46 protein-coding genes and 2 riboswitches are annotated in these 41,343 nt (G+C 38.1%); of the genes, 8 read left to right on the forward strand and 38 right to left on the reverse strand.

Annotated elements, in window-relative coordinates; genetic code table 11:
- On the reverse strand, nucleotides 1-272 hold a 272-nt coding region (locus BFL01S_RS05110; protein WP_061785052.1), incomplete at its 3' end, for a HesB/IscA family protein.
- Nucleotides 273-345: 73 nt separating this feature from the next.
- Complete coding sequence (dapF, locus tag BFL01S_RS05115) at nucleotides 346-1,200, reverse strand: diaminopimelate epimerase (protein WP_025909408.1); 855 nt, start codon at nucleotides 1,198-1,200, stop codon at nucleotides 346-348.
- Nucleotides 1,201-1,412: 212 nt separating this feature from the next.
- Here dapF and BFL01S_RS05120 point away from each other — a divergent pair, with 212 nt between their 5' ends.
- Nucleotides 1,413-2,090 (forward strand): DUF2225 domain-containing protein, encoded by a 678-nt coding sequence (locus BFL01S_RS05120; RefSeq protein ID WP_061785053.1) that lies wholly within the window; start codon nucleotides 1,413-1,415, stop codon nucleotides 2,088-2,090.
- Between the two features lie 54 nt (nucleotides 2,091-2,144).
- Here the strand turns inward: BFL01S_RS05120 and BFL01S_RS05125 are convergent, their stop codons facing one another.
- The gene (locus tag BFL01S_RS05125; protein WP_025909409.1) at nucleotides 2,145-2,384 is read right to left on the reverse strand and encodes a YuzB family protein; all 240 of its coding nucleotides are present in this window, start codon (nucleotides 2,382-2,384) and stop codon (nucleotides 2,145-2,147) included.
- Nucleotides 2,385-2,682: 298 nt separating this feature from the next.
- Here BFL01S_RS05125 and BFL01S_RS05130 point away from each other — a divergent pair, with 298 nt between their 5' ends.
- A complete protein-coding gene (locus BFL01S_RS05130) occupies nucleotides 2,683-3,750 on the forward strand; it encodes an NAD(P)/FAD-dependent oxidoreductase (RefSeq protein WP_025909410.1) in 1,068 nt (355 codons plus the stop codon).
- A 26-nt stretch (nucleotides 3,751-3,776) separates the two neighbouring features.
- Here BFL01S_RS05130 and BFL01S_RS05135 read toward each other — a convergent pair whose 3' ends face one another.
- Nucleotides 3,777-4,106, reverse strand: coding sequence for a YuzD family protein (locus BFL01S_RS05135; protein ID WP_025909411.1), 330 nt, complete (start codon nucleotides 4,104-4,106; stop codon nucleotides 3,777-3,779).
- Between the two features lie 195 nt (nucleotides 4,107-4,301).
- On the opposite strand from BFL01S_RS05135, the gene BFL01S_RS05140 reads away from it, so the two are divergent.
- Complete coding sequence (locus BFL01S_RS05140; RefSeq protein ID WP_025909412.1) at nucleotides 4,302-4,538, forward strand: NifU family protein; 237 nt, start codon at nucleotides 4,302-4,304, stop codon at nucleotides 4,536-4,538.
- Between the two features lie 48 nt (nucleotides 4,539-4,586).
- Here BFL01S_RS05140 and thrB read toward each other — a convergent pair whose 3' ends face one another.
- The 5 genes from thrB to yutH form a co-directional block, all read right to left on the reverse strand.
- Nucleotides 4,587-5,501: a homoserine kinase gene (gene thrB, locus BFL01S_RS05145; RefSeq protein WP_061785054.1), complete on the reverse strand. Its 915-nt coding sequence runs from the start codon at nucleotides 5,499-5,501 to the stop codon at nucleotides 4,587-4,589.
- Entirely contained in the window at nucleotides 5,495-6,556 is a 1,062-nt protein-coding gene (gene thrC, locus BFL01S_RS05150) for a threonine synthase (protein ID WP_025909413.1), read from the reverse strand. The genes thrB and thrC overlap by 7 nt, the downstream gene beginning before the upstream one ends.
- Entirely contained in the window at nucleotides 6,556-7,857 is a 1,302-nt protein-coding gene (locus tag BFL01S_RS05155; protein ID WP_025909414.1) for a homoserine dehydrogenase, read from the reverse strand. Before BFL01S_RS05155 ends, thrC begins: the two co-directional genes overlap by 1 nt.
- A 227-nt stretch (nucleotides 7,858-8,084) precedes the next feature.
- The gene (locus BFL01S_RS05160) at nucleotides 8,085-9,071 is read right to left on the reverse strand and encodes a 2-hydroxyacid dehydrogenase (protein WP_025909415.1); all 987 of its coding nucleotides are present in this window, start codon (nucleotides 9,069-9,071) and stop codon (nucleotides 8,085-8,087) included.
- Nucleotides 9,072-9,179: 108 nt separating this feature from the next.
- Nucleotides 9,180-10,190 (reverse strand): spore coat putative kinase YutH, encoded by a 1,011-nt coding sequence (yutH, locus tag BFL01S_RS05165; protein ID WP_025909416.1) that lies wholly within the window; start codon nucleotides 10,188-10,190, stop codon nucleotides 9,180-9,182.
- A 268-nt stretch (nucleotides 10,191-10,458) separates the two neighbouring features.
- Between yutH and BFL01S_RS05170 the strand changes: the two genes are divergently transcribed.
- The gene (locus tag BFL01S_RS05170) at nucleotides 10,459-10,932 is read left to right on the forward strand and encodes a phosphatidylglycerophosphatase A family protein (RefSeq protein WP_076512354.1); all 474 of its coding nucleotides are present in this window, start codon (nucleotides 10,459-10,461) and stop codon (nucleotides 10,930-10,932) included.
- Between the two features lie 42 nt (nucleotides 10,933-10,974).
- Here BFL01S_RS05170 and nucF read toward each other — a convergent pair whose 3' ends face one another.
- Together nucF and BFL01S_RS05180 are read right to left on the reverse strand one after the other, a co-directional pair.
- Complete coding sequence (gene nucF / locus BFL01S_RS05175) at nucleotides 10,975-11,745, reverse strand: 5' nucleotidase NucF (protein WP_025909418.1); 771 nt, start codon at nucleotides 11,743-11,745, stop codon at nucleotides 10,975-10,977.
- A 126-nt stretch (nucleotides 11,746-11,871) separates the two neighbouring features.
- Nucleotides 11,872-12,309, reverse strand: coding sequence for a DUF86 domain-containing protein (locus BFL01S_RS05180; protein ID WP_025909419.1), 438 nt, complete (start codon nucleotides 12,307-12,309; stop codon nucleotides 11,872-11,874).
- A 109-nt stretch (nucleotides 12,310-12,418) separates the two neighbouring features.
- On the opposite strand from BFL01S_RS05180, the gene BFL01S_RS05185 reads away from it, so the two are divergent.
- On the forward strand, nucleotides 12,419-12,685 hold the full coding sequence (locus tag BFL01S_RS05185) for a DUF3055 domain-containing protein (RefSeq protein WP_025909420.1): 267 nt from the start codon (nucleotides 12,419-12,421) through the stop codon (nucleotides 12,683-12,685).
- Between the two features lie 44 nt (nucleotides 12,686-12,729).
- Here the strand turns inward: BFL01S_RS05185 and BFL01S_RS05190 are convergent, their stop codons facing one another.
- Nucleotides 12,730-13,005, reverse strand: coding sequence for a YutD family protein (locus BFL01S_RS05190; RefSeq protein ID WP_025909421.1), 276 nt, complete (start codon nucleotides 13,003-13,005; stop codon nucleotides 12,730-12,732).
- A 147-nt stretch (nucleotides 13,006-13,152) separates the two neighbouring features.
- Between BFL01S_RS05190 and BFL01S_RS05195 the strand changes: the two genes are divergently transcribed.
- Nucleotides 13,153-13,791 carry a YhcN/YlaJ family sporulation lipoprotein gene (locus BFL01S_RS05195; protein ID WP_412762056.1) on the forward strand — a complete coding sequence of 213 codons (639 nt, stop codon included), beginning with the start codon at nucleotides 13,153-13,155 and terminating at the stop codon, nucleotides 13,789-13,791.
- 37 nt (nucleotides 13,792-13,828) lie between these two features.
- Here BFL01S_RS05195 and lipA read toward each other — a convergent pair whose 3' ends face one another.
- Nucleotides 13,829-14,725 carry a lipoyl synthase gene (lipA, locus tag BFL01S_RS05200; protein ID WP_025909423.1) on the reverse strand — a complete coding sequence of 299 codons (897 nt, stop codon included), beginning with the start codon at nucleotides 14,723-14,725 and terminating at the stop codon, nucleotides 13,829-13,831.
- Between the two features lie 342 nt (nucleotides 14,726-15,067).
- Here lipA and BFL01S_RS05205 point away from each other — a divergent pair, with 342 nt between their 5' ends.
- Nucleotides 15,068-16,012 carry a M23 family metallopeptidase gene (locus BFL01S_RS05205; protein WP_235859202.1) on the forward strand — a complete coding sequence of 315 codons (945 nt, stop codon included), beginning with the start codon at nucleotides 15,068-15,070 and terminating at the stop codon, nucleotides 16,010-16,012.
- A 69-nt stretch (nucleotides 16,013-16,081) separates the two neighbouring features.
- Here the strand turns inward: BFL01S_RS05205 and BFL01S_RS19875 are convergent, their stop codons facing one another.
- The 24 genes from BFL01S_RS19875 to BFL01S_RS05320 form a co-directional block, all read right to left on the reverse strand.
- Nucleotides 16,082-16,192 carry a methionine/alanine import family NSS transporter small subunit gene (locus BFL01S_RS19875; protein ID WP_076512338.1) on the reverse strand — a complete coding sequence of 37 codons (111 nt, stop codon included), beginning with the start codon at nucleotides 16,190-16,192 and terminating at the stop codon, nucleotides 16,082-16,084.
- Entirely contained in the window at nucleotides 16,182-17,696 is a 1,515-nt protein-coding gene (locus BFL01S_RS05210) for a sodium-dependent transporter (RefSeq protein ID WP_061785055.1), read from the reverse strand. Before BFL01S_RS05210 ends, BFL01S_RS19875 begins: the two co-directional genes overlap by 11 nt.
- Nucleotides 17,697-17,923: 227 nt before the next feature.
- Nucleotides 17,924-19,504, reverse strand: a complete 1,581-nt coding sequence (locus BFL01S_RS05215; RefSeq protein ID WP_061785056.1) for a Na+/H+ antiporter NhaC family protein — start codon at nucleotides 19,502-19,504, stop codon at nucleotides 17,924-17,926.
- 124 nt (nucleotides 19,505-19,628) lie between these two features.
- A riboswitch (Lysine riboswitch) is annotated at nucleotides 19,629-19,817 on the reverse strand.
- Nucleotides 19,818-19,887: 70 nt separating this feature from the next.
- The gene (gene yunB, locus BFL01S_RS05220; protein ID WP_025909427.1) at nucleotides 19,888-20,643 is read right to left on the reverse strand and encodes a sporulation protein YunB; all 756 of its coding nucleotides are present in this window, start codon (nucleotides 20,641-20,643) and stop codon (nucleotides 19,888-19,890) included.
- Nucleotides 20,644-20,712: 69 nt separating this feature from the next.
- Nucleotides 20,713-21,810, reverse strand: coding sequence for an HD-GYP domain-containing protein (locus BFL01S_RS05225; RefSeq protein WP_025909428.1), 1,098 nt, complete (start codon nucleotides 21,808-21,810; stop codon nucleotides 20,713-20,715).
- Between the two features lie 115 nt (nucleotides 21,811-21,925).
- Nucleotides 21,926-22,228, reverse strand: coding sequence for a YunC family protein (locus tag BFL01S_RS05230; RefSeq protein ID WP_025909429.1), 303 nt, complete (start codon nucleotides 22,226-22,228; stop codon nucleotides 21,926-21,928).
- 148 nt (nucleotides 22,229-22,376) lie between these two features.
- Complete coding sequence (locus BFL01S_RS05235; protein WP_061785057.1) at nucleotides 22,377-23,225, reverse strand: DUF72 domain-containing protein; 849 nt, start codon at nucleotides 23,223-23,225, stop codon at nucleotides 22,377-22,379.
- A 102-nt stretch (nucleotides 23,226-23,327) separates the two neighbouring features.
- Nucleotides 23,328-24,725: a Fe-S cluster assembly protein SufB gene (sufB, locus tag BFL01S_RS05240; protein WP_025909431.1), complete on the reverse strand. Its 1,398-nt coding sequence runs from the start codon at nucleotides 24,723-24,725 to the stop codon at nucleotides 23,328-23,330.
- A 54-nt stretch (nucleotides 24,726-24,779) separates the two neighbouring features.
- Entirely contained in the window at nucleotides 24,780-25,214 is a 435-nt protein-coding gene (sufU, locus tag BFL01S_RS05245; protein ID WP_061785058.1) for a Fe-S cluster assembly sulfur transfer protein SufU, read from the reverse strand.
- Complete coding sequence (locus BFL01S_RS05250; RefSeq protein ID WP_061785059.1) at nucleotides 25,204-26,424, reverse strand: cysteine desulfurase; 1,221 nt, start codon at nucleotides 26,422-26,424, stop codon at nucleotides 25,204-25,206. Before BFL01S_RS05250 ends, sufU begins: the two co-directional genes overlap by 11 nt.
- Nucleotides 26,424-27,731 (reverse strand): Fe-S cluster assembly protein SufD, encoded by a 1,308-nt coding sequence (gene sufD / locus BFL01S_RS05255; protein WP_025909434.1) that lies wholly within the window; start codon nucleotides 27,729-27,731, stop codon nucleotides 26,424-26,426. Before sufD ends, BFL01S_RS05250 begins: the two co-directional genes overlap by 1 nt.
- Before the next feature lie 17 nt (nucleotides 27,732-27,748).
- On the reverse strand, nucleotides 27,749-28,534 hold the full coding sequence (sufC, locus tag BFL01S_RS05260) for a Fe-S cluster assembly ATPase SufC (protein ID WP_025909435.1): 786 nt from the start codon (nucleotides 28,532-28,534) through the stop codon (nucleotides 27,749-27,751).
- Nucleotides 28,535-28,759: 225 nt separating this feature from the next.
- Complete coding sequence (locus BFL01S_RS05265; RefSeq protein ID WP_061785060.1) at nucleotides 28,760-29,125, reverse strand: carboxymuconolactone decarboxylase family protein; 366 nt, start codon at nucleotides 29,123-29,125, stop codon at nucleotides 28,760-28,762.
- A 124-nt stretch (nucleotides 29,126-29,249) separates the two neighbouring features.
- Nucleotides 29,250-30,092: a MetQ/NlpA family ABC transporter substrate-binding protein gene (locus BFL01S_RS05270; protein WP_061785061.1), complete on the reverse strand. Its 843-nt coding sequence runs from the start codon at nucleotides 30,090-30,092 to the stop codon at nucleotides 29,250-29,252.
- Between the two features lie 16 nt (nucleotides 30,093-30,108).
- The gene (locus BFL01S_RS05275) at nucleotides 30,109-30,777 is read right to left on the reverse strand and encodes a methionine ABC transporter permease (protein WP_025909438.1); all 669 of its coding nucleotides are present in this window, start codon (nucleotides 30,775-30,777) and stop codon (nucleotides 30,109-30,111) included.
- On the reverse strand, nucleotides 30,767-31,795 hold the full coding sequence (locus tag BFL01S_RS05280; RefSeq protein WP_025909439.1) for a methionine ABC transporter ATP-binding protein: 1,029 nt from the start codon (nucleotides 31,793-31,795) through the stop codon (nucleotides 30,767-30,769). The genes BFL01S_RS05275 and BFL01S_RS05280 overlap by 11 nt, the downstream gene beginning before the upstream one ends.
- 110 nt (nucleotides 31,796-31,905) lie before the next feature.
- Nucleotides 31,906-32,012: riboswitch (SAM riboswitch) on the reverse strand.
- A 144-nt stretch (nucleotides 32,013-32,156) separates the two neighbouring features.
- Nucleotides 32,157-32,456, reverse strand: coding sequence for a thioredoxin family protein (locus BFL01S_RS05285; protein ID WP_061785062.1), 300 nt, complete (start codon nucleotides 32,454-32,456; stop codon nucleotides 32,157-32,159).
- Between the two features lie 13 nt (nucleotides 32,457-32,469).
- Nucleotides 32,470-32,820: a toprim domain-containing protein gene (locus tag BFL01S_RS05290; RefSeq protein WP_025909441.1), complete on the reverse strand. Its 351-nt coding sequence runs from the start codon at nucleotides 32,818-32,820 to the stop codon at nucleotides 32,470-32,472.
- 231 nt (nucleotides 32,821-33,051) lie between these two features.
- On the reverse strand, nucleotides 33,052-33,294 hold the full coding sequence (locus tag BFL01S_RS05295) for a YusG family protein (protein WP_061785063.1): 243 nt from the start codon (nucleotides 33,292-33,294) through the stop codon (nucleotides 33,052-33,054).
- A gap of 108 nt (nucleotides 33,295-33,402) precedes the next feature.
- On the reverse strand, nucleotides 33,403-33,786 hold the full coding sequence (gene gcvH, locus BFL01S_RS05300; RefSeq protein WP_061785064.1) for a glycine cleavage system protein GcvH: 384 nt from the start codon (nucleotides 33,784-33,786) through the stop codon (nucleotides 33,403-33,405).
- A 113-nt stretch (nucleotides 33,787-33,899) separates the two neighbouring features.
- Complete coding sequence (locus BFL01S_RS05305; RefSeq protein ID WP_025909444.1) at nucleotides 33,900-34,256, reverse strand: arsenate reductase family protein; 357 nt, start codon at nucleotides 34,254-34,256, stop codon at nucleotides 33,900-33,902.
- Between the two features lie 150 nt (nucleotides 34,257-34,406).
- Entirely contained in the window at nucleotides 34,407-36,191 is a 1,785-nt protein-coding gene (locus BFL01S_RS05310) for an acyl-CoA dehydrogenase FadE (RefSeq protein ID WP_061785065.1), read from the reverse strand.
- 21 nt (nucleotides 36,192-36,212) lie between these two features.
- Entirely contained in the window at nucleotides 36,213-37,391 is a 1,179-nt protein-coding gene (locus tag BFL01S_RS05315) for an acetyl-CoA C-acetyltransferase (protein WP_061785066.1), read from the reverse strand.
- A 12-nt stretch (nucleotides 37,392-37,403) separates the two neighbouring features.
- Nucleotides 37,404-39,788 (reverse strand): 3-hydroxyacyl-CoA dehydrogenase/enoyl-CoA hydratase family protein, encoded by a 2,385-nt coding sequence (locus tag BFL01S_RS05320; RefSeq protein ID WP_061785067.1) that lies wholly within the window; start codon nucleotides 39,786-39,788, stop codon nucleotides 37,404-37,406.
- 181 nt (nucleotides 39,789-39,969) lie between these two features.
- On the opposite strand from BFL01S_RS05320, the gene BFL01S_RS19880 reads away from it, so the two are divergent.
- Nucleotides 39,970-40,119 carry a YuzL family protein gene (locus BFL01S_RS19880; protein ID WP_076512331.1) on the forward strand — a complete coding sequence of 50 codons (150 nt, stop codon included), beginning with the start codon at nucleotides 39,970-39,972 and terminating at the stop codon, nucleotides 40,117-40,119.
- A gap of 51 nt (nucleotides 40,120-40,170) precedes the next feature.
- On the opposite strand, the gene BFL01S_RS05325 is transcribed toward BFL01S_RS19880, so the two are convergent.
- Nucleotides 40,171-41,088, reverse strand: a complete 918-nt coding sequence (locus tag BFL01S_RS05325) for a proline dehydrogenase family protein (protein ID WP_061785068.1) — start codon at nucleotides 41,086-41,088, stop codon at nucleotides 40,171-40,173.
- Between the last annotated feature and the right edge of the window lie 255 nt (nucleotides 41,089-41,343).

Consider the following 41,343-nt stretch of genomic DNA (forward strand, 5'->3'; position numbering starts at 1 on the left):
CCTCCACCAAGCATAGACTGCTTATAATCAATCTTAACTCCTTTTAAAATCGGCACACTTTCTTTATCAACAAGAATTTGAATGCCATGTTGCTCAAACTGCATATCGTCTTCACTAACTTCGTGTGCGAAGCCCATTCCGTATGATAAACCTGAACAGCCTCCTCCGTTAATCGTTACGCGAAGGTAAGCATTCTCTTCTTCATGTTCTTTCATCATATCTTTTATTTGAAAGCTAGCCGCTTCTGTAATTTCTAGGATATCTTGACTCATAGTTAGATGACCTCCTTTTACCTATAAGTATACGCTGTGAGTACATGATGAACAACTACTCTGCTTTCAGTTCTTAATAGTAATAAACGCCATCACAAATAACAACTGCTGGACCTTTCATTAGTACATGGTTATTTTCTTTCCATGTAATGGTTAAGTCTCCACCCGCCAAGTGAACAATTGTGGGAGTATTTTTTTGCGTAAGATTATTTAAAACAGAAGAAACAACTGCTGCACATGCACCGGTTCCACAAGCTTGCGTTACACCTGAACCTCTTTCCCAAACGCGAAAATGCATTTCTGATTCATTCATAATCTCTACAAATTCAACATTTACACCTTCCGGAAAACGTGGATCCTTTTCAACCACTGGTCCTAATGTATGAAGAGGTGCTTTTTCAATATTTTCTACATAAAATACAACATGAGGATTTCCCATCGATACAGCTGTACCTATAAGCTCTTCGCCACCGAACTCCATTTTCTCTGACACGATGCTGTTACCTTCAAATCCAAGCATTGGAACTTCAGCTGGCTTTAATTTTGGTTTCCCCATATCAATTGTTACTTCATTTACTTTTTTATCCTGCAAATGAACAGTCGCATGGACAAGACCTGATAATGTTTCAATTGTAAACTCTTCTGTTTCTACTAAATTATGCTCATATGCATACTTAGCTACACATCTTAAGCCATTCCCACAATTTTTTGCTTCTGAACCATCGTTGTTAAATACGCGCATTTTAACATTCCCTTTAGTAGAAGGACAAATTAGAATCATCCCATCTGACCCGATGCCCGTATAGACGTTTGATACCTTAATAGCAACAGAAGCTAAATCTTCTTCCGCAATATGCTCTTCAAATAGATTGACGTAGATATAATTATTTCCAAGCGCGTGCATTTTTGTAAAAGCAAATTTTTTCATTTAATCACCCATTATTTTTTAGTATGGTCTTAGTATAAAATCATTCAATGTAGGAAACAATAAGAACATCCCCCGTTTCCCAACTCTTTAGCCAAAATGGTTAAGGAGTTTTTATTTTTCTATCACAAACACTACAAAAGACCCAAAACACGAAACAAAAAGTGTATAATATAGTTATAAAGAATCATTGAACTTCAAAAGGAGGAAATGAATTGGAAACCCTACATCCTCTTTATGATAAAAAAATCGCTTGTGCTTTGTGTAGCCACAGCTTTTATTCTAAAAAAGTCCGATCTCGCTTTTTAAAGGCTCAAAGATACGATACTGATTTTTTTATTTATTATGAAAACCCAAAGTTGCACCCTATCATATATGATGTCGTAATCTGTCCAAAGTGTGGATATGCGAGTACAGAACAATTCTCAAGACTTTTTCCTCCAGGTAGTGCAAACCAAGTTAAGGAAAAGGTCACAAAAAATTGGAGCTACCAGCCATATGATCAAGAACGAACGTTGCAACAAGCAATAAATGCTTACAAGCTGGCTATTTATTGTGCCAACATAAAAAAAGAAAAGTCATCTGTACTCGCAAGCCTCACGCTACGAGTAAGCTGGCTATACCGACTGCTTGATGACATCCAACAAGAGAGAGCTTTCGCTTTACATGCATTAAAGTGCTACACCACAGCATATTTAGAAGAAACGTTCCCTTCTAACAGTAACGAAGTTCGATTGTTATATATTATAGGAGAACTAAACTATCGGCTTGGGTTTCAGCAGCAGGCGCTTCTCTATTTTTCAGAAATTATCTATAAACATAAAAATCATCCCGATCGCAAAACATTTGAGCGAACTAAAGAAAGATGGCATGAGATTCGTAGCATATCATAGCAAAACAGAAGCGGTAATGCCTATAGGCATTACCGCTTCTACTTTTACTCTATATTAAAACATTGGGTTCTCTTCCAAATGTGTGTAGATAGCTGCTACTAATTCTTCTGGTGTGTCAGCAGCTACAACATCCCCGTTTACTAAAGCAAAAGGAGACCGTGCACACTTTCCACAATAACCCAAACATCCATACTCAACAATATCTAAATTCGGATCTTTTTCTAACTCTTCCAACGCAAGCTGAGAACCGCTAGCTAAATTGCTGATACAAAATTCAATAATTGGTTGAATCACTATTCTCACCTCTCTACTAATTGTTTATCCTACCTTGTTTTTAAAAAGACGTCAAATATCCAAACTGCATGCTGATAAGGAAATTATGTTGAAACATATTGTGGTTTTTATTCAATTTAGTTATACTTTTATGTGAATACAAACAAAACAGGTTATATTAAATTATTATTTAAGTAAAATATGCTATGCAAAATCGAATGCGATTGACGTATCGGTTTCGTTTTGTATGCCTATATGTTTTAAGCAATTCAATTAGTATAGAGAGAATAAAATGTCTAAACGTAAAGGGGAAATCCAGATGAAGAACCTTGTGATACTCGGTGGAGGATATGGTGGTATGCGTGTCCTACAGCGACTTTTTCCAAATCAACTGCCAGAGGATGTACATGTAACATTGGTTGATAAAGCACCTTATCACTCATTAAAGACTGAATTCTACGCGTTAGCGGCTGGAACCATTTCAGATCAGCACGTTCGCGTTTCTTTCCCAGAGCATCCTCGTTTATCTATTCGCTATGGCTTCATTACAAACATTGATCTTGAAAATAACCAAGTTCACCTTGAAGACAACGAAGTCCTCCATTATGATGATCTAATTATCGGACTAGGGTGTGAAGATAAATATCACGGCGTGCCGGGCGCACCGGAGCATACATACAGCATTCAAACAATCGATGCTTCTCGCGCTACATATCAAGCGTTAAACAATTTACCTGCTCATGCAACCGTATCGATTGTCGGAGCTGGTCTTAGCGGTGTTGAATTAGCTAGTGAGTTAAAAGAAAGCCGTTCTGATTTAAATATCATGCTATTCGATAGAGGAAAATTAATTTTATCTTCATTCCCAGAACGTTTGAGCAATTATGTTCAAGACTGGTTCACTTCTAACGGTATTGAAATTGTGAACAACGCCAATATCACGAGAGTAGAACAGAATACTCTATACAATCATGATGAACCAATTAAAAGCGATGCGATTGTGTGGACAGCCGGCATTCAACCAAACAAGGTCGTTAGGGATTTAAACGTTGAGAAAGACACTCAGGGTCGCGTAGTCTTAACAAAATATCATAATCTGCCTAACAATGAGAATGTCTATGTATTGGGAGACTGTGCTAGCTTACCACATGCTCCTAGTGCTCAACTAGCTGAGGGGCAAGCAGAGCAGATTGTTCAAGTGTTAACAGCACGATGGAAGAATGAAGAGCTACCTACTGAGTTACCAACGATTAAACTTAAAGGCGTATTAGGCTCTTTAGGAAAAAAACACGGATTCGGATTAGTAAACGATCGCGCAATTACGGGTCGAGTTGCTCGCTTATTAAAGTCAGGTATTTTATGGATGTATAAATACCATAACGGTTAATAAAAAAACGCCTAAAAGGCGTTTTTTTATGCAGACACAAATCCATATTTCTCTAATTCTTCAAAAATACGCTTTAGCTTTGGATTCCCTTCTCCAACAATCTCATTGTTAATTAGAATAACTGGATAAAACAAATCTTCATCAATTACTTTTTGCGAGAACTCCTGTTTCTCTTTTTCATCCACAGGTGGGTTATAAATATCGATATAACGTATGTTAAATGATTCATTCGGGTATTTTCGACTAAGCGCCGCCTCAAGCCACTCCTGTGTGTCTTTTGAAGATGGTAAATTCACGCAGCTTGCACAAATAATTTCTGCTCCATATACACAAATCTCAACGTTGTTTTTTTCCATATTTGTTCCCCCTATTCCCATGCTATGGCTCTTTCAATAAAGAAAGCTTCCACTCTATCTTATCTTTATTGTACACAAAAACTATTTAAAGAACATCGTTTTTCAAGTTGAACGAACGTAATCAAAGATTCTTGAATAGATTTTTTATGTAAGAGCGTTTATAATGTAACTAGAGAAGGAAAGGAGTCGATAATCATGGCTGAAATGGAAATGCATGAACAAGTACAAGAAGTATTAGATAAGCTTCGTCCATTTTTACTTCGCGATGGTGGAGATTGTGAATTAGTCGACGTTGAAGATGGCATTGTAAAATTACGTCTTCTAGGCGCTTGTGGCAGCTGCCCAAGTTCAACAATCACGCTAAAAGCAGGTATTGAACGTGCTCTTTTAGAAGAAGTACCTGGTGTTGTAGAAGTTGAACAAGTTTTCTAATGATCCCTTATATAACAAACCCTCAAGCGATGCTTGAGGGTTTTTGCTTTAGTTTGTTACGACCTGAGCGTCTACATATACACCTTTTGTATCAATACCTACTACGTCAACTTCACAATGAGATAATTTTATAGCTAAATGCTTAGCAATGTCTTTTCCTTTTCCAATAGGTGCTAAGCATAATACACTTGGCCCCGCTCCGCTCAGCACTGTTCCGTAAGCTCCTAACCTTTTAGCTTCTACTCTCGCAATGGCTAGCTCTGGTACCAATTTTGTTCGATAAAGCTCATGGTATAAATCTTTTTCCATAAATGTTCCTACCGCTTCAAAATCACGATTCATCAGTGCAGACACAAGCATATTCCCAATTGCTCCGGCTTCTACTGCTGTTCGATAATCAATTACCTTCGGCAAAGCATTACGGGCATCAGCTGTTTTTAATTCGTATCTCGGAATAATCATTATTACTTCAGCTTGTAAGTTGGGAATATGATTGATATACGTTTCATCTTCATGATGATATCCAATCACGACGCCTCCATAAATAGAAGGACTTACGTTATCCGGGTGACCTTCCATTAGGCTGCTAATTCGCAGCTTGTCTTTTTGCGATAAATTAAGCTTAGCAAGCTGATTAGCAAGTTCAATACCTGCAACAATTGCAGAAGCACTGCTTCCAAGCCCCCTAGCTAACGGTATATCGCTTGAGACATACACTTTTGCTGCTGGAAGAGTTACTTCATATTGCTTTGCTACATCTTCGGCAACCTGATACATTAAGTTGTCCTTGCCTGTTGGTATTCCTTCAACATCAGCTGTCTTTGGTACAAATACCCACTGTTCAGCTGGCTCCACTGTTAAAATCAAGTAGCGCCCAAGAGCGATTCCAATGGAATCAAACCCGGGCCCTAAATTAGCAGAGCTCGCTGGCACTGTGATTTTAAAGCGGTCAAAAGTTAACATGAAGCGACAACACCTTCAATATATTCAAACACTTTTTCTTCTTCATTTGGCAATACAACTGGCTTAACATCATGTGCGTCAATTGCTACGTTCGGATCTTTTAATCCATTTCCAGTTAGCACTGCTACTACTGTTGAACCTTTGGCAATTTTCCCTGATTTTACGTCTTTTATTACACCAGCGATTGATGCACAAGACCCAGGCTCTGCAAAAACACCTTCTCTTCTAGCAATTAAGCGATATGCATCTAAAATTTGCTCATCCGTCACTTCATCAATTTTGCCTTTTGATTCATTAGCTGCATTTACCGCATAATCCCAGCTTGCTGGATTACCGATACGAATTGCTGTTGCAATTGTCTCTGGATTTTCAATTACTTCGTTTCGAACGATTGCTGCTGCTCCTTCAGCTTCAAAACCGTGCATAAGAGGCAGACCGCTCTGATTACGCTCATTATACTCTTTGAAACCTTTCCAATATGCTGTAATATTCCCGGCGTTCCCAACAGGAATTGCTAAAACGTCAGGTGCTTTTCCTAACTGTTCACAGATTTCAAAAGCTGCGGTTTTTTGCCCCTCAATTCGGTAAGGGTTCACAGAGTTTACAAGAGATACAGGTGCTGTTTCACTAAGTTTTCGAACCATTGAAAGTGCTTGATCAAAGTTTCCTTCAATTGCTACAATTTCTGCTCCGTACATAACAGCTTGAGCGAGCTTACCCATTGCAATTTTTCCGTTTGGAATAACAACGATACAGCGCATGCCTGCACGTGACGCATAAGCTGCTGCTGCTGCAGACGTATTACCAGTAGATGCACAAATGACTGTGTTACTTCCTTCTTCTTTTGCTTTTGCAACGGCCATGACCATACCTCGGTCTTTAAATGAACCTGTAGGGTTTAAACCTTCTACTTTTACATGCAAGTTAATGCCAAGTTCTTCCGATAAATATGGAAGATGAATAAGCGGCGTATTTCCTTCATGTAGTGTTAACATTGGTGTTTCTTCTGTTACTGGCAAGAACTCTTTATATTGGTGTAATAAACCTTTCCACATTATACGATGCCAACTCCCTCTACTCGATAACTGCTTTTTACGTTTTCAACGATTGGTAAGTCTCTTAATTGTTGTAAAATTTCTTCATAGTCTTTTTGAGATGTTTTATGTGTTACAACAACGATCTCTGCAAGTTCGCTTCCTGTAACCGGTAATTGAATAATTTTTTCAAAGCTTACGCCGCGTTCAGAAAATAATGTTGTTAATTTGGCAAATGCGCCTACCTGATCTTTTACGTGAATACGTAAGAAGTGTTTAGAAAACTTTTGGTCTTCTGTTTTCAACTGTTTTGGGAATTGAGGCGTTACGGCACTCTTTCCATTGACCCCTAATCTCAAGTTTTTCATCACGCCCACAAGATCCGATACAACTGCAGTTGCTGTCGGTAAACTACCCGCTCCAGGACCATAAAACATTGTTTCTCCAACCGCTTCTCCATACACATAAACCGCATTGTACTCATCGCTAACTGATGCTAATGGATGTGTATCCGCTAATAACGTTGGCTGAACACTTACTTCGACGTTGTCTCCGTCTCGATGCGCGTATCCAATTAATTTCACTGTATATCCTAATTGTTTACTATATTGTAAATCTTCTTCCGTTACTTCCGTAATACCTTGAACCTGCACATCATCAAGATCAATTTTCATTGAGAAACCAAGCGTAGCTAGAATCGCCATTTTTCTTGCTGCATCCAAGCCTCCAACATCAGAAGTAGGGTCTGCTTCTGCATAACCTAGTTCTTGTGCTTCTTTTAGCACTTCTTCATATGCGCTTCCTTCTTTTGTCATCTTTGTTAAGATAAAGTTTGTTGTACCATTTACAATTCCCATCATTTTTGTAATACGATCTGAAGCTAAACCATCTGCAAGTCCACGAAGAATCGGAATTCCTCCAGCAACACTTGCTTCATAAAATAAATCGCAGCCATTTTCTGATGCAACCGTTAATAACTCAGAACCGTAAACTGCCATCAAATCTTTATTTGCTGTTACAACGTGCTTTTTATTACGAAGAGCCGTTAAAATATAGTCTCTTGTTTCCTCAACGCCACCCATAACCTCAATAACAACATCTACATCTGGGTTATGAATGACATCCTCTACGTTTGTTGATAATTTCTCACTACTAATCTCTACATCTCTAACTTTATCAATATTTTTAACTACCACTTTTTTAACCGTTACCGGACAGCCAACTTGGTGACTTAACTTATCCTGGTGATTTTCAATAATTTTAACTACTCCACTACCAACCGTTCCTAACCCTAATAATCCTACTGAAATACTTTTTGTCATATTATTCACCTCTATGTTCTCTTCACGTATACATTTGTTTTCTTATAGTGGACATTATAGACCCTATTTTTCTTTTTTACAAGACTTTACTTTAAATTTATCTCTTTATTCGTTGAATAAAAAGACAAATTTAAATTTTTTAAATATTTCATTTCCTTATCATAACACGTATTTTCTTGTTTTTTAACATACAAAAAGCATTTCTATAAAAGAAATGCTTTTATTCTTTAACCTTGAGGCACAAGCTCTCTATTAATGATGGTAGATGGGAAATGCCCTGCTAAAACAGCTTCTATGTTTTGTACCGCTAATTTAATCATACTTGTGCGTGTTTCTACCGTCGCACTTCCAATGTGAGGTAGTGCCACTACTTTTGGGTGCATGGCTAACGGGTGTGAACCATCAATTGGTTCATTCACAAAGACATCCAGTCCTGCTGCTGCAATCTCCTCTTCATTCAACGCTTTTAACAAAGCGGCTTCGTCCACTACATCACCCCGAGAAACGTTAATAAACATCGCAGATTTCTTCATCTTTTTGAATGCTTCCTCATTAAACATATTTTCAGTTTGTTTTGTTAAAGGTGTTAAGCACACAACAAAGTCAGACTTCTCTAATACATCATCCATTGATGCATATGTAACAGGTAACTTGCTTTCAGCTTGTTCATTTCGAGAACGATTGTGATAAAGGATATTCATATCAAAACCTGCTGCTCTCTTCGCTAGCACTTCACCAATCTTTCCCATCCCAACAATTCCAAGCGTTTTATGATGAATATCTCGACCAGCTAACAAATATGGGCTCCAGCTTGTCCACTTATTTTCTTTAATATGTGCTGAAGCCTCTAAAATATTTCTAGCCGTTGTCATAAGAAGCGTCATAGCTAAATCTGCTGTGGTATCTGAAAGCACATCAGGCGTATTACAAACATAGATTTGACGCTTTGTCGCTGCTTGGATATCAATATTATCAAACCCCACAGCTAGATTCGCAATTACTTTTAAATTAGTGGCTTCCTTTAATAATTCTTCATCTACTCTATCAGATAAAACCGTTAAAAGCCCATGAGCTTTTTTTGCTTTTTCAGTGAGTACATCATGAGGTACCGGGTCTTCTTCTGAATGCCACATCTCTACTTCAGCCACTACGCGTAGTGGCTCCACGAACTTCTCCGGTATATTCCTCGTAATAAAAATAAACGGCTTGTCCATTATCTATCACCTCATTGATTTTTAATTACATAACATGACGCCTTATTGTTTACCGCAATAGGCGTCACGTCGCATTATCTTTATATGTCTTTACTCTACTTATACCACTTAAACACCGCTTGATAACCACCCTACTTCTGGTATATGGTACCGTGAAGTAGAAATTCCAACGGATTGATAAAACTGCTTTAAAAATCGCTCATAATGGGATGAGTGATCTAAGACAGCTTCTAGCTGCTTATAATAGCCTTGCTTTTGTTCTTCGCTTTGAACACTATAATATCCTTCTACCACTTCAAAATAATGCACAGGGAACAACAGTCTCGCATATAGAAGACGCCACGAAAATGATGAGAGTGGGTTAATACGTTCGTATTCACTTAAAAAGTAATGCAACTGATGTGGATTTAGCTCATAGGATGATAAATATTGTTCACGAATATACTCTGCTAAGTCTCTGCTGGGATGATCAAAGACCCAATCCACTGGGAGTTTATAGATATACTGGCTTCCCCAAGTCGTCTGTCCAAATCGGTGATGACAAATTGTAGCTGAGTCTACTGCTCTTGGCAAATCATCAATCTCTGTATCCACTAAATACTGAATGGCATTCTCTGCTAGCCCTAGATAGTATGGAAAGCTTTCGAGAAATTTCTTTTCAACTTCTTGATTAGGCAAAGCTCTCAATCGTCCATACCAAAACTCTTCCATTTGATCTAACCGCTTTTCCCACAATGATTTCCATTGACCTAACCGTTTTGAATGTTCAACTTCATAAGGAAACATTCGACCGCGCTGATGAAATTCTGCTAGCTCTGAACCAATGACAAACTGTTCATTTCGCGGTGCGGCTATCGATCGGCAAATCATAAACTTTAAATCATCTGATTCTGTAATCATATTTCCTTCTAGATTTGGCATAAATGTAGAGATATAACGGTCACCTTGGCTCATGAGAAACTGACTCATTTGATACAACTCGTTCAGCTCATCTTCTTCCACTTGATTTAAATGAATAATCGTATACAAGATGTCTCGATATTGGAAGGCTTGATAAGCGCCCAAAGTCAACAATTCATCAGGGTGTAAACCATAGCCTTCATAAATTGCTTGCTTCACGTACATCCCCTCATTTCATTGATCAAAGTTTTCCCATAAAGAAATTCAATACTTGTCATAATATTTATGCGCAATCGAATAGATTAGAATTACACAATTTATTATGATTTCCTCCGAGTGAGTCATACTAGAAGATGTAATGATATGCTCACCAAATCGTGAAGTACATGATTTACTTCTAAACATATGCTTCTGTATTCCTTTAAGCATTAAAAAATAAAAAGAAATTAGGTGATGATACTTGGAGAAAAAACACGAGCAAAGTGAAATGGAAAAAACAGCAAGAGCGTGGCTAACAAAACGTGGTGTCACAGTAAGAGATATTGCTGATCTTGTTTTTTATCTACAAAAGAAATACCACCCCAATTTAAACATTCAAGAATGTGAGTACAATGTCGAGCGCGTCATCTCAAAACGCGAAGTACAGAATGCAATTCTTACAGGTATTCAACTGGATATTTTAACGGAAAAGAAACAGGTTGAAGAGCCGCTCTTATCAATTTTAGAAAAGGACGAAGGCTTGTATGGCATAGATGAAATCTTAGCCTTATCCATCGTAAACGTGTATGGCTCAATCGGCTTTACAAACTATGGATATATTGATAAGCAAAAGCCAGGGATACTGGAAGAATTAAACGATAAATCGTCTGGAAAATGTCACACATTCCTTGATGATATTGTTGGTGCTATTGCTGCAGCTGCCTCGAGTCGTCTGGCACATCGAGCTGAAAATGTTGAATAAAAAAAGAGAGTGGTTCAATTTGAATCACTCTCTTTTCATTCATTATATTTTATCCATCCATTCTTTTAGGGAATCAACAGCATAAGTTGGCTGCTTATCATACCCCTTAAGTAGCTCTTTTGTTGTTACCCCAGTATGAACTAATAAAGTATCTAATCCTGCTTTCATTCCAGCTAAAATATCTGTATCATAATAATCGCCTACCATAAGAGTGTCTTCTTTCGGTGTTCCAATTACCTCTAACGCTTGCTCCATAATAATACTTTCTGGCTTTCCAATGAAGACTGGTTGTGTTTGAGTAGAAACCGAAACAACCGACGTTATAGAACCGTTTCCTGGAAGTAAGCCTCTTTCTGTTGGAAGTGCAATATCGCCATTTGTCGACACAAAAAATGCACCGTTACGGACGTTTAAACAAGCTTTTGCTAGCTTCTCATATGTAATTTCTTGATCTAAGCCAACGACTACAAAGTCCGTATCTTCATCTTGAATTGTGAACCCTTTTTCAGTAAGCGCATGGCGAATCCCTTCTGCACCAATTACATATACTGTACCGTTGGGTTTACGGTCATGCAAATAATTAGCCGTTGCTTGGCTTGTTGTAAACACTTGATCTTCTGTTGTGGGAATTCCGAAGCTTTCAAGCTTTTCTGCTACTTGAGCAGGTCTTTTTGTTGAATTATTCGTAACAAATAAATACGGAATACCTTTTTCTTTTAATGCAATGACGAAATCACGCGCTTCTGCAATTAATTCTGTTCCTTTATACATCGTTCCATCTAAATCAATTAAATAGCCTTTATATTGCTTCATAGCTGCCTCCTACTAATTCATTCGATAATAAAAACGCCTTCTTTATTATAAGAAAGCAGATAGAGTTACAATGCGATAATAGCTTATTTTTCCTAAAATCACAAATCAGCTCACAGTTCTTTCACGCTAATTACGGAAAGCTGAAACAGGTCCTAATTCATTTTCTAGATATGTACGAATTCGAGTTGGGAATTGACTTAAAACCTCTTTGTTCTCTTGAACAACATGTATCACTTCATCATGTTTAACATCTAAATAATCTTGTACAAGGACTTTTCGCAAATTAATTACTGCTTTTAAGCCCTGTTCTTCCGAAGTTTCTACTACCTTCTCATCCATAAGAATATCAATGATATCATCATAGCTTCCAGGATCTCTCATAATGAATCCATCAATCATTGCATTACCGACATCTAAAACGTTTTCAATTAAGAGGTGAACAACTCTTTCTAACGCTTTTTTCTCGATAGTACTTTCCCACTTAGATTGTTCAGAAAAAACAACTAGGTGCTGCTCATAAAAACGTAGTATATGTTCAATCTTTTGACGATCTACAAAGTACATGATGTTTCCTCCTAACGCTTCGCTTATAAAATTTTCTAGCAGGCTTCTCCCCACTTTTCTTTTTTCATTTGATATGATAAAAGTATGGAAAGAAGGAAGGAGCAAGAGAATGAGCGAACGCTTTTATTTATATGATGATGTAGTGAATACAAAAACTCGATTTGTTAGCTTTATGGGTGAAAATCAACGGTTTGACCTTGCTATCATTCAGTCTGATCGCTATTATGGCAAGCATCTTGTCTTAGATATTCAAGGGGGACGCTTTGCTATTATTGGCTCAGATGATTTAGAGGAACCAAATTATTTAGAGCACATATTTAAGCTTTCAGAAGAAGATGGTCAAGAACTTAGAGAGTTCTTATACGAGGTCATTTAATGAGAAAGGCAGCGGAAAGAAAGTACATCTTCTGCTGACCTTTTTTATTTATTTACTTTTTTCAGTACAAAATACGCACAGCCAAAATTACAATATTCGTGTAAATAATCTTGAATTGTACTTATTTTTGTATCATATGTAGCTTTTTGATTACGGTCATCAAAAAAACCTTTTAAACGCAGCTGATTATAGCCCCAATCGCCTAATATATAGTCGTAGCGACTAAGCACATCAATATATCGACTTCGAAAAGCTTCCTCATCAAACCCTTCTCGTTCTTCTTTGATTACTTCATAGCAAACATTATTAACACAAATCATTGTTTCACCTCTTCTCTTCAAAATTACCATACCACATTTTGAAATTTTTTTCTAAACAATCGTTTGATTAAAAAACATGAAAACCAGCAATTTACAGGCAATTTTTTAACCAATCGCCGCAACCTATAGATAGGGAGGTCGTTTACAGTGAAAAAATATTTAATTTATTGCGGCATGTTAACAATGGTTGCATTATCAGGTTGTCAGGCAGGGGGCGAAACAGATAATGAAGCACTATCACCTAATAATCCAAATGCTATTAATGTAGCTGATCATAACGATTTATATAACAAAGAAAAGGATAACGATACCGATTATGGGTACGTACGTTATCAAAAATCACCTGTTGCTAACGATACTGAAAAGGCACAAAACATTGCTACACTTGACCGTGAGGAAGCAGCTGATTCAATTAGTAAACTTAGTTCAGCCATTCCAAATGTGAATGACGTAGCTACGCTTGTGACAGATGAAGACGTGCTAATCGCGTATAAAACAGACACAAAAGATCGAAATGCTACCGCTGATCAAGTAAAACGGACAGCAATGTCTATTATGCCCCGTTATTATCACGTATACGTATCAGATAACCCACAGCACATTCAAGATATCGAACGCTTCAGTGAAGCAAATACGAAAGACAAGTCTGTGGAAGAGTCCATTCATTTAACCATTAAAGAAATGCTTAAATCTCCTCAAGGTCGTAAGATGAACGATGGTGAGAATGCAAACGGCGAGGGAAAAAACGAATTGAATGAACATGTAACAGATGAAAAGATGAAATAAAAAAGGAAAAAAGGCGATGGAAACACCGCCTTTTTCATTACCCGTTATTTTGCTTTTGCTTTGAAGCAGCATTTACTTGTTCATCCGCATGGTAAGAAGAACGCACAAGTGGACCAGCTTCAACGTGGCTAAATCCTTTAGTTAAAGCAATTTCTCTAAGCTCTTCGAATTCACTTGGGTGATAGTACTTCTGAACTTTAATATGTTTCTTTGTCGGCTGTAAATATTGACCGATTGTCATGATATCTACATTATTTGCTCGCAGGTCATCCATCGTTTCAATGATTTGCTCTTTTGTTTCTCCAAGCCCAATCATAATGCTCGATTTTGTAGGAATATCTGGTTGCATTTCTTTTGCACGACGTAAAAATTCTAATGAACGCTCGTATGTAGCTCTTGCACGCACACGAGGCGTTAATTCGCGTACTGTTTCAATGTTATGGTTTAAAATATCAGGGCGAGCATCCATTACCATGCGGAGGTTCTCTTCTACTCCACCCATATCTGAAGGTAATACTTCGATTGTCGTAAATGGATTTTTACGGCGAATAGCGCGAATTGTCTCTGCTAGTACACCTGCTCCACCGTCTTTTAGATCGTCACGCGCAACTACCGTAATAACAGCGTGCTTTAAGTTCATTAGCTGAACTGAATCTGCTACGCGTTCTGGCTCTTCCAAATCTAACTCTGTTGGTAAGCCTGTTTTCACAGCACAGAAGCGACACGCACGTGTACAAACTTGACCTAAAATCATAAAGGTAGCCGTACGACGAACTGCCCAACACTCATGAATATTAGGGCATTTTGCTTCTTCACATACCGTATTCAGATTTTTTTCACGCATCATTTTCTTTAAGTCCGTGTAGTTCTCGTTTGTGTTTAGCTTAATTTTTAGCCACTCGGGTTTGCGGACATACTCTTCCTTTGTTGCCATTAGTATCAACTCCATCAATCTAGAAAATGTCTGTAACCTATATGCTGATTGTTAAATTGTCAAATAAAAAATACACTACATGTCACTTTATCATACAAAAGAGCGATTCGACAAGCGCTCTGCACTTATTTATCTCTACTCTTTATCCTTTAATAACCGCAAATGATAGCGCTTTATTTATTGTTCATATAACCTTAACATCATTTTATTTCCATTAATTATTATTTATTAAATTTTTCATCGTTTCACAAACTAATACTATAACTTAATTAGGAAGGAGGAAGCCCATTGAAAAAATATGTGCTTTTTCTGTTATTTTTTTCACTATGCTTTTCATGTACGATTTCATCTCAGGCTGCGCCACTTTCTACCGAAGATGAAGCAGCTTTAAATACGAAGCGCATGGAATTATATCAGCAGATGGAGGCTGTGTCATCAATACCTTGGTATTACTTTGCTGGAATTGATCAATATGAACGAAACGTCCGTCGCTCTCATAAGGATATTCCAAGAGAAAAAGGTGCAATTGCTATTTATTACTCTCCAGAAAAATGGGCGGGTTCTTTAAATCCAAAGCTTAATGACCAAAACCCCTCAACCATTTCGTTATTAGGTGGTTTAGGAAAAGACGGAAACGGCGATGGGAAAGCTGATCAGTTAAATGATGAAGACATGCTTTTTACAATGGCTAATTATATTCAAACTTTTGGAACAAGCGAGGATTATATTAAAATTGCGCTATGGAGTTATTATCATCGAGCTAAAGCGGTTGATATTATCCTTGGGAACGCCAAGCTCTTTAAGACCTATGGTCGTATTGACTTAAAAGGAACCTCGTTTCCAGTGCCGATTCGATCAAACTATAGCTATCGCAGCACTTGGGGTGACGCTCGTGGATGGGGCGGAAGAAGAATTCATGAAGGAACTGATATTTTCGCTGACTATGGCGTTCCAGTCAAGTCTCCTTGCTATGGTATAATCGAACTAAAAGGTTGGAATAAATATGGTGGCTGGCGTATTGGAATTCGAGACCTGAATAATAATTATCACTACCTAGCACATTTAAGTGGATTTGCTAAAGATTTAAAAACGGGACAGATTGTAGAACCAGGTATGGTCATCGGTGGTGTTGGTAGTTCAGGATACGGGCCTCCAGGTACATCTGGGAAATTTCCACCTCATTTACATTACGGTATGTACAAAGATAACGGTCGAAACGAATGGTCTTTTGACCCTTATCCGCAGCTTCGGTCATGGGAAAGAATTGATCGTCAAAAGAAAAAGTAATGTACGATTTAAACAAACGTTTATTTAATATAAAAAGAGTGCTTAGAACAATGTTCTAAGCACTCTTTTTTACGCTTTACTTTCCTTTGATTTCTTCACTGCATGAATAATACTTGCTGCTAAACCGCCCCAGATGATAATCATTCCTGCAATCATCATAATTACTGAATTACTTTCCATACGTTGTATCCTCCTTCACAGAAGATAATGATTCTTTCTTCCAACTTTTAAATGATAATAGAATCCCAACAACAATCACCAAACCTGCAACTCCCCAACCAAATGGAACAATGAAACTCGTCGCATAACCTTCGTAATTTTCTGAAATATTAGTTCTCACATTATCAAACATCATGTATCCAAGAACAGCTGGTGTGATTACGCTTAAGCAAATTTTCCACCAAGCACCAAGCATAATGTCAGATACGCTGTTTGCATGTTTTTGTAGATTGTTTAGTTCACGGAATACCCAAGCCACTAAGATAATTTCAACTAAACCGGCTAAAGCAACACCAAAGTTATTGATAAAATAATCCATTACATCTAGGAAGTATAACCCTCCTTGAGTAGCAAATAATAATGAAATGATAGAAGCTAAGCCCCCACCCATTAAGACAGATTTCGTACGAGATACGTTAAATTTATCTTGTACCCCCGCTACAAATGTTTCAATAATGGAAATAAGTGATGTTAAACCAGCCAATGTTAACGATCCAAAGAAAAGTAATCCGAACAGCTGATTAAACGCCGGAAACTCGTTAATAATTTGAGGGAATACAACAAATGCTAATCCTACTCCACCTGCTACTACTTCATCAATGCTCACACCTTGCTGCATTGCCATAAACCCTAAAGCACTAAATACACCAATACCGGCTAGTAATTCAAATGCTGAGTTACCAAAGCCAGTGATAAAAGCATTATTTGTTAAATCTGATTTCTTTGGTAAATAGCTAGAATAAGTAATCATAATGGCAAAACCAACAGATAAACTGAAGAAGATTTGACCATAAGCCGCCACCCAAACTTTTCCATCTGCAATAGCGCTCCAGTCTGGCTTAAAGAATGCATTCAACCCTTCCATTGCACCATCTAATGTAATAGCGCGAAGCACAATGATAAAGAATAAAACAATTAATGTTGGTAAGAAAATTTTGTTTGCTGCTTCAATTCCTTTTTTAATACCTTTTAGTAAGACACCTAAAGCTATTACCCAAACTAAAATAAGCGGTATTAGGACACCTGGTACAATGCTTCCCGTTTGACCAGGAACCTCAGCTAATTTCAAATAGTCACCGAATAAAAACCCTTCAGTATCTTGACCCCAGCTTAGCTTTAGCGAAAAGATAAAGTAAGACATGGCCCATGCAATAATCGCTGCATAGTAAACTGCAATAATAAATGAAATACCAACTTGCCACCAGCCTAGCCATTCTGCTTTTTTATTTAGTCTCGCTAGCGATAATGGCGATGATCCTCTATACTTATGTCCAATTGCAAACTCCATGATTAAGATTGGAATACCTGCTGTTAATAACGCAAATAAGTATGGTAAGAAAAATGCACCTCCACCGTTTTCATAGGCAGTCGCCGGAAACCTCCAAATATTTCCTAATCCAATTGCAGAACCTGCTGCTGCCATGATAAAACCTGCTCTCGTACCCCATTGAGGACGATTTTCCATCATAGTTTCCCCCTTACACTCTCTCTTTTCTTTTATCTCTGTCATAACCCAAAAAGTTATTTAAACTTTCTGACAATTTAGCATAGTCTGTCTTTAGAACTATCTTACGAAGAATTATAGCTATTATGCTATAGTATGTCAAAATATTTTTTATAGAAAATTTTGATAATTAAACAATTAAAAATAGAGCAGACGTTGTGAAGCGCATCTGCTCTATCTTTATTCTTCTATTTTTCTAATGATGTCTCTGTTATGTTCCCCTTTTTACGAGTTACTAAGACAAATACCACTAATAAAACCATTATTGTTCCAAATCCTGCAGCTGTACTTTCTGTTAAACCAAGTACAATATAACCAATGATGCTAATTACAGCTGAAATAATTGCATAAGGAAGCTGTGTCATTACGTGATCAATATGATGACTTCCTGCTCCAGTTGATGACAAGATTGTTGTATCAGAAATTGGTGAACAGTGATCTCCGCAAACTGAACCAGCTAATACAGCCGCAAGAGCTGGTAATAATAATTCTGGTTCAATGTTTCCTACAATGTCACCTGCAATTGGAAGCATAATACCAAACGTTCCCCACGATGTCCCTGTTGAAAACGCCATGATGCCAGCAATAATAAATAGTACCACTGGTAAGAAGGCAATATTTAAATTAGAACTCTCCACAATTCCTGCTAAGAATTCTCCTGATTTCAACTGACCAATCAAATCTCCAATCATCCAAGCAAGCAGCAAAATATAAATAGCGGGTAGCATCGATTTGATTCCTGCTACTATGCCCTTACCAAGCACCGAATTAGACAGTTCATTCGATTGTCTCGTACGTGCGATAAATAATACTAGCGTTACAACAAGGCCTGATAAACCACCAATCATTAATGAATTAGGTACATTCGTATTCTCAAACATTGTAAAGATTGTAGCTTGACCTTCAGTTGCTTGATAGCCTGTCCATAACATCGCACCAATTGTCCCAATCATCAATACAATAATTGGTAAGATCAAATCGAATACACGACCATTTTCACTAACTGGTAAATCTTCTTTTAACTCTCCTGGTACTGCACCTTTTTCTGGGTCCGTTACTTCTCCAGTACGAATCGCACGCTCTTCGTGTTTTTTCATTGGTCCAATGTTAATATCAAAAACACTCACCACGAATACCATAATTAATGCGGTAAATACATAAAAATTCATCGGTATCATCTGTACAAATGCTGAAAATGCTGATACATTACTCATCCCGTGCGCAGCTAGAATTGAACCTACAACCGTAATAATATAGGCACCCCAACTTGAGAACGGTGCAATCACACATACCGGAGCTGAAGTTGAATCAATTAAATAAGCAAGCTTCGCTCTTGATACCCGCTGTCGATCTGTTACCGGGCGACTTACTTGTCCAACAGCTAGTGCATTAAAATAATCATCAATAAAGATAATAATTCCTAACACAGCTGTTAATAGATGAGCTCCACGACGCGTTTTAATACGTTGTAAAGCCCATTCTCCAAAAGCACGGCTTCCTCCAATGATTGAGATAAAAGCCGTAATAACACCTAAAATTAAAAGGAAAAGCAAAATGAATAGATTTGAAGTATTAAGTGCGCCGTCCGCGTAGAAAATTGTAGCAAAGCTTCCCCAAATCTTTTGAATCGTTTCTCCAACTGAAAACTCCGTTAACACTAATCCACCTGCTAAAATCCCTACTCCTAGGGAAAGCAGTACTTTACGTGTTAAAACAACCATTAATATGGCAATCAATGGTGGTAATAACGAAAAAATAGTTCCTTCCATGATATCCTCCTAATATAAGCCTGTTTAAATCTAGGAGGACTACTTATAAAGAAAAAAACGCAAAAAAGAGCAATGATAGAAAATAACTATCATTACTCTTTGTAATGTTATGTTATCCTCCATCACGATCAGTAGCCCTCCATCATGAAAACAAGCGTATTTTCATAATGACAGTGTTACCCTTTTTCAAGGTAACCCCAGAAAAGAAAAGCTGACTCTTTTTCTTTCCTTCGGCAAAAAATCCTTTTTACTATGATCATAGTTGTCATCCTCACATAGTATACTCATACTTTTTGCATCCTCTACCTCATCGATCTGATAAGGTGATGGTATATAATTATATCTAGTACATTATATCGGTAAAGTATAAAGTTATCAACCGGCTATTTCTTCTTTAGTTCAATAGATGGAGAGGCTGAGTTAGTGCCACCGTTAAAATAATCCGGTACGTTCCCTGGAATCATCGCCATCCCTACAGGCACTGTCGCTTGAACGGTTGTCTGTTTTGTAGCAAAGGGAATAATCACCTGAACGTTAACCTGAACTTCAATTGAAATTTCTAAAAAAGCACCGTTAATTCCGTATTCCTCTATTTTCCGTACAACGTCTGATTGCACATCACCAATTGCATGAAATTTAACCGGGATTAAAGGTCCTAGATTTCCTAGTAAGGCATTGTTTGTAGCTTGCCCTAATGGAACTTGATAGACAATTCCTCGCTGCCTGAGCTTTTCATCTGGTTCAATATTAATATCCGTTGGAATCTCTAATTCTTCTAAATTTCCTTTTTCAGCTTCTCGTAAATTAGCCTGGACTAAAGATGTCGTTTGAGCTCTAATACGATTTACGACTGCCGTATCAATCTTGGCTACCTGCCCATCCGGCGTACTTTCTGTCTTAATAATATCGTTCACATCAAGTTGGTCTACCACTTGTTTATTAACGGCCTTATTAATAACAAGCGTTGCAATCTCTTTAGTCTGGGCTTCTGCATATTTCATTAAGGTTGGTTCAATTCCTCTATTAATTAACCATATTCCTGCTCCAGTAGAAAGCAGAAAAAAAACAATTGTTAGTAGTACAACATAGCGAAATGGTATAGGTCCCTTTTTCAATACTCTTCGGCGAACCCTAATCAAAAAAATCCCTCCTTACAAGCTATATGTATGCATAAACAAGGAGGGCTAACGCTATTTTCTAAAAGTTTTCTATGTTTGTTTTAAATCGTTGCTGATAATTATTAATGTAGGACTTTCTTTTAAATCAATTTCATAAGGTTTATCTAAAACCCTGCCTCCTTCTTCTTGAATAAGAATGTAAGGTCGATCACTTAGGCCTTTATTTTGCTTGCTTACTATGCCTTTTCTTTGGTCATTCAGCGTTACAAAAAGACCAATAGGATAAACAGCAATTGCCCTTCTGAAAGCGCTAATCATATCTTTATCAAACTGACTTCCTGCACCCGCATACAAAATCTCTAGCCCCTCGTGAGGGAGAAGAGCGCTTCTATACACGCGATTTGACGTCACGGCATCGTACACATCCGCAATTGCGATAATTTTACTAAATAAATGAATTCGCTCTTCTTTAATTCCTAATGGATACCCTGATCCATCCAATCTTTCATGATGCTGATATGCGCAAGAGGCGGAGAGCGCAGAGACATTAGGAGTACTTCGCAATAATTCGTACCCGTATGTAGTATGCTTTTTCATTAACTTAAATTCTTCATCCGTTAATCTTCCGGGCTTGTTTAGAATATCTTGGGGAATTAACATTTTCCCTACATCATGTAGCATAGCTCCTGCACCTAGCTTCTCTAGAACAGGCTGAGTTAATCCTATTTCTTTTCCGAGTGAAAGGGCATAAAGCGTCACGTTCACAGAATGAGAAAATACATAGTTATCGTATATATATACATCCGTTAACAATGACAATACATCATTATTATTCATAATCTCATCTACTAATTGATTGCCAACCTTATGTACTTCACGAACCGATTGTTCTAAAAGTGCAACACGCGTTTTTTCATGCTTTTTTTGAAGAGAGTGAAAGACATCTTCCACTGATTCCATTGCCTTTTTCCGAAGTGAAAATGGGATGGTAGAAGTAGAATTTACAACAATATCATTTGTTCGTTTATCACCTATGTATACAAACGTAACACCTCGCTGCTGTAAACGATTAATAATAGTCTCTGTCAAAGGTATGCCTGTATTAATTAGCGTTTTTCCTGCTTCATCTAATATTGGTTTTGCTAAACATGCACCTGGGCTCAATGATTGAATTGCAACTAATTTCATAGTAACTCCCTAACTATCTATTATTTTATAATCGCTATAAAAGAGGTAGAGCATTTACTACCTCTCCATTGAATCCTTTTAGACAAAATTTGAATATAAAGGACTTTATTCCTAACTATACCATTTTTAATAAAGCTTCGCGCCCTATCATACCTGGATGAATGCCTAAACTTTCTGCTTCCACAGTAACAGACTCTAAAGGTGCATTTAAAAGATCTTCAATTGTTCGAACGCCAACTGCTCTTCCGGCAATGATTTGTCTACTGACCAGCTTTTCATTTAAAAGGCCAACGTCTAATGCTCCACACATAATATATCCTTTATCGGAAGAGACTGTTAAAAGCGTTGTTTTTGGAAGCAGTACGGTAACCGCATTGAACGTATGACCATTAATAACAACAGGTTCTAATGTAATCAAATTCCCCACTCCTTTCTTAATCAAGGTATGATGATTTTCAAAAAGAGTGAGCTTTAGGGCGTTTTTTTATAATTATACAAGAAAGCACATACTTTATTTCTAACTTAATTGTTTAAGACGGTATGCGCTCATCAATCTGTTTTAGCAGTCAATCAAATAAATTTAACTGTTTAGGTGCCAAATCGGTATACCGAATGTCCAGCAAATGAATTAATTCCTTAGCATTATCAACCGCGTCTCCGCCCGAATTGTTGTTAAAAACGATGTAAATATCTTTCGTCTGCTGCTTTAATTCTTCAATACGATGCTTCCATTCAAGTAATTCTTGGTGATTATAACGATACAAAAAGCGAATTTTACGCCAGTTAGGGTCTCCACTTTTATTCCAACCGTGAACGTTTCGACCATGAAATCGAATCAGCGTTTTCTCAGCACTCGTAGGATGTAAAACGGTCGGCACAGACCCTTCACCTGCTTGTGGCTCATCACAAATGCTGTGAATCCATTTCTCTTTTTCCATAAACATAAGTGTCTTATCATGCCACTGTGGCGTAAACCAAGACTGGTTACGAAACTCTAACGTAACGGGTAAATCACCGAATTTTTCACGGCTGTATCGCAAATAATTAACATTTTCTTTCGTACAATTAAACCAGGGCGGCATTTGGAACAAAATCATTGCAAGTTTATTCGCTTTTACGTAAGGAGTCACAGAATCCATAAATGCATCAAACATCTCGTCTTTGCTATCAAACGGTATTTCATTCCGCATATGCCCTGTCATACCCTGATAAGCTTTGACAACGAATTGAAACGAATCGGGGGTATCTGCTACCCACTTTTCGACCGTTGTTTTAGGCTGAATAGCATAAAAAGATGCATCTACTTCAACTGTTGGAAAGTGACCTGCGTATACAGCGAGCTTATCTCGCGCAGGCACGCCCGTTTCATATAAAGATGAATGATCTCCCCACCCTGTTACGCCTACGTATATCACAAAATCCCTCCAATATGTATCAAACTGTGCACCTATTATTTTAATACAAACTCATCAAAAAAACTCGCTTGTATATACAAGCGAGTTTAAAAAAATCATTTATTACCCGATAGATCCTTCCATTTCGAACTTGATTAGACGGTTCATTTCTACCGCATACTCCATTGGAAGTTCTTTTGTAAATGGTTCGATGAAGCCCATTACGATCATTTCTGTTGCTTCTTCTTCAGAAATACCGCGGCTCATTAGATAGAATAACTGCTCTTCAGATACTTTTGAAACTTTCGCTTCGTGCTCTAAAGAGATGTTATCGTTGTAAATTTCGTTGTATGGAATTGTATCAGATGTTGATTGATTATCCATAATTAACGTATCACACTCGATGTTTGAACGAGCACCTTCAGCTTTGCGACCAAAGTGAACGATACCACGGTACGTTACTTTACCGCCTTGCTTCGAAATAGATTTCGAAACAATTGTAGAAGACGTATTTGGTGCTAAGTGAATCATTTTCGCACCCGCATCTTGGTGTTGGCCTTTACCAGCTAATGCAATGGATAATGTCATACCACGTGCGCCTTCACCTTTTAGGATAACAGCTGGGTATTTCATTGTTAATTTAGAACCGATGTTTCCATCAACCCATTCCATTGTTGCATTCGCTTCACATACAGCTCGCTTCGTTACTAGGTTGTATACGTTATTCGCCCAGTTTTGAATCGTTGTATAACGGCAGTATGCGTCTTTTTTAATGATGATTTCTACAACAGCACTGTGCAGAGAGTTTGTAGTATAAACCGGCGCTGTACAGCCTTCTACGTAGTGTACGTGTGCACCTTCATCTACGATGATTAGCGTACGTTCGAATTGACCCATGTTCTCAGAGTTAATACGGAAGTATGCTTGAAGTGGCGTATCTACTTTGATACCTTTTGGGACGTAGATAAATGAACCACCAGACCAAACAGCTGAGTTTAACGCAGCAAATTTGTTGTCAGTTGGCGGAATTACTTTCGCCCAGTGCTCACGGAAAATCTCTTCGTTTTCTTTTAATGCAGTATCTGTGTCTTTAAATACGATTCCTTGTGCTTCAAGGTCTTCTTTCATGTTGTGATATACAACTTCAGATTCGTACTGAGCAGATACACCAGCTAGGTATTTTTGCTCCGCTTCTGGAATACCAAGCTTATCAAACGTTTGTTTAATCTCTTCAGGAACCTCATCCCAAGAGCGCTCTGACTTCTCTGAAGGCTTTACATAGTACGTAATTTCATCAAAGTTCAGGCTAGACATATCGCCGCCCCACTGTGGCATTGGCATGCTGTAAAAATGCTCAAGTGATTTTAAGCGGAAGTCAAGCATCCACTGTGGCTCATCTTTCATGCGAGAAATTTCTTCTACAATTTCTTTTGTTAATCCTCTTTCAGAACGGAAAATAGAAACGTCCTTATCCGAGAACCCGTATTTATAATCGCCGATTTCCGGCATCTTTTTTGCCATTTGTTATTACCCCCTACTTGATAGGATTGGGAATGAACAAAGGCCTAACAGGACTTAATTCTGTTCTTTTAGGCCTTTTTCCATCGCTTTCCACGCTAATGTTGCACATTTAATACGTGCTGGAAACTTTGAAACACCTTGAAGTGCTTCAATGTCTCCTAAGTCTATACTATCATCATACTCTTTTCCTTGCATCATATCTGAGAAGATGTTCGCAAGTTCAAGAGCTGTTTCAATCTCTTGCCCTTTAATTGCCTGTGTCATCATTGAAGCAGATGACATAGAGATTGAACAGCCTTCTCCTTCAAACTTTGCATCCGTTACTTTGCCATCTTCTACTTTAAGTGATAGTTCAATACGGTCACCACACGTTGGATTATTCATTTGAATTTGAACCGTATCTTCTTCTAAAGACCCACGATTTCGAGGGTTTTTATAATGATCCATAATCACTTGACGATAAAGAGTATCTAAATTGTTAAAAGACATTTGTGAAATACTCCTTCGTTTTAATTAGTGATGACACTAATTGATCGATTTCTTCTTCTGTATTATACAAGTAGAAACTTGCACGTGCAGTTGAAGATACATTTAAATATTTCATTAACGGCTGTGCACAATGATGCCCTGCGCGTACAGCAACTCCCTCAGCATCAAGAACAGTTGCTACGTCATGCGGATGAACATCATCAAGATTAAACGTCACGACGCCAGCACGCTCTTTTGGTCCGTAGATGGTAATGCCTTCTACTTCTGAAAGACGGTCTAGTGCGTAATTTGCTAATTTATGCTCATGAGCAAGAATATTATCCAAGCCCACTTCCTCTAGAAAATCAATAGCGGCACCTAATCCAATTGCACCTGCAATAATAGGCGTTCCACCTTCGAATTTCCAAGGAAGCTCTTTCCACGTTGAATCGTATAGGTTAACGAAATCAATCATTTCGCCTCCAAATTCAACCGGCTCCATCTTTTCTAATAATTCTTTTTTTCCATACAGTACGCCAATACCTGTTGGGCCGCACATTTTATGACCAGAAAACGCAAAGAAGTCGCAGTCTAAGTCCTGTACGTCAACTTTCATATGAGGCGTACTTTGTGCACCATCTACAATCATGATTGCTCCGTGTTGGTGAGCAATTTTCGCAATTTCTTTTACCGGATTGATTGCGCCCAATACGTTAGAAACGTGCATAACCGAAACAATTTTTGTATCTGGCGTAATCGTTTCTTTAACCGTTTCTAATGAAAGAGCATGATCTTCTGTAAGATCAATATATTTTAATGTTGCTCCTGTTGCTTTTGCAACTTGCTGCCATGGAATGATGTTACTGTGATGCTCCATATACGTAATCACAATTTCATCACCAGGCTGCAAGTTGGCACGTCCGTAGCTAGCAGCAACAATATTTAACGCTGTAGTTGTTCCACGCGTAAAGATAATTTCTTCTGTTGATTTCGCATTAATGAACTTTCTTACTTTTTCACGAGCACCTTCATAGCCATCCGTAGCCATTGTACCTAGTGTATGAACACCTCTGTGTACGTTTGAGTTGTATTCTCTGTAGTACTTATTCAGTGCTTCAATCACTTGGATTGGCTTTTGAGAAGTAGCAGCGCTATCTAAGTAAACAAGCGGGTGTCCATTTACTTCTTGGTCTAAAATCGGAAACTGTTTGCGAATATCAGAAACGTTCATTATCGAACTTTCCTTTCAATTAACTCCGTTAACTGTTTTTTCACCGTTTCAACCGGAAGCTCATTTACAACTGGAGCTAAGAACCCATGAATAACTAAGCGCTCAGCTTCAACTTGTGGAATACCACGGCTCATTAAATAATAAAGCTGTAATGGATCTACGCGACCTACAGAAGCTGCATGTCCTGCCGTTACATCATCTTCATCAATTAATAAGATTGGGTTAGCATCTCCACGAGCTTTTTCGCTTAGCATTAATACGCGAGACTCTTGCTCTGCATTTGATTTAGATGCACCGTGTTCAATTTTACCAATTCCGTTAAAGATTGAAGACGCGCTATCTTTCATTACACCATGTTTTAAGATGTAACCTTCAGAATGCTTACCGAAGTGAATAATACTCGTCGTTAAGTTTTGCTTTTGCTCACCGCGACCTACTGTAACTGTTTTCGTATCACCGTATGAACCATCGCCCATTAGGTATGTGATGTTTTCAGAAACTGTGTTTCCTTCACTCATTAAGCCTAATGCCCACTCGATGCGACCGTCTTTACCAGCAACACCACGGCGATTTACGTAGCTAGTTGTTCCTTTGGCAAGGTAGTCTACCGCACCGAACGTTACTTTTGCATTGTTATTTGCAAATACTTCTGTCACAACGTTTACTACACCGTTTGACTCTTCAGAAGTAGCAATGTAGTTTTCTACATACGTAACAGAGCTATTATCTTCTGCAACCACAATAACATGGTTGAAAAGTGCTGCTTCTTCATCTTCACGTACGAAAACAGCTTGAAGTGGTTCTTTTACTTCAACGTTTTTTGGAACGTAAACAAATACGCCACCGTTAAGCAGTGCAGCGTGAAGAGCCGTTAAGCGATGCTCATCCACTTTTACACCGTCTTTCATGAAGTACTTTTGTACAAGCTCTTCGTGGTCTTTTGCAGCTGTTTGGATATCAGTAAAGATAACTCCTTGCTCTTTTAACTCATCTGTTAACGTTGCATATGCAGCTGTTTGGTCACGCTGAACGTATAAGTTTTTAACCGCTTCTGTATCAATAAGTGCTCTTACAGACTCAGGAAGCTCGTCAATTGAAGAAATTGCTTTTGCTTCAGCATCATGCTTTGAGAAATCTGTAAAGTTCCACTTTGTAATATTTGTTTTATCTGGTTTTGGTAGTGGAAGATCTTCTGCTTTCGCAAGAGCTTGTAAACGAAGATCTAACAACCATTTCGGCTCAGCAGCTTTTTCAGAAAAACTGCGAACGTACGCTTGATCAAATGGTAATTTTGTATCAATAGTCATAGAAATCCTCCTAATGCTTATGCTTCTTGCCCTACAGTTTCGTCTTCAATACCTAATTCTTTCTTAATCCAGTCATAGCCTTCTGCTTCTAAGCGCTGAGCTAATTCAGGACCGCCTGATTTCACAACGCGACCTTGCATCATAACGTGAACATGGTCTGGTGTAATGTAGTTTAATAGACGTTGGTAGTGAGTAATCATTAAGCAACCAAAATCGCTACCACGTAGCTCGTTGATTCCTTTTGATACTACTTTTAACGCATCGATATCTAAACCTGAATCAATCTCATCAAGGATTGCAATAGCAGGTTTTAACATCATTAGTTGAAGGATTTCGTTACGCTTTTTCTCTCCACCAGAGAAACCTTCATTTAAATAACGTTGTGCCATATCTTGATCCATTTCTAAGAAGTCCATGTTTTTATCTAGTTGACGGATAAACTTCATTAGTGAAATTTCATCGCCTTCTTCACGACGCGCATTAATTGATGAACGTAAGAAGTCTGCATTTGTTACGCCGCTAATTTCACTTGGGTATTGCATTGCAAGGAACAGACCTGCACGCGCACGCTCGTCCACTTCCATTTCAAGTACGTCTTCACCATCAAGTGTAATGCTACCTTGTGTTACTTCATATTTAGGGTGCCCCATAATTGCTGAAGATAAAGTGGATTTACCTGTACCGTTTGGACCCATGATTGCATGAATCTCTCCGCCTTTAACTTCTAAGTTAACACCTTTTAAAATCTCTTTGCCTTCAATTGAAACATGAAGATCTTTAATGATTAAAGTTGAACCTGCCATACTAAAACCTCCAGTTATAGATGTATATACTAAAATCAGATATACCTATATCTTTTTAATTATTCTCATTTTATTCTCATTACAATCTTATAACAAATGAAAACTTATAGCAACCTTTTGAGATAAACGCTTTTCTCTTATATGTATACATATTTTACCCGTATAAAAAACGTTGCTTTCATAGGCGTAACCAACCTTTAAAGCAACGTCTGCTTATCATTTATTTTAGTGTGTTTGACGTTTTAATTCCTGCACGCATTCCTGCACTAACGTGACAGATTGACTCATCGCTGCTCCGCCACCAAATGCTGCCGAAACGCCACAAGCTTCTAAAATCTCTTGCTCAGTTGCTCCGTTATCTAAGCAACCTTTTGTATGATAAATCATGCAATATTCATTTTGAGCTACAACGCTAATTCCTAATGCAATCAGCTGCTTGTCTTTTTTAGAAATAGACCCTTCTTCAAAACAAGCCTCTGTGAAAGTGTTGAACGTTTCAGTCAATCGTGGAAGCTTTTCACTGAATGTTCCCATTCCTACCTTATAATTATGAAGTGCCTGCTCTGTTGAATGACTTGTTTCTTGTTGCATCCCTCTTGCCAACTCCATTCGTCATAGTTTTCATCATTAGTATGGATGATACAAATCGGAGTTATGCTTAACGCTAAAAATAGAAAAAATCGACCAGGCCTAAACCTAGTCGATTTTAATCTGTTTATTCGTTTACAGGAAGCACTGCGCCTTTATACTTCTCTTCGATGAAGTCTTGAATTTCTTTTGAGTGAAGTACTTCTACTAACGCTTTTACTTCTTCTTTGTTTTCATCACCTTTACGAACTGTGATAATGTTTGCATATGGATTGTTTTCTTTTGATTCTACAGCGATTGGATCTTTAACAGGGTCTAAACCAGCATCTAACGCATAGTTTGCGTTAATAACAACCGCATCGCCTTCATTGTTGTTATACACTTGAGGTAATAAACCACCTTCAACGTCTGCTTTAAACGTTAAGTTTTTAGGGTTTTCTACAATATCATCAAGCGTTGCATCTTGCTTTTTAACGCCTTCTTTTAACTTAATTACGCCTTCTTTTTCAAAAATTGAAAGAATACGACCTTGTTCTGCTACTGCATCACGCATAATTACCGTACCGTTTTTCGGAAGGTCTTTTAATGACTTGTACTTTTTAGAGTAGATACCGATTGGTTCGATATGAATAGCTCCTGCACTTACAAAATCATAATTTGGGTTTTCTTCTAATACAGATTCTAGATAAGGAATATGTTGGAAGTAGTTCACATCAATTTCTTTTCCATCTAGTGCTGTGTTAGGTAAAATATAATCTTGGAATGGTTTAATGTCTAACTCAATTCCTTTTTCCTCTAACAATGGCTTTGCTTCTTCTAAAATTTCAGCGTGAGGAATGTTTGACGCCCCCACCACAATTTTCTTTTCGTCTTCTGATGAATCTGACCCACTGCCTCCAGATGAACCACAAGCAGCTAAACCTAAAACTAAAGCAGATGATAAAGCAAATGTTGAAACCCATTTTTTCATAATATATTTCCTCCTCTTATCGTTTATCAATTTTAGACGTGATAAAATCACCAATAAACTGGATAATAAATACAATCACTAAAATTAAAACTGTCGCAACAAGGGTTACATCACTATTATTTCGCTGGAAGCCTTCTAAATATGCTAAGTTTCCTAAACCACCAGCTCCAACCGCTCCAGCCATTGCTGTATAGCCAATGAGTGCGATTGCTGTAACCGTCAAACCAGAAATTAAAGCAGGCATTGATTCTGGAAGCAGCACTTTAAAGATAATTGTGCTTGTTTTCGCTCCCATCGATTTTGCTGCTTCAATCACACCTTTATCAATTTCGCGAAGGCCGATTTCAACCATACGCGCGTAAAATGGTGCGGCTCCAACAATAAGAGCTGGCAAAGCTGCTTCTGCTCCTAGCATTGTTCCCACAATTGCTTTTGTAAACGGAATGAGCAAAATTAGTAAGATGATAAATGGAATGGATCGAAAGATGTTTACAAAAGCTCCTATAATAATATTAACGAAGCGGTTTTCCCAAAGCTGACCTTTGCCTGTTAAAAATAGAAGTAAGCCTAGCACAATTCCTAATATAAACGTGGCAACAACTGAGATACTTGTCATATAAAGTGTTTCAATCGTTGCTGCACTAAATTTATCATACGTTACGTTTGGGAATAATTCAGTTAGCATCCGTCATCACCTCAATTTCTACCTGTTGTTCACGGATGTACTCAATTACTTTATTAACCTCTGCTTCTTCACCATCTAAATGAATAAATAAGGTTCCATAAGAACCCGTTTGTGTATAAGAAACTTTCCCTTGTAAGATGTTAATCGTGACATCAAATGCTTTTAAAATGCTCGTAATGAGCGGTTGCTCCGCTTTTCCACCTACAAATGTGAGCTGAACAATTCGACCGCTTGGATAAAGTTCCTTCACCTGCTCCACTGTCTCAAACGTTTCTTCTGGCTCTGAAATTTGCTGTACAAATCGCTTTGTAATATTTTGCTGTGGTTTACGGAATACTTCAAGTACTTCTCCTTGTTCGACTACTTTTCCATTTTCCATCACAGCTACACGATGACAAATTTTACGGATTACGTGCATTTCATGCGTGATTAAGACAATCGTTAAACCTAGCTTTTCATTAATATCAACTAGCAAATCCAAGATCGAATCTGTTGTTTGTGGATCAAGTGCCGATGTTGCTTCGTCACATAATAAGACTTTTGGGTTATTAGCTAACGCTCTTGCAATTCCTACACGCTGTTTTTGCCCGCCGCTCAGCTGAGATGGGTAGGCATTTTCTCTACCTTCTAATCCAACTAGTTTAATGAGCTCGTTTACACGTTCTGCTCGTTTGTTTTTTGGAACACCGGCAATTTCAAGTGGAAACGCAATGTTTTCTTGCACGGTACGAGACCAAAGTAAATTAAAATGCTGAAAAATCATGCTAATTTCTTGGCGAGCTTGTCTAAGCTTAGCACCTTTAATTTTCCCAATTTGATTTCCTGCTACTTCTACTGTTCCAGAAGTAGGTGTTTCTAAACCATTTAATAAGCGAATAAGAGAGCTTTTCCCTGCTCCACTATATCCAATGATGCCGAAGATTTCACCTTTTGCCACTGATAAATTAACCTGATCAACGGCCGTGACTTTCCCACTTTTAGCATCATATATTTTCGTTACATCTTGTAACGTAATCATCTTCTTCACCTTCTTTGTTGACTTGCTCTGTCTGCTTAGTGTGTCCTTGCTTTTAGAAAATAAAAAAACCTTTCTACACGTGAGCAGAAAGGTTTTTGATAAAATCCTTTCTCTCATCTTTCAAAGCTTATGCTTTGCAGGAATTGGCACCATTTCAGTTAGTCTGACGGTTGCCGGGTTTCATAGGGCACAGTCCCTCCACCTCTCTTGATAAGAGTTAACGACAAATTATTGAAATTATTTTGTTTTCATCAAATATTCATTCATTTATGTTTGTGATTCTAGCATGTGTCAGAAAGGGTGTCAACAAAAAATGCGCATAGGATAATAATCCCATGCACACCCTTAAACAAATGTTTGTTTAACTAAGACGTTCCATTACGTATTCAACAGAGTGAAAAGCATACAGCTTCTGCTTCACTTCGCCATTTCCATATTCAATTAGGCATGGAACACTTTCAATTTCGAGCAAAGACGCTTTAGCAGGCATATAGTTTAAATTACTCATTCCGATTGTTAAGTCTGGAATAATCGCTTCTACTACTGTTAACATTTTTTTAGCTAGTTGGCACGTTCCACAAAGGGGTGTATGGAAAAAAATAACCGTACGCTCGTCTTTATTTAGCTTTTCGTCTAGCTGTTCCTCTGTCCACTCTTCCATGTTACTCATCCTTCTATATTAAAAATTCTGCGTTAACATCTATATTAGCACTTAAAAGTACCGTAGCAATATGATTTCTTGGGGCCGCCGCTACCTCACGATACATTTTATCGATATAAAGGTGCTCCGCTTCCGGAAGTTCTTTTTTAAACTGTTTCCGTAATTTATTGCCGGAATCATCTGAGTCAACCAAGATATACACATCTTTATCATACGTGGAATCGATAATCTCATCTAGCTTTGACAAGCTGATGGTTCCATTTGTACAAATAATCTCAATCGGTTCATTAATAATACTTTCGATTCGCTTTTTGTCAGACTTACCTTCTACAATAATTACTTTTTCAATTTCTATTAAACGCATCGTCATCACCTATGATTATCAGTTGTATAGTAACGTTATTCCTTTATGCTATACAATATTCGTTAATGTAACACAGTTCCCCTGTTTTTTAAAAGATTTTGCTGTAAAAAGAACATATATGAATTGTTTTTTATTGAAAAAATAGACTATTTTCGATCATCTTAGACTGATGGCGCCAAACCTTATGTGGTTGGCGCCATCAGTCTTGCACTCAGAGGTTTCATGCTAAATTTAGCACCAACCCTCTTCTGAATCGCAGTCCGTATACTTTTGTGTAGCTCCAGCCTGGACGTCAGCATACTGATAAATCTTGTTATTTTCTTGCGTGTAACCTGACTCTAAATTATATTGATTACCCGTTGCACCATAATTCACATGGCCAATTGATTGTTTATCTACATACAATTGCATACCATTTTCATGAAATTTTGCTGTAATTCGATCCGTTATGTCAACTTTTTTACGTTCGAACATAAAAAGACACCCCTTTAGCTTGTTTACTAAATAGAGTGCCCTTTTTGTTATAGGTCCATGAAGACAAATTATGGATATACCAAGTGAAATGTCTTAAGATGAAGTCAATTAACCTTCGTTAATCATTTCATCGTATTGTTCAGCTGTCATAAGCTTCTCAACATCTTCCGAATCAGCAGGCTTAATTACAACCATCCATGCTTTTTCATATGGAGACTCGTTTACAAACTCAGGATTATCGCTTAATTCTTCGTTTACTTCTACAACCTCACCGCTAATTGGTGCATATAGCTCTGATACTGTTTTCACAGATTCTACGCTACCAAACGGCTCGTCTGCTTCAACTTTATCGCCAACTTCTGGAAGCTCAACAAATACAATGTCACCAAGTTCAGATTGTGCAAAGTGTGTAATTCCTACCCGGAAAACTTCTCCTTCGCTTTTTACCCACTCATGCTCTTCTGAATAACGCAACTCTTTTGGTGTACTCATCTTAATCCCTCCAATAAATTATGTATGCCGCTAATGAATAGCAACGACTACCTCTTATCAGTGTAACGTAAACAACAGGTTTTTTCTATTTGAATCCGCACGGAATTTTAAATTTATTTCCACGTTGTGTCAAATTCTTCTTCTTTAAACCCTACCGTTACTTTATCACCGTCAGTTAATAACGGGCGCTTGATTAACATCCCGTCAGATGAAAGGATTTCAAGTAATTCCTCATCACTTGCTGTTGCAACTTTGTCTTTCAGACCTAGCTCACGATACTTCTTTCCGCTTGTATTAAAGAATTTCTTTAGCGGCAAGCCACTATTTTGATAATAGCTCGTTAGCTGCTCTTTCGTTGGTGGATTTTCGATAATATGAATTTCTTCATACGCCACACCATTTTGATCTAGCCATTGTTTTGCTTTTCGACATGTACCACATTTAGGATATGAATAGAATAATACGCTCATTATTTCGCCTCCTTTTTCTTCGCTTTTTCGTATTTTAACACATCCAACTTTAATTTACCTATTTTAGTTTGCAGTTAAACAAAGAAAAGCTGTGTAAAGGAGAATACTCATACTTTCCCTTTACACAGCTCTCTATTACATACTTTAAAATTACACAATAAAGCGCTCTTCTTCCAATACAACCTTTGCAATTTCTCGCTTAACAACAATAACGTTGACCGGCGTGTGACGAGTTAGCTTTCGTAATGACGAGAGCATCATACGTAGCGTATCTCCTTCTTCTACAGCAATAAGCGTTTCTTTTGCATCCGCTTCAATTTTATTAAATGCTTCTTGGCAGAATACTTTTGTATAGTTGACTTTAAGCTGATTTTTTTCTTCTCCATTTTTCAAAATTGCTTTTTCCGTACGTAATACAGCAGATTCCATTGCATATACGTTGCTGATCATGTCAGAAATATTAACTAACACCTCTTGTTCACCCTCAAGTTTTTTACCATACTTTTGAGCTGCTAGACCAAGTAGTAATAGCGCAATTTTTTTACCATTACGAACTAATAGTTTAGATTGATCTAATGCGCCTTCTCCAGCTTCTTCAGGCATTAGCATCATAAGCTCTTCCTGTAGTGACTGAGCTTTTTGTAACAATGGAAGCTCACCTTTTAAGGCTTTGCGTAAGTACGTTCCTGGCACCAATAAACGATTGATTTCATTTGTTCCTTCAAAAATACGGTTGATTCGAGAATCACGGTACAAGCGCTCAATTTCATATTCGCTCATAAAGCCATAGCCACCATGAAGCTGAACTCCCTCGTCTACTAAATAATCTAGCACTTCCGTTGCAAATACTTTATTTAACGAACACTCAATGGCATACTCTGCAATTGAGGCAGCAATTTCTTTTCCATCTTTTTGTTGCTCTTCCGATAGCTGACCCATTCTGTCTTCAAAGAGACCAACCGTACGATAAACAGAGCTTTCAGAAGCATATAATTTCGATGCCATGGTTGCAATCTTTTCTTGTGTTAACGAAAATTTTGCAATCGGTGTCTTAAACTGTTGGCGTTGATTCACGTATTCAGAAGTTAATTCTATCGCACGCTTACCAGCTCCTACTGCCCCTACACCTAGCTTATAGCGACCGATATTTAAGATATTAAACGCGATGATATGACCTTTTCCAATTTGTCCAAGTACGTTTTCTTTTGGTACATGTGCATCTTCTAAAATAAGGGTACGCGTTGAAGAGCTCTTAATACCCATTTTCTTTTCTTCAGGACCAACAGATACACCCGCATAGTCACGTTCAACGATAAACGCTGAGAACTGCTCTCCATCTATTTTCGCATACACAACAAATACATCAGCAAAACCAGCGTTTGTAATCCATTGTTTTTCACCATTTAACACGTAGTGAGTACCTTCTGCATTTAGACGAGCGACTGTTTTCGCTCCCAATGCATCTGAACCTGATCCTGGCTCTGTTAACGCATACGCGGCAATCTTACCTCCAGTTGCTAAATCTGGTAGATACTTTTGCTTTTGCTCCTCTGTTCCGAACAACACAATCGGAAGAGAACCGATTCCAACATGTGCACCGTGTGTGATAGAAAATCCGCCTGCACGCGACATTTTTTCAGCAATTAATGCCGATGCAATCTTATCTAATCCAAGACCTCCATACTCTTCTGGAACATCAGCTCCTAGTAATCCAAGGTCACCGGCTTGCTTTAATAGCTTTACTGAGCGATCAAACTCATGCTTTTCTAAAAATTCTACTTGCGGTATTACTTCGTTCTCAACGTATTCATCCGTTGTTTTGGCAATCATTTTATGTTCACTTGTGAAATCCTCTGGTGTATATACTCGCTCTGCTGAAAGATCGTTAATTAAAAAGCTACCACCTTTAATTGTTTGTTCCGTTTGGTTTGCCATCTCCATATCCCCCTTATTTCATTAAGCTAATAATTCAAATACACCAGCAGCGCCCATCCCGCCACCAATACACATCGTTACAACGCCAAATTGTTCATTTCTTCTCTTCATTTCATGCAATAAACTGAGCGTTAATTTTGTACCGGTGCAGCCAAGTGGATGGCCTAGAGCAATTGCTCCACCGTTAACATTCACACGATCTTCGTCAATGTTCAATTCACGAATAACCCCTAACGCTTGAGATGCAAAGGCCTCGTTTAACTCAAATAGTCCAATATCTGAAAGTTCAAGTCCCGCTAGCTTTAATGCTTTTGGAATAGCTGCTATTGGACCAATCCCCATCACTTCTGGTGGAACGCCACCAACTGCAAACGAACGAAACTTTGCTAGCGGACGCAAACCTTCTGCATCTGCTTGTTCACGGTCCATTAGCATTACGGTAGCAGCTCCATCACTTGTTTGCGATGAATTCCCTGCCGTTACCGAACCCGTCATAGAAAATGCAGGTCGTAACTTGCTTAAAATTGCTGCTGTTGTCCCTTCACGCACTCCTTCATCTTGTGAAAAAACAACCTTATTTTCTTCCATTTTATTTTGACTATTTAACCTTCTCATCGTCACTTCAACAGGTACAATTTCATCTTTAAACTTGCCTTCTTGAAGAGCTTTAGCTGCTTTTTGATGACTTCTTACAGCAAATGCATCTTGGTCTTCACGTGAAATGCCATATTTCAGCGCAACTTGCTCAGCTGTATGCCCCATTCCCATGTAATATTCAGGTGCATTTTCTACCAGCTGTACATTCGGGCGAGCCACATTTCCAAACATCGGAACCATGCTCATAGACTCGGCTCCTCCAGCCAATACCGTCTTGGCCTGCCCTAACATAATGCGCTCTGCTCCATAGGCAATACTCTGTAACCCTGAAGAGCAATAACGATTAATTGTAATCGCTGGAACGGTATATGGAAGTCCCGCTAACGCTCCGATATTACGAGCCATGTTCAAGCCTTGTTCGGCTTCTGGCATGGCACAGCCAATAATTAAATCGTCAATTGGTCCTTCATAGCCTCCTGCTCTTCTCAGCGTTTCCTTTACCGTAATTGCACCTAAATCATCAGGACGAACCGTAGCAAGCGTACCTTTTTTCGCTTTTCCAACCGGTGTTCTAGCACCAGCTACAATTACCGCTTCTCTCATTCCTTCTCCCCCTTAGTTACGCAATGGTTTCCCTTTTACTAGCATATGTTGCATACGTTGTTGAGACTTCATCTCTCCCACTAAGCTCAAGAATGCTTCTCTCTCTAAATCTAGTAAATAATCTTCGTCTACTTTTGTTCCATAAGGTACGCGTCCGCCAGCAATAACAAACGCTAATTTCTTCGCAATTTCATAATCATGATCAGAAATGAAGCCTGAATACTTCATTGATTGAGCTCCTAACAATAAAGTTGCATATCCCGTTTCACCAACGACCGGCACTTTTTCACGAATCGGTGGCTTATAACCGGCCTGAGATAATGACAGAACAGACTGCTTTGCTTCATGAAGCAAATGGTCTTGGTTTGAGGTGATGCCATCTTGGTGATTTAAGAAATTTAGCTCTCTTGCATGAAGAGCAGAACTAGAGACTTTAGCTGTGGCAATCGTTTCAAACGTTTTATTTGCAATTTGCTGCAAATCTAAGGTCACATCATTTGGAAGACCTTTTAACTGCTTTAAGTAAAGCTCTTTGTTTCCACCTCCACCTGGAATTAAGCCAACTCCGACTTCAACTAACCCCATATATGTTTCAGCAGATGCCTGAACTTTAGCAGTTGGTAAACAAATCTCTGTTCCTCCGCCAAGCGTCATCGCAAACGGTGCTGCAACGACAGGTTTTTCATTATATTTTACTTTCATCATCGCCTGTTGGAACTGACGAATAACAAATTCAATTTCAAAGAAATTATCGTCTTGAGCTTCCATTAAAATCATGGCTAGATTCGCACCCACGCAGAAGTTTTTACCTTGATTTCCAATCACTAGACCTCTGTAATTCCGATTCACTTCCTCTAATGATTCATTTAGCAGCTGAATAATATCTAGACCAATAGCATTGTTTGGTGATGTGAACTGCAAGCACGCCACATCATCTCCTAAATCAATTAAACTCGCACCACTATTCTTTTTAATGACTTTATCTTGCGCTTTTAATGCTGATAGATGGACAATTTTTTTGTTTTCCACAACTGGTTTATATTCGTTTCGATCATAATAAATTTTCTGTCCATCTAGCTCTTTATAAAATGCAGAAAATCCGCTTTCCTTCATTTCCTTGATCCAGTCAGGCATTTCTAACCCTTCGGTCTCCATTTTTTCAATCGCAGAGGTGAATCCAATTGCATCCCATGTTTCAAATGGACCATAATCCCAGCCAAATCCCCACTTCATCGCTTGATCAATAGCCACAATATCATCTGCAATTTCATCTTTTAACTGGGCTGAATAAAGTAAGACTGGGCTAATGATTTTCCATAAGAAGGACCCAGCACGGTCATCCGAATATAGAAGCGCTTTCATTTTATTGGAGAATCCTTTTGTTTGTTTACTTAATTCAACAGACGCTGTTCTAAGTTTTTTACGCTCTTCATACTGTAAAGTATCTGGATTTAACTCTAGAATTTCTTTGCCTTTTTTCAAGAAGAATCCTTGACCAGACTTACTTCCCAGCCAGCCGTTTTGCTGCATTATTTTCATAAATGCAGGAATGTTAAAAACCTCTTTTTCTTTTCCATCCACTTTATCGTAGACGTTATTAGCCACATGAATAAACGTATCAAGTCCTACAACGTCAAGCGTTCGGAACGTAGCGCTTTTAGGTCTTCCAATGAGTGGTCCCGTAATGGAGTCAACTTCACCAACGCTATAGCCACCTTTAAGCATTTCTTGAACTGTTACCAGCAAACCATAGGTTCCAATTCGATTTGCAATAAAATTAGGCGTATCTTTTGCAAGGACAACGCCTTTTCCAAGCATGTTTTCACCAAAATCCTTTATATATTGAACAACTTCTTCTTTTGTATCTTCAGTAGGAATAACTTCTAATAACTTTAAATAACGCGGTGGATTAAAGAAATGTGTTCCTAAGAAGTGCGTTTTAAAATCATCAGATCGACCGCTTGCCATTGCTTCAATTGAAATACCTGAAGTGTTTGAACTTATAATAGTTCCTGGCTTCCTTACCGCATCAACTTTTTCAAAGAGCTGTTGTTTTACATCTAATCGTTCAACCACCACTTCAATGATCCAGTCACAATCGCTCAGCTTTTCAAGGTCATCTTCTAAATTTCCTGCCTGAATGAAAGCCACTCGTGATTTGGCCATTAAAGGAGCAGGCTTCTGCTTAGCTAAATTTTTTAATGCCGTTAAGCTCATTCGATTACGTACCTGTGGACTTTCTAGCGTCAGTCCACTTTTGGTTTCTTCCGGATTTAATTCACTGGGCACAATATCCAATAGCAAGGTTTCGATTCCCGCGTTTGCTAAGTGTGCTGCAATGCCAGATCCCATTACCCCTGAGCCAATTACAGCTGCCTTCTTAATTTTAAAGCTCATTCTTACATCCCCCTCTATACATTGAATGAACAGTCATTCATTTTATAATTAAAAAAAAGAGAGCTACTTTTAATCTCTGATATTACTATAAAACATTTTTTAAATTTTCGCAATATACGAACATAATTATTTACAACTATTTTTTATTTCTTTGGTTATATTAAACCCAGGAGGTGATACCATGTCACGCTTAAAAAAAGATCCTTCATCAGCAGGTGTAAGCGCAGCTAGCGTTAAAGGAAATGCTGGCCCAACACAAGAAGTGCATAATCACGGTAAAAAAACATCTCAAAATCAACAATATGGAAAACAAAATATGCAGGATAATTAAGCTATAGATCGAACAAGGAGGTATCGTCTTGTTCGATCTTTTTCATGAATATTATTTTTTCACAATGCCCTTTAAAATAAAAGCTACATTCGCTGGACGCTCAGCTAGCCTTCTCATAAAATATCCGTACCAATCCTTCCCGTACGGTACATATACACGCATCGTATATCCTTCTTTCCTTAACTGCTTTTGACGCTCGGGTCGAATACCAAACAACATTTGAAACTCAAATTGATCACGCGGAATATCATGAATGACTGCTAACTTCTTTGTATACTCAATAATTTGATCATCATGCGTTGCAATTGCTGTATAGTGACCATTAAGCAAGTGTAATTTAATGAGATTCTTAAAACTATCATCTACATCAATTTTATCTGGAAAGGCAACGGCCGCTGATTCCTTATATGCTCCTTTTACTAGTCTTAGGTTTGGAGCGTATCCACTCAGGGTTTTAATATCCTGCTCTGTTCGATATAAGTATGCTTGAAGTACCGTACCAACATTATCGTAGCGCTTTTTAAGTTCTTTAAAAATATTAATGGTCTTTCCGCAGCGCTGGTAATCTTCCATATCAATTGTAATGAATACATTATATTGTTTTGCTTCCTTCAAGATGTATTCCATGTTTTTCATGACTAACTCTGTGGAAATATCTAAGCCCATTGATGTTAACTTTAATGAAAGCTGAGAGCTAAGCTTCTCTTGGTGAATGCGTCGAATTGCTTGGATACAATGTTCCGTCATATAACCAGCCTCTTCTTCCGTTGTAACAAATTCACCCAAGTGATCAATTGTAACATCCAGCCCTTGGTCATTTAGTTCACGCACTACGTCTACTGCTCCGCCGATTGTCTCACCTGCTACAAAACGCGCGGCTCCAAAGCGTAAGCCATAATGCTTCGCTAACTTTGTTAACATTTTATTTTGAGATAAAAATAAAAAAAAGTTGCGCATCGTTTGTTCCATAGCATTTCCCCCGATTTTTTATCTTCTGAGCTTATATTAAAGCTTCCACCCTTCACCGAGCCGTTTAATATAGCAGTTATTATACATTTTAACATTTTTTTTTAAAATAGAGATACATTCAACTAGCAACTTGTCGTCTTTTCTTTACTAGTATATGTACCTTATTTTTGTCCGGTTCTGCAATTTATTTAGACAAAAAAGAGGATGGGACATAACAAAACAAATTTCCCAAAAGAAGAACGTTCCATTCCACTC

Origin of the sequence: Priestia flexa NBRC 15715 (assembly GCF_001591565.1) — a bacterium.
Classification (GTDB): Bacteria; Bacillota; Bacilli; order Bacillales; family Bacillaceae_H; genus Priestia; species Priestia flexa.

Coding starts and splice junctions, on each gene's coding strand:
- dapF (WP_025909408.1), bottom strand. CDS start 1,200: ATGAAAAAATTTGCTTTTACAAAAATGCACGCGCTTGGAAATAATTAT.
- BFL01S_RS05130 (WP_025909410.1), top strand. CDS start 2,683: ATGAAGAACCTTGTGATACTCGGTGGAGGATATGGTGGTATGCGTGTC.
- BFL01S_RS05135 (WP_025909411.1), bottom strand. CDS start 4,106: ATGGAAAAAAACAACGTTGAGATTTGTGTATATGGAGCAGAAATTATT.
- BFL01S_RS05140 (WP_025909412.1), top strand. CDS start 4,302: ATGGCTGAAATGGAAATGCATGAACAAGTACAAGAAGTATTAGATAAG.
- thrB (WP_061785054.1), bottom strand. CDS start 5,501: ATGTTAACTTTTGACCGCTTTAAAATCACAGTGCCAGCGAGCTCTGCT.
- thrC (WP_025909413.1), bottom strand. CDS start 6,556: ATGTGGAAAGGTTTATTACACCAATATAAAGAGTTCTTGCCAGTAACA.
- BFL01S_RS05155 (WP_025909414.1), bottom strand. CDS start 7,857: ATGACAAAAAGTATTTCAGTAGGATTATTAGGGTTAGGAACGGTTGGT.
- BFL01S_RS05160 (WP_025909415.1), bottom strand. CDS start 9,071: ATGGACAAGCCGTTTATTTTTATTACGAGGAATATACCGGAGAAGTTC.
- BFL01S_RS05170 (WP_076512354.1), top strand. CDS start 10,459: ATGGAAAAAACAGCAAGAGCGTGGCTAACAAAACGTGGTGTCACAGTA.
- nucF (WP_025909418.1), bottom strand. CDS start 11,745: ATGAAGCAATATAAAGGCTATTTAATTGATTTAGATGGAACGATGTAT.
- BFL01S_RS05180 (WP_025909419.1), bottom strand. CDS start 12,309: ATGTACTTTGTAGATCGTCAAAAGATTGAACATATACTACGTTTTTAT.
- BFL01S_RS05185 (WP_025909420.1), top strand. CDS start 12,419: ATGAGCGAACGCTTTTATTTATATGATGATGTAGTGAATACAAAAACT.
- BFL01S_RS05190 (WP_025909421.1), bottom strand. CDS start 13,005: ATGATTTGTGTTAATAATGTTTGCTATGAAGTAATCAAAGAAGAACGA.
- lipA (WP_025909423.1), bottom strand. CDS start 14,725: ATGGCAACAAAGGAAGAGTATGTCCGCAAACCCGAGTGGCTAAAAATT.
- BFL01S_RS19875 (WP_076512338.1), bottom strand. CDS start 16,192: ATGGAAAGTAATTCAGTAATTATGATGATTGCAGGAATGATTATCATC.
- BFL01S_RS05210 (WP_061785055.1), bottom strand. CDS start 17,696: ATGGAAAATCGTCCTCAATGGGGTACGAGAGCAGGTTTTATCATGGCA.
- BFL01S_RS05215 (WP_061785056.1), bottom strand. CDS start 19,504: ATGGAAGGAACTATTTTTTCGTTATTACCACCATTGATTGCCATATTA.
- BFL01S_RS05225 (WP_025909428.1), bottom strand. CDS start 21,810: ATGAAATTAGTTGCAATTCAATCATTGAGCCCAGGTGCATGTTTAGCA.
- sufB (WP_025909431.1), bottom strand. CDS start 24,725: ATGGCAAAAAAGATGCCGGAAATCGGCGATTATAAATACGGGTTCTCG.
- sufU (WP_061785058.1), bottom strand. CDS start 25,214: ATGTCTTTTAACAATTTAGATACTCTTTATCGTCAAGTGATTATGGAT.
- BFL01S_RS05250 (WP_061785059.1), bottom strand. CDS start 26,424: ATGAACGTTTCTGATATTCGCAAACAGTTTCCGATTTTAGACCAAGAA.
- sufD (WP_025909434.1), bottom strand. CDS start 27,731: ATGACTATTGATACAAAATTACCATTTGATCAAGCGTACGTTCGCAGT.
- sufC (WP_025909435.1), bottom strand. CDS start 28,534: ATGGCAGGTTCAACTTTAATCATTAAAGATCTTCATGTTTCAATTGAA.
- BFL01S_RS05265 (WP_061785060.1), bottom strand. CDS start 29,125: ATGCAACAAGAAACAAGTCATTCAACAGAGCAGGCACTTCATAATTAT.
- BFL01S_RS05270 (WP_061785061.1), bottom strand. CDS start 30,092: ATGAAAAAATGGGTTTCAACATTTGCTTTATCATCTGCTTTAGTTTTA.
- BFL01S_RS05275 (WP_025909438.1), bottom strand. CDS start 30,777: ATGCTAACTGAATTATTCCCAAACGTAACGTATGATAAATTTAGTGCA.
- BFL01S_RS05280 (WP_025909439.1), bottom strand. CDS start 31,795: ATGATTACGTTACAAGATGTAACGAAAATATATGATGCTAAAAGTGGG.
- BFL01S_RS05285 (WP_061785062.1), bottom strand. CDS start 32,456: ATGGAAGAGTGGACAGAGGAACAGCTAGACGAAAAGCTAAATAAAGAC.
- BFL01S_RS05290 (WP_025909441.1), bottom strand. CDS start 32,820: ATGCGTTTAATAGAAATTGAAAAAGTAATTATTGTAGAAGGTAAGTCT.
- BFL01S_RS05295 (WP_061785063.1), bottom strand. CDS start 33,294: ATGTTCGAACGTAAAAAAGTTGACATAACGGATCGAATTACAGCAAAA.
- gcvH (WP_061785064.1), bottom strand. CDS start 33,786: ATGAGTACACCAAAAGAGTTGCGTTATTCAGAAGAGCATGAGTGGGTA.
- BFL01S_RS05305 (WP_025909444.1), bottom strand. CDS start 34,256: ATGAGCGTATTATTCTATTCATATCCTAAATGTGGTACATGTCGAAAA.
- BFL01S_RS05310 (WP_061785065.1), bottom strand. CDS start 36,191: ATGGCAAACCAAACGGAACAAACAATTAAAGGTGGTAGCTTTTTAATT.
- BFL01S_RS05315 (WP_061785066.1), bottom strand. CDS start 37,391: ATGAGAGAAGCGGTAATTGTAGCTGGTGCTAGAACACCGGTTGGAAAA.
- BFL01S_RS05320 (WP_061785067.1), bottom strand. CDS start 39,788: ATGAGCTTTAAAATTAAGAAGGCAGCTGTAATTGGCTCAGGGGTAATG.
- BFL01S_RS19880 (WP_076512331.1), top strand. CDS start 39,970: ATGTCACGCTTAAAAAAAGATCCTTCATCAGCAGGTGTAAGCGCAGCT.
- BFL01S_RS05325 (WP_061785068.1), bottom strand. CDS start 41,088: ATGGAACAAACGATGCGCAACTTTTTTTTATTTTTATCTCAAAATAAA.